The sequence below is a fragment of the Mycobacterium sp. 852014-50255_SCH5639931 genome (assembly GCF_001665605.1).
Taxonomy (GTDB): domain Bacteria; phylum Actinomycetota; class Actinomycetes; order Mycobacteriales; family Mycobacteriaceae; genus Mycobacterium; species Mycobacterium paraffinicum.
The window spans coordinates 56,508-113,097 of sequence record NZ_LZSV01000032.1 but is presented as its reverse complement, the minus strand read 5'-3'; the positions used below and the strand labels follow the sequence as shown (position 1 = coordinate 113,097).

Here is a 56,590-nt window from a genome sequence, read left to right as displayed (position 1 = left end):
GCACCGTAGTTGCCGCGCGCATACGGCGCCTGGTGGCGGCCGTAATTGCCACCGGCATAGCCGCCCTGCTGCGGCGTCATGTGACCGCCGTAATTACCACCGGCATAGCCGCCCTGCTGCGGCGTCATGTGACCGCCGTAATTACCACCGGCATAGCCGCCGTGCTGCGGACCGGACGCTGCCGGGACCGAGCTGATCGAAGTGCCGGGCACGGCCCGGCCGGGGGCGTTCGGGGTCACGCGGCGAGGCGCAGCGGGCGAAACGTGAGCGGGCATGGCCGGTGCCGGGCGAGCGGGCGCGACAGGAGCCATATGCGCGGGCGCCACGTGGCCGCCCGCCATCTGCGTGGCATTGGCGGATTCGGCGGCAGCATACGAATCGGCGCTGAGTCCCAGGGCGCTGACGAACTGCTCGTGGATCATGCTGGCCTCGGCGCTGATCGCCTGATACTGCTGGCCGTAACCGGCGAAGGTGGCCGCAGTCAGCGCCGAAACCTTGTCGGCCGCCGCCGGGACCACTCCCGTAATCGAAAACGCGGCCGACGAGTTGGCCGCCGTTACGGCAGAGCCGATGGCCTGCAGCTGACCGGCTGCGGCTAGCAGCAGGTCCGGCTGCGTGGTCAGGAACGACATGTGTCTTCTCCTAAATCTGGGGTGTCGCGTCGTGCTTCGGGAGACTATGTCATAAATTATGAATCTATGTCTAGTCAGAAGTATAAATTTCTTTTTTTCGTTCCCTGACTCGCAGATCTGGATGCTTTGCCCGTCTTTCGGCACCGGGTTACTCTGTACGGATGCCACGCACGAATGCCGCAGGCTGGGGACTCAAGCGCCTGCTCGAGGCAACGCTGAACCGCGACATCACGGTCGAGCAGTTGCGCGACGCCTGCGGCGTCACCAAAGGACGCTGGTACGGGGGCGTCGGGCGCGCGAACGCGGACGACTTCCCCGACGCCGAGGAGGCCAGGCGCGCCGCGCACGCGTTCGGGCTCAGCGCCACCTGGCTACAGGTAGAACTGGGCCTGATCACTCCCGAAGATGTGCATGCGGCGTTGGGTGACGGGCAGTCGCTGGACCCGTTCCGCGCCACGACCCGGCAGCGAGTGTTGATGCCGAATCCCGCGGCGGAGGGCTCGAGCGACTGAGTCGCGGCCGGGTGACGCCTGGTTGTCGGTGCCCGCACATATAATCGAACACATGTTCGAGTTATCGACCGGGCCCGCCGCCCTGGTGGAGCTGATCGAGTCGTCACACCGGCAGGAATCCATGCTGGTGGCCCGCCGGCTGGCCGCGGTAGCGGCGTTGCTGCGGCACCGGGTGGCCACCGCCGAGCGGCCCGAGCGGCCCCACGAATACGCGGCGATCGACGGCTTCGAGCAGACCGCTGCCGAGGTCGCCGCCGCGATGAACCTCTCGCCGGTGGCGGCGAGCTATCTGGTGTCGTACGCGGAGGCGCTGGACACCAGGCTGCCCAGGGTTGCGGCCCTGCTCGCGGTGGGCCGGACGGACTGGCGGACCGTGCGCTTGATCATCAGCCGCAGTGATCTGGTGACCGACGAGGAGCTGATCACGAAGATCGACGGGTCGCTGGCCGAACGCATCGGTAACTGGCACGGCTGGTCGAAGCAGCGCATCATCAACGCCGTCGACGCCGCCGTGCGAGCCACCGACCCCGACGCCGCCCGTGAGCGCCGTCTTGCGGCCGAGAACGACCGCCACATCGCAATCAGCACCAAAGAGGATGGAATGGCCGACATCTACGGGTCGGTCGCCGCCACGGCCGCAACCGCCTTTGATCGGCGGCTCTCGCAGGTCGCCAAGCGGGTTTGCCCCTCCGACCCGCGGACACTGGATCAGCGCCGGGCGGACGCGCTGGCCGCGCTGGCCGAGGGCCGCGAGCTGGCCTGCACCTGCGGGCAACCGGAGTGCCCCTACCGGGTGGGTGACCATGTCGGGACGGGAGCGCAGGTGGTCATCAACGTGGTGGCCACCGACCGGACCGTCGATGCCGATGGCACTGAGCCCGGCTATCTGGAGGGTTACGGGGTCATCGACGCCGAGCAGGTGCGCCGACTGGCCGCTGCCGCATCCGTACTCGTGGCCGATCCGGTGACCAGCCCGGTCGAAGCGCTGCGCTACCAACCATCCGCCGCGCTGGAGCGGGCCGTCCGGTGCCGCGATCTCACCTGTCGATTCCCCGGGTGCAGCCGGCCGGCCGTCGTCTGCGACCTCGACCACACCATTCCGTTCAACCACCGGAATCCGGCGGCGGGTGGGCAGACCGTCGCGGATAACCTCAAATGCCTTTGCCGACAACATCATCGACTCAAAACCTTCGGCGGGTGGCGCGATATGCAACTGGCCGACGGCACCGTCGTCTGGCAGTCCCCGACCGGGCGGACCTATCGCACCTCGCCCGCCGGTGCCGACCTCTTCCCTCAAACCCGCGGCCCGGCCTGCGCGGCGCCGGCGCCCAGCAGAAGGAGCAGATCGCGGCAACGAAGCGCGCGGATCGCTCGGGCGCGCAACCACAACCGCGTGCAGCGGCCGATCAACGAATCCCGGCGAGCGTTGGAGGAGGCCCGCCAGCAGGAGATCTCGGCGCGCAAGTTCCGAAATCACATGCGCGACATGCTCTTTGCGTTCAAAGGTACACCGAGCACCAGCCCCTTCTGCACTTGGGTGAACGACCCCAAAGAACCCGAAGAACTACCGCCTGACTGGACTCCCGACGAACCGGCCCTGGACCCCTTGCCGGACGATCCACCCTTCTGACGCGCACTGCGCGTGAGCCTCGAGTCAGCCTCCAGCGGGGGGTTGAGCGATGACCGTGGGCTTGAAACCGTATCGCGGCGCGACGAAGTGGGCTGCTGCACTGCGCCCCGCCCCACCGACAGGCATCATCGGCACCCCACCAACCGCGTTCGTGGCAGGTTCAATAGCCGATGCAGCAGTGAGGCCGTTGAGCGCCACGGCGACCGGCGGTGTCGCCGGGGCCGCGCTTGTCCATACCGCCGGCACCGATAGCCCACCGATCGATGCCGCCTTACCCACGGCTCCGCCAATCGAGCCGAGCGAGCCGAGGCCGCCGCCCGAGATGGCGGCGGGCAGTGCCGCTTCGGCGGCTTTTGCGGCGCTGGCGGCCGCCTTTGGCATCGCCTGGGAAGCGAGACCTTCGATATCCTTGAAGGTGGTCACGAACAGCCGCGTCGGCGATATCAATCGAATGAACGCGTCGAAAGGCGTGCTGGCGTCCAAGGTCTGCGACCCGGTCAGACCCTCCAAGAGGTCACCCAGCGGCCCCCCCACGACAATCCCGTCACCCTCGGTGTTCAGCCCGATTCCACCCAGGGAAAGCACGGGATTGGCGGGGGGATTGCTCGTCGACCCGGCCAGCGACGACAGCGTTTGAGGCACCGCGTTGAGCACTTGCGTGCTGTCATTTCCGCTGGTACCGGCCGCTTGCGCCACCGCCGCGGCCTGTCCGGCGACCCCGGCCGGGTTGGTAGTGGGTGCCGCCGGCTCAAAGGGTGGCAACGTCGACGCCGCGGCCGACGTACCGGCGTATCCGTACATCGCGGCGGCATCTTGTGCCCACATCTCGCCGTACTGCGCCTCGGTGGCCGCAATTACCGCGGTGTTCTGACCGAGGAAGTTCGTCACCAGCAACTCCATCAACAGCGCCCGGTTCGCCGCGATCACCGGTGGGGGCACCGTTTCGGCGAACGCCGCCTCGTAGGCACCCGCTGCCGCCACGGCTTGAGCGGCGGCGTCTTCCGCCCGTCCGGCCGTGCCGCGTAGCCACGCCACTTGCGGCGCCGCCGCAGCCAGCATGGACGACGCGGCCGGCCCCTGCCATGGTCCGTCGGTAAGGGCCGCAATCGCTGAGCCGTAGGAGACTGCCGCCGAATACAGCTCGGCGGCCAACCCGTCCCACGCCGACGCGGCGGCGAGCATCGGCCCCGAGCCGGGTCCCGAATAGATCAGCGTGGAGTTGATCTCCGGCGGTAACTGCGCGAAATCCAGCATTGCGCCCTCGCCTAACCGACCGCGGCGGCGTTGACCGTCTCCGTGGCGGCGTACGAACCGGCGCTGACGCCAAGCGTCGTCGCCAACTGATCACGAACCGCGGCCGCCTGCGCACTGATCGCCTGAAAAAGCTGCGCGTGCCAGGAGAACTGTGCCGCGGTCAATATCGATACCACGTCAGCAGCGGCGGGAACCACCTCGGTCGTCGGGACCGCCACAGCCAAATTTCCTTCCCGCACCGCCTCGTTGATGCTGTGCAGCTCGCCGGCGGCCGCATCCAGTATCTCCGGTTGCGCCATCAGGAAAGACACATTCTCCTCCTCAAAATCGGTTCAAATCAACAGCTTTCAGCGCCAAATACGGACACTGAGTCAGACGCCTGGACACGTTAGGGCAGTCGTGTCCAGAGATGACAGCTTCTGACGCGCCAATTCATTACCGGGTCGATAACTGTTCACTTAGCTGGGCGGAAATGCTGCAACATTTGAATCAGGCATGAAAGATGTTGCAAGCAAATATGATTAGAGACATATATGTACTTATATGTGGTTGCTAGGGTAGCCGCGCGGCTTTGCCAATGAGTGCTTGGGATAGTAAATACGCAGGCACACAACATCATTCGTATCTACGTGATGCCGGATCGGGAGACGTCGGCCAACCCGTAGCATCGGCTGCCCCCCAGCGGCTAGGGTGCCAGCATGCCGGTCGCTATGAAAACCCCGAGGTTTGCCCGCAGATTGATCGCCCTGGCCGTCGCCGGCTTGGCGGCCGCCATGGTGTCGGCCTGCGATTCCCCGCCTTCCGCGCCCGCGCCCGGGGTCAATCCCCGTCAGGTCACGGTCTTCGGGTCGGGGCAAGTCCAGGGCGTCCCCGACACCCTGACCGCCGAGGTCGGCATCGAGTTCACGGCACCCGACGTGACCGCCGCGATGAACCAGACCAACGACCGTCAGCAAGCGGTCATCAACGCGCTGGTCGGCGCGGGCGTCGACCACAAGGACATCAGCACCACCGAGGTCACGCTGCAGCCGCAGTTCAGCAACCCCGGGCCCAACGGCACCGAGACCATCACGGGGTACCGCGCGACCAACGCCATCACAGTCAAGATCCACCCGCCCGACGCCGCGTCGCGGATGCTGGCCCTGATCGTCGGCACCGGCGGCGACGCCACCCGGATCAAGTCGGTCAGCTACTCCATCGCCGACGACTCGCAGCTGGTCAAGGATGCTCGCGCGCGGGCGTTCAACGACGCGAAGAATCGCGCCGAGCAGTACGCCCAGCTGTCCGGGCTCCGGCTGGGCAGGGTGCTGTCCATTTCGGAAGCGACGGAACCCACGCCCGGGGGACCACCCGCGCCACCGAAGGCCATGCCCAGCATGGTCCCGCTGGAACCCGGGCAGCAGACGGTGAGCTTCTCGGTGACCGCGGTGTGGGAGTTGGACTAGCCCGATGGCGGCGACCCGCCGCACCCGGCTTCGCCGCGCTTGCGATCGCCGCCTAGCGACTACTGCTGGTACACCCTGGGGTCCAGGGTGCCGATGTACGACAGGTCGCGGTAGCGCTCGTCGTAGTCCAGGCCGTAGCCCACGACGAAGTCGTTCGGGATGTCGAAGCCCACGTAGGCGATGTCGACGTTGGCGCCCTTGGCATCGGGCTTGCGCAGCAGCGTGCAGACGCGCAGGGAACGCGGATGGCGGCTGGTGAGGTTGCGCAGCAGCCACGACAGGGTCAGACCCGAGTCGACGACGTCCTCGACGATCAGCACGTCGCGGCCCTGGATATCGCGGTCCAAGTCCTTGAGGATTCGCACCACACCCGACGACGACGTCGAGGTCCCGTAGGAGCTGACGGCCATGAACTCGAACTGGGTCGGCACCGGAATCGCCCGGGCCAGATCGGTGACGAAGATCACGGCGCCTTTGAGCACGGTGATCAGCAGCAGATCCTGGCCGGTCTCGGTCATGGCTTCGCGGTATTGCCCGCCGATCTCCTCGCCGAGTTCGGCGATCCGCGCCTGGATCTGCTCGGCAGTAAGCAGCACTGACTTGATGTCCCCCGGGTACAGCTCCACGGGCTGGGCGGGGGTGATCGCCGAGGAGATCTGGGCCACGCCCACAGAGTGCCACGCCAACGGCCGAATAACCAACGGCGACCCCGGTATTGCGCCTATCGAACCGGTTCGCGCCACAGGGTGAGTACGCCGTCGCGCCGCCCCGCGATCAGCCGCTCGTCGCGCAGTGCGGACCCGACCGCCACCCCGCCCTGCCCGCGCCAGGCGGTGACAAGGGCGTCAACGGCGCGGATCTGCTTGTCGGTCAGGCCCGTTGCGCCGCCCGCCAAGAGCCAGCCGCGGATCACCCGGCGCCGAACCGGGACGGGCAGCGCGGCGAGGGCCTGCGTCTGCAATCCCGCGCCCGCCTTCGCCTCGGGCAGCGCCTGGGCCGCGAGCGAGTCGATGAGCTCGGTGTCCTCCCGCAACGCCGTCGCCGTGCGGGCCAGCGCCTCGGCCACCCCGCCACCCAGCACATCCTCGAGCAGCGGCAACACCTCCAGGCGCAGCCGGGTCCGGGTGAAGCGGTGGTCGGTGTTGTGCGGGTCCTGCCACGCGGTCAGCCCCAGCTCGCGGCACGCGGCGTGGGTCACGGCGCGCCGCACACCCAGCAGTGGCCGGCCCCAGGGCGCGTCGTACGGGCGCATCCCGGCGATCGACCGCACGCCCGACCCGCGGCCCAGGCCCAGCAGCACCGTCTCCGCCTGATCGTCGAGCGTGTGGCCCAACAGCACCGGTCCGCCGTGGTACGCGCTCAACGCCGCATATCGGGCGGCACGGGCGGCGGCCTCGGGACCGCCTTCGTTTCCGACGTGTACGCGAACGACTTGTGCCGCAACGCATCCCAAGGTGACGGCTTGCGCCCGGGCGGTTTCGGCGATCGCGGCGGAGTCGGGTTGCAGCCCGTGATCGACGATCACGGCGGTGGTGGGCAGCAGCTGGGCCGCCACCGCCGTGAGCGCGAGGGAATCCGGGCCGCCGGACAGCGCCACGCACCATTGTTCGGCCGTGGCGACATGGGTCTGGATGAACGCCTCGACGGCAGCGCGCAGCTGCCCTACAGCACCCTGTCGATCCATCGCTGGGGTTCCTCGATTTCGGCGGGTAGGGGCAGCGTCTCGGGACCCGTCCAGATGGCGTTGAACCGCTCCATGCCGACCTTCCCCACCACGTGGTCGACGAACGCCTTGCCCCGCGTGTACTGGTTGAGCTTCTCGTCGAGCCCCAGCAGCGCGCGCAGCAGGCGCTGCAGCGGCGGTTGCTTGCGGTTGCGGCGCTCGTCGAATCGACGGCGGATGGTGGTCACCGACGGCACCACCATCGGCCCGACGGCGTCCATCACGTGGTCGGCGTGGCCCTCCAGCAGCGTGCCGAGCACGAGCAGCTGATCGAGGGCCTGACGCTGCGGCTCGGACTGCACCGCACGCACCAGACCCACGATTCCCGACGAGCTGCCATTTGCCGCCCCGTTGCCGCGGGTGCGGACGTACTCCGCCAGCCGGCTCGCCACCTGAGCGATGTCGTCACCGGCGTCCCGCGTCAGCAGCGCCAAAGCGCGGGACATGTGCTCGGACAGCCACGGGTTGGCGGTGAACTGCACCCGGTGGGTCACCTCGTGCAGGCAGACCCACAACCGGAAGTCGGAGGGATCGACCCGTAGCTGCCGCTCGACGGCGATGACGTTGGGATACACCAGCAGCAGGCAGCCCTCTTTCGCGGCGGCGAACGGGTCGTACTGACCGAGGATTCCGGACGAAACGAACGCCAGCACGGCGCCCGTCTGCGCGCCGGTGACGCGGCCCGTCAGAAAGCCACGCGGCTTCTCGGCCCCGTTCATCATCACCCGCATCGACTCGGCCGCCGCGCCGATCCATTCGGGGCGGTCGACGATGCGGGCGGCGGGCACGACACCGTTGGTGACCAGGCCCGTGACCTCACGCACCGGCGGTTCGGCCTTGGCGGCCGAACTGGTGAGCTCGTCGATCACCTGACGCCGGGTGTATTCACTGGATGGCGGACCGGGCCGGGCCAGCCGCTGACCGACGGTGGCGGCGAAGCGCCAGTCGACGGCGGTACCGAGGGTCAGCTCAGAGGGCGCGCTCATGAGCAACCACACGACCAGAGCCGGCTCGCCAGGGCGTCCATCGCGTTGCGGCCGTTCGGGCCGGCGGCGTTGGAGATGAAGGCGAAGGTGAGCACCCGCCCGCTGCGGTCGGTGAGCACCCCGGCCAGGGCGTTGATGGCGGTCAGCGAGCCGGTCTTGGCGCGTAACCAGCCCGCCGGCCCCTGATTGGAGGCCGCATCGGTGAAGCGGTCGGCCAGCGTCCCGCTACCGGCGGCGATCGGGAGCAGATCCAGCAGCGCCCGCAGGGTCGGCTGGTCGGGTCCGGCGGCGGCCTGCAGCACACCGTCGAGCGTCTTGGCGGTGAGCCGGTCGTCGACGGAAAGTCCGCTGGAATCCATCAGGGTTACGCCCCCGGTGTCGACGTGGGCGGTGCTCAACCGGTTCGTCACCGCGTCGGCCGCCCCGGCGAAGCTGCGCGGGCGGTTGATCGCGGCCGCCACCTCGCGGGCGATGCACTCGGCCATCACGTTGTCGGAGTGGTCCATCATCTCGGACAGCCGCTGCACCAGCGGCGCCGACTGCACGACGGCAAGCTGCCGCGCCCCCGACGGCGCCGTCGCGATCGTCACGGCGCCGGGATCGAGGCCCAGCGCCTTGGCCAGCTCTCGCCCGGCGTCGAGCGCCGGGGTTCGCGACCGCCGGGAGTTGACGGTGCTCGGCTGGATGCGCCCGGCGTCGATCATCACCGACTCGATCGGCGCGATGTCGCCGTTGTCGACGTCGGCGCCATCCCAGCCCTGCGCCATCGTCGGCCCGGTGAACGCCGAGGTGTCCACCTGCACCGCCGTCGGCGTCACTCCGCTGCGGCGGATCTGCTCGACGAGGTCGCTGAGCCGGGCGGATCCGCGGTACCAGGTGTCCACGCCGGGCGGCGCCGCCGACAGCACCGGGTCCCCGGCACCGACCAGCACGACGGGACCCTGGGCGTTCTGGCTGCCGGCCACCACCCGCGTGCTAATCCGCGCCTGGTGGTCCAGAGTCAGCAGGGCCGCGGCCGCGGTCAGCACCTTGTTGGTCGACGCCGGCACCAGCGGCATGTCGTCGGCCACTTGCCAGAGCTCTTTCCCGGTCAGGGCGTCGGTGACCCGGGCGCCCAACCTGCCCAGGTTCGGATCGGCCGCCACGGGCGCCAGCGCGGCGGCCACCCCGGCCGGGCTCGGTGTCTCGGCGGTGTCACTAACCGGGATCATCCCCGGCTTGACCGTCGGCGCGTGCGGGGGCGGTATCGGCGCGTGCGAGCTGTTGCCGCCGTGCCCCGCCGAGGTGAAAAACGTTGCCGCCGCCACTACGGCGGCGACAAACGCCAGCACGGCCAACCCGACGAACACGTGGGTGGACTTTTGCCAGCGAGTGGGACCCATCGCTCTCCTGACTGTCTCCGACCCATTCTGCCGAATCCGCCGCAAATGCCTCGACTAGGGTGATCCCCGACGCAAACGGACCACCGCGGTACGCCCAGATCTAAGGAGCACACAGTGCAATTCGACGTGACGATCGAGATCCCGAAGGGCCAGCGCAACAAGTACGAGGTCGACCACGAGACCGGCCGGGTGCGTCTGGACCGCTACCTCTACACCTCGCTGGCCTACCCCACCGACTACGGCTTCATCGAGGACACGCTGGGTGAGGACGGGGACCCACTGGACGCCATGGTGCTGCTGCCGCAGTCGGTGTTCCCCGGCGTGATCGTCGAGGCGCGCCCCGTGGGCATGTTCCGGATGGTCGACGAGGCCGGGGGCGACGACAAGGTGCTGTGCGTGCCGGCCGGCGACCATCGCTGGGACCACATCCAGGACATCGGCGACGTGCCCGAATTCGAGCTGGACGTGATCAAGCACTTCTTCGAGCAGTACAAGGCGCTGGAGCCGGGCAAGTTCGTCAAGACCGCCGACTGGGTCGGCCGCGCGGACGCCGAAGCCGAGGTCCAGCGTTCGGTCGAGCGGTTCAAGTCGAGCGGGCACTGACGACTGCTTACCTGCGGTAACGCTCGTGGCGTAACCGCACGCCGATTTCCGGTGGCATCCTAGCGATGTGACCCCGGTGTTGCATTTCGCCACCAATTTCTGGTGGCTGGTTTTTCCGCTGGGCGGTGCGATCGGCGGCGGCCTTCGGGCCATAGCCGCCGCGAACGAGCGCCGGGCCGAGCGCCGGCTGGAACGATATCGGCTGAAGCAGCAGGCCAAGATCGCGGTGGCCGAGGCGTCGGGCCGGGCGCGGACCAACGAGGAAAGTGATCGGCGAGAGATCGCCAAACTCGTTGCGGCGCATGACCGTACCGACATCCGGTGGTTCGACTATGAAGTCGATATCGCCCGATTGCTGGATTTCCCGATGATGACCGATATGCGGGCCCCGCTGACCATCGCGTTCCATCGGGCGAAGCGGCACGCGGATTTGCTGCGGCCCGAACCGCCCGAGAGCCTGGTCGGCAACCGGGACGCGTTGGTGGAATACCGCGACGCCGTCCACGAGTACATCAGTGCGTTCGAGATCGCCGAGGCCGAGGCGATTCGCCGGCGTCGCAGCGACTTCTCGGCGGACGAGCAGCAACGGATGGCGCGGGCCCAGAGCTTGCTGCACCTGGCGCAGGACGAGGCGGCCACCCGCGACGAACGACAGAATGCCTACGCGCGGGCGAGCAAGGAACTTGACGGCCTGATCGTGCTGCCCGCCCCCGCGAGGGCCGGCATCGAACGACGCATCGCGGGCCAGATCGAGGCCTAAGCCGGCGACGCGGCCTTGGCGTTGCGGCGATTGCGCAGCACACTCCAGCTCAGCGCCGCGCCGATGAACACCACCCCCACCGACGCGGTGATCGCCTCGGGAACCTCGTATCGCGGGTTGACGGAGAGCAGCATGATCACTGCCAGCACCCCGATCGCCCAGTGTGCGCCGTGCTCCAGGTACACGTACCGGTCCAGCGCATCCTGCTTCACCAGGAAGATGGTGATGGACCGGACGAACATCGACCCCACCAGCCCGAGACCCAGTGCGATGACGATCGGGTCCGACGTGATCGCGAAGGCGCCGGTGACCCCGTCAAACGAGAAGGCGGCATCGAGGACCTCGAGATACAAGAACAACGTGAAGCCGGCCTTGCCGACCGCCGTGCCGGCCGACACCGCCTCGAGGTCCTGCGGGCGAAACGCCCGGCTGAGACCGTTGACGACCAGATAGGTCACCAGGCCCAGCAGTCCCGCGGTAAGCACCGTCTGGCCTTCGTCGGTGGAGTGCGTCAAACGCGTCCCGACGAGCACCAGCGCCACGACGGCCACCGCCACCGATACCTGGCCAAGCCGCCCGATGCGGGCGAACGGAGCCTCAATCCACTTGAGCCATTTGATGTCTCGGTCGTAGACGATGAAGTCCAAAAACAGCATCAACAAGAACGTCCCGCCGAACGCCGCGATCTGTGGGTGCGCGGCGACGATCAGCTTTTCGTAGCTCGGCGAGCCGTCGGGGAATTCCAGCGCGCCGTGCGGCGGGGGGTTCAGCGCCAACTCCATCGCCCGGACCGGATCGAGGCCCGCGGTCGCCCAAACGATCAGCAACGGGAAGATCAGCCGCATCCCGAACACGGCGATGAGAATCCCGACGGTCAGGAACATCTGCCGCCAGAACCGGCTCATCTGCTTCAGGATCGCGGCGTTGATGATGGCGTTGTCGAACGACAGCGACACCTCGAGGGTGGCCAGCACCAGCAGTAAAAAGAGGTCCTTCAGGCCGCCGTGGGCATACCCGACCGCGAGGGCCGCCACGCTGACCAACAGCGAGATCCCGAAGATGCGCAAGGCGGCCAAGGTGTCCTTTCCGACAGCCGCCCACGATAGCGAACCCCGGTCGCCGCCGCCGACCAGCATCCACGGCCACTTACTATTTTCGAATTGTGGCCATGCCCGAAGTCGGCGGTACCCAAGCCTCCACTGGCGCCGGTCCGATCACGCGCGGCAGCGTGGCCCGGGTCGGCGCCGCGACGGCGCTGACCGCCCTGTGCGGTTACGCCGTGATTTACCTGGCCGCCCGAAACCTGGCGCCGGGCGGCTTTTCGGTATTCGGGGTGTTCTGGGGGGCATTCGGCCTGGTCACCGGCGCCGCGAACGGTTTGCTTCAAGAGACCACCCGGGAGGTCCGCTCGAGCCGCCACCTCCCGGCGGCCTTACCGGGCGGGGACGAACCGCGGACCCATCCGCTGCGGGCCGCCGCGCTGGTCGGCCTGGGCGCGGCCGTGGTGATCGCCGGTAGCTCGCCGCTGTGGAGCGGGCGGGTGTTCGTCGAGCAGCGCTGGCTGTCGGTGGCGCTGCTCAGCGTCGGGCTGGCCGGGTTCTGCGTGCACGCCACCCTGCTGGGCATGCTGGCCGGCACCGATCGGTGGACCGGGTACGGGGCGCTGATGGTGACCGACGCGGTCATCCGGGTGACCGTCGCCGCGGCCACAGTCGTGCTCGGCTGGCGCCTGGTCGGCTTCCTGTGGGCCACCGTCGCGGGCGCGGTCGCCTGGCTGATCATGCTGGTGGCTTCGCCGTCGGCGCGGGCGGCCGCCCGAATGCTGACGCCCGGTGGCGCCCAGACCTTCCTGCGCGGGACCGCCCATTCGATCACCGCCGCGGGCGCGAGCGCGATCCTGGTCATGGGTTTTCCGGTGTTGCTCAAGCTGACCAGTAACGAGCTCGGGGCTGAAGGCGGGGTGATCATCCTCGCCGTGACGTTGACGCGAGCGCCACTGCTGGTGCCGCTGACGGCCATGCAGGGCAATCTGATCGCGCATTTCGTCGACGCACGCAGCAATCGGGTTCGTGCCCTGCTCGCGCCGGCGGGGATCATCGGCGGCATCGGTGCGGTCGGCGTGGTGGCCGCCGGGGTCGTGGGCCCGTGGCTGCTGCGGGTCGGCTTCGGGCCGCAGTACCAGGCCAGCGGCGCGCTGCTGGCTTGGCTGACCGCGGCCGCGGTGGCGATCGCCATGCTGACGCTCACCGGCGCCGGCGCGGTAGCGGCGGCGCTGCACCGGGCGTACTCGCTGGGCTGGGTCGGCGCGACGGTGGCGTCGGGGTTGCTGCTACTGCTGCCGCTGCCGCTGCAGACGCGGACCGTCGTCGGCCTGTTGTGCGGTCCGTTGGTGGGAATCGGTGTTCATCTGGTGGCGCTCTCGCGCGCCGAGCGCTTGACCGGCTGATCCTGGCTAACCTTGTGGGCATCGACTCCAAATACTCGGGCGCCTGGATCGTCATCCCCGCCTTCAACGAAGCCACCGTCATCGGCGAGGTGGTCGCCGATGTGCGCGCGATCTTCGACAGTGTCGTCTGCGTGGACGACGGCAGCACCGACGGCACCGGCGAGGTCGCCAGGCAGGCCGGTGCTCATCTGGTGCGGCACCCGATCAACCTGGGCCAGGGCGCGGCCATCCAGACCGGCGTCGAATACGCGCGCAAACAGCCTGGTGCGCAGGTGTTCGCCACGTTCGACGGCGACGGGCAGCACCGGGTCAAGGACCTGGCCGCGATGGTGGACCGGCTCTGCGCGGACGACGTCGACGTGGTCATCGGGACGCGGTTCGGCGCGCCCGGTGGAACCCGGCCGCCGTTCGTGAAGCGGCTGGTGCTGCAGACCGCCGCGCGCCTGAGCCGTCGTGGTCGCCGACTTGGCTTGACCGACACCAACAATGGGCTGCGGGTCTTCAACAAGAAGGTCGCCGACGGGCTGGACATCACCATGAGCGGCATGAGCCACGCCAACGAGTTCATCATGCTGATCGCCGAAAACCATTGGCGCGTGGTCGAACAACCGGTCGAGGTGCTCTACACCGATTACTCCAAGTCGAAGGGGCAGCCGCTTCTCAACGGCGTCAACATCATCTTCGACGGGTTCCTGCGAGGAAGGATTCCGAGATGAAACGGACTGAAAGATGAACTGGATCCAGGTGCTGCTGATCGGATCGATCATCGCGCTGCTGGTCTATCTGCTGCGGTCGCGCCGGAATGCGCGGTCCCGGGCCTGGGTCAAGGTCGGCTACATCGTCTTCGTGCTGGCCGGTGTCTACGCCGTGCTGCGGCCCGACGACACCACGGTCGTGGCGCAGTGGTTCGGGGTGCGCCGCGGCACCGACCTGATGCTCTACGCGCTCGTCATGGCCTTCTGCTTCACCACGCTCAGCACGTACATGCGGTTCAAGGACCTGGAACTGCGCTATGCCCGGCTCGCCCGCGCCCTGGCGCTCGAGGGCGCCCAGGCGCCCGAACACAGCTAGACCGTCTGGCCGCTGCGGAAGTACTCGACCGTGCGGCGCACGCCGTCGTCGAGCCGGACCTGCGGACGCCACCCCAAAACCCGTTCGGCCAAACCGATGTCGAGGCACGACCGCCTCAGGTCGCCCAGGCGGTCCGGATGAAACTCCGGGTCGTCGGGCCCCCCGACCGCCGCGGCCACGGCCGAATGCAATTGTCGGTCGGAGGTTTCCAGTCCGGTACCGATGTTGAACCGCTGCCCGCCGCCCGCCTCCCCGGCGGCCTTGACGAACGCGTCCACCACGTCGTCGACGAACACGTAGTCGCGGGTCTTGCTGCCGTCGCCGAACACCTTGGTGGGCTTACCCGAGAGCAGCGCCTGGGCGAAGATCGCCACGACACCGGCTTCGCCGTGCGGGTCCTGCCGCGGTCCGTAGACGTTGGCCGGGGCGATGTGCGAGCAGTCCATGCCGTAGAGGTGCCGGAACGTGTTCAGGTAGATCTCGCCGGCCACCTTTCCGGCCGCATACGGCGAGGTCGGGTCGGTCGGCACGGTCTCGGGGGTCGGGTACACCGGCGGGGTGCCGTAGATGGATCCGCCCGACGAGGTGTGCACGATCTTGCGCACGCCCGTCCGCCGCGCCGCCTCGGCGAGGCGCACCGTGCCGATCACGTTGACCGAGGCGTCGAATTGCGGGTCGGCCACCGAGTGCCGCACGTCGATCTGGGCCGCCAGGTGGAACACCACCTCGGGCCGGTGCTCGTCGAGGATGGCCTGCAGATCGGCGGTGACGATGTCCGCCTCCACGAAGACGTGCGCGGGGTTGTCGGCAAGGTGCTCGAGGTTGGTCGCGCGGCCGGTGGCGAAGTTGTCCAGCCCCACCACGGTGTGGCCGTCGGCCAGCAGACGGTCGACTAGCGTCGACCCGATGAATCCGGCTGCCCCGGTAACCAGTGCGCGCACCGGCCCACCATACATACTGGCTCTGGCCGTCGCGCTAATCGTCGCTGCGCTGGGCGTTCGCGCGGTGCTGGCGTTCGGGGGCTACTTCTACTGGGACGACCTGATCCTCATCGGGAAGGCCGGCACCCACAACCTGCTGTCGCCGGCGTACCTGTTCGACGACCACGACGGCCACGTCATGCCGGGTGCTTTCCTGCTCGGCGGCGCCATCGTCCGGCTGGCTCCGCTGAACTGGACCGGGCCGGCGGTCAGCCTGCTGGTGCTGCAGCTGCTGGCCTCGCTGGCGCTGCTGCGCGCCCTGTACGTCATCCTCGGCCGGCGGCCGGTGCTGCTGGTCCCGCTGACCTTCGCGCTGTTCACCCCGCTGGCGGTGCCGGGGTTCGCGTGGTGGGCGGCGGCGCTGAACTCACTGCCGATGCTGGCGGCGCTGGCATGGGTGTGCACCGACGCCATCCTGCTGGTGCGGACGGGCAACCAGCGCTACGCGATAACCGGGACGCTGGCCTACTTCGGTGGGCTGCTGTTCTTCGAGAAGGCGGCGGTCATCCCGTTCGTCGCATTCGCGGTGGTAGCGCTGCTGCGCCACGTCGACGGGGATCGGGCGGCGCTGCTCACGGTGTGGCGCGCCGGGCTCCGGCTATGGGTCGCGACGCTGGCGCTCACCGCGGGCTGGATCGCGCTCTACCTGGCCGTGGTCAACCAGGGGCGGTGGAGCTCGGACCTGGCGATGACGGCGGACCTGCTGGCGCGATCGATCACGCACGGCATCGTCCCCGGGCTGGCCGGCGGCCCATGGCACTGGGACCGGTGGGCGCCGGCGTCGCCGTGGGCCACGCCGCCGCCACTCGTGATGGCGCTCGGCTGGCTGGTGCTGGGCGGCACCGTGGCGGTCTCACTCGTGCGCAAGCAGCGCATTGGACCGGTGTGGCTGACCGCGGCCGGCTACGCCGTCGCCTGCCAGGTGCCGATCTATCTGATGCGCTCGTCGAAGCTGACCGCGCTGGAACTCGCCCAAACCCTGCGCTATTTCCCGGATCTCGTCTTCGTGTTGGCGCTGCTGGCCGCCGTCGCGTTCTGCGCGCCGAACCGGCCCGCCGCGCCGCGCTGGCTGGACGCCTCGCCCAGACGCACGGCGGTGACGCTGGGTGTGACGGCGTTGTTCGTGGCCAGCAGCCTGTATTCGACAGCGACCTTTTTGACCAGCTGGCGGGACAACCCGGCCCAGCGCTATCTACAGAACGCCCGGGCCGATCTGGCCGCGGCGCACGCGGCCTCCACGGCGCCGCTGCTGGACCAGGAGGTCGATCCGCTGGTGCTGCAACGGGTGGCGGCGCCGGAGAACCTGGCCAGCCACCTGTTCGCCCTGCTGCACGACCGGCCCGAATTCGCCTCCGCCACAACCCAGTTGCGAATGCTGGACAGCTCGGGCCGACTGGTCAAGGCGCGGGTGACCTGGGTGCGGACCATCGTGCCCGGCCCCATGCCGCAGTGCGGCTACTTCGCGCAGCCGGACAAGCCGGCGCGCCTGGTCCTGGACGGCCCGCTGCTGCCCGCCGACTGGAGCGTCGAGCTCAATTACCTGGCCAACAGCGAGGGAACGATGACGCTGGCGCTGACGCAGGGACCCGACGTCAAGGTCCCCGTGCATCCGGGGCTCAACCGGGTCTTCGCCCGGCTGCCCGGCGCCGGGGACGCGATCACCGTGCGCGCCAACACCACCGCGCTGGCGTTATGCCTCGCGTCGGGTCCGGTCGGGTTCCTGGCGCCGGCCTAGGGCGCGTTCCGGTTCAGCTCGGCCTGGGTCTGTGCGCGCCCGGTAACCGCTTTGACGGATGCGACGGCGCCGTCGGCGACTTTGGCGATCCCGGAGACGTGCAGCGAGGCCGGTTCTCCGACGAGCTGTCCTGCGCCCAGTCCGCCTAGGTAGGGGCCCTGGATCGTGACGTGGAACGGAACATCGCCGCCTGCGGAGAACAGATCGTTGACCACGACCTGGCGAGGATCGAGCACCGGTTGGTAGGCGGCACCCGTGCGTTCGTCATCGATCTCGTGACGGGGGGCGTCGGCGAGGTCTCCCTTTTCCAGCCACGCGCGCACGGTCGCTTCGGCCTCGGGGTCGGCCGGCACCGCCTCGGTCGACGTCCACGGATCGATGTGCGGCGGGATCAGCGGGTGCGGTTGGCCGCTGGCGATCTGCGCCCGCATCGCGAAATAGTCCTGTTCGACGTAGTTCTCCGTTAGCCGGCGGCCGTTCCACTTGTAGAGGCCGACGCCGCGCCAACACGTGAGTGCCCGCGACTGGCCCGCCGGCATGGCGGCGTGCTCGCTGAAGTGCATACACAGGCGATCGCCGTTGAGCACGAACTCGTGCACGACGAGGCCCAGACCCGGTGCGGCGCCGAAGATTTGGTGAACAGCGTCGGCATAGGTGGTCGAACGGACGAGAGCCATGCCGTTGATGTGTACGACGTAGTCGGGCTCCATGATCTCGGGGCAGACCGATTGATCGTGCGAGTTCGTGTAATCGATGCAGTACCTGCGCATCAGCGCGACGAAGGGATGCATGTCAATCCTGAGTGAACGGGCCGAGAAGCGGTGGCACACACAGGGATTCGGGGACGTGCTCGACGCCGATGGCCCGGTCGATGGCCTCGTGCAGGTAGTAGATTCGTCGCTCGTGGTAGCCGAGCCGCAGCGACTCGATGGCCCCCGCGTCGAGCGAGCGCTGCGCGCCGGGCAGGACGTCGAGGTCTTCGAACAGCACCTGGGACAGCACCGTGATGACGGCGTCGTGGGTCTCCCGGTTGGCGTCGGCGTCAAGCGACGAACACCAGTGCACGCAATACGTCGATGTGGACGGGCCCGTCGGCCAGTTGGTGATCAGAAAGACGAACCCCGTCCCGTTGAACACGATGCTCAGGTTCGGGAAGACGTGGTAGGAGAACGTGCCCCGGAACGGCAGATCACCGAGGCCGGGAAATAGGCACGGGAACGGTGACAGTGACTCGCCGTCGATGCCGTCGCGATAGGAGACGAGCATCCGGGAATGGCCGTTGCGCAACAGCTGTATGCCGGTCGCCGCCTGTTGCAGTGCCCGGGCGGCGGACGTGCGGTGCACGTAATTGACGTGGTAGGTCTCGAGATTGGCGTCGACCGGCAGCTTCCAGTTGACCGGGACGTCGCGCACCGTGCGATTCACCAGGTGCAGGCGCCCGTCGAGGTCGGCGAAGTCGCTCAGGTCCTCACCGACGGGGCCGAGAAACTCGGGTAACGCCTGCGCGCCGGAGTCGAGGTTGACGAATACCAGCGGACCCCACGACTCGCAGCGGACCTCCGCCAGGCCATGGCACTCGCGGTCCAGGGCGGCGAAGTTGGACGGCTCGGGGTAGCCGACAAGTTTCCCGTCGAGCGAGTACGTCCAGGCGTGAAACGGACACGTGAGCCGGCGGCCGACGTTCCCCTGCGGCTCTTCGAGCAGCGCGGCCCCGCGATGCCGGCAGGTGTTGTAGAAGGCGCGAACGAGGTTGTCCTTGCCGCGGATCAGCATGACCGGCTTGTCGAGTTGTTCGAGCAGGAGGTAGTCCCCGGGGTCGCGCAGCTGATCGGCGTGCGCGACGAACAACCACGAGCGCGAAAAGACCGCGGCGGCTTCAAGTTTGGCGAACTCGGCTTCGAAATAGCGTCCGGCGGGCACGGGCGGGAGCACCGGGAAGTCCGGCGGGTATGCCCGCCGCTCCGCCTCGGCTTTCGCGTGCCGCTTGATCCCGTCCATCAGCTGGGAGCTCATCGCCACTACTCGAGTATATGAATGATCCCTCATTTATCAAGACATGCTGTCTTGTTCCGGCAAGAATGGCCGCATGCCGAACAAGCAGAAGGCGCCGCCGCGTCGCCCGCGGGGCCGCCCGCCCAACTCGGACGGACAGCTCACCGCCCGGCGACTCCTCGATGCCGCGGCGGCGGTCTGCGTCGAGAGGGGGTTCGAAGGCAGCACGCTGCCGCGGATCGCGGAGCGGGCGGGCGTGTCGCCGACAGCCGTCTACAACCACTTTCACAGCCGCGAGGAGTTGCTGTACGCGGCCGCGGTGCGCGCCCTCGACCAGATCACCGCCGCCGCGCTGCGGGCCGGTCGCGGCGCAGGGACCCTGCAGGCCATCGCGATGGCTTACCTGCGGCCGGAGATGACACAGAACCGGCGGCTGATCGCCGAGCTGCACCTCGCCAGCCGGCGCGACGAGCGGTTGGCGTCCTTGATCGCGCAGTGGCACCGGGACTACGCCGACCGGTTCGTCGGAACGCTCACGGCGACCGATCCGAACCCGAACGCCACGACGAAAGTCGTGTTCCTGCTACTGCTCGGGCTTTGTCACTTCGATGACGTGTCGGCGATCAGGGTGCCGCGCGATGCGGTGCGCGAGCGCGTCGAGCGCATGATCGAGGCGCTGCTACCGGAACGAGCCACCTAGGAGAATCGAACTCCTGACCTGCTCATTACGAGTGAGCCGCTCTACCGACTGAGCTAAGGTGGCGTGCCCTGACGGGCGGCACGAGTCTACGGCAGGCGGCCGCGCCCACCCAAGTTCGTATTGCCCGGCTTCTCCTAACACGGCTACGCCGTCTGGATCGTCGCCGGGCGGTTCAGTCGCGCAGTTCCTGCCCGAAGGTGGCCACCATGGCGTCGACGGCGAACTTGGGCTTGACGTTGATCGCCAACGCCTCACGGCACTCCAGCACCGCCTCGATGCAGCGCAGCAACCGCTGCGGCGGGGCGTGGGCGGCCAGCGCCGCCACCCGATCGGCCATATCCGGATGATTCGGCCGCACCGAACCCGCGCCCGCCGAAACCATGAGCGCGTCCCGGAAATAGTTCGCCAAGTCGATCAGCGCCCGATCCAGCGCGTCGCGTGAGGCCCGAGTGTGACGCGACTTCTGCCGCCGTTCGAGGTCTTTCATCGCGCCGGTGGCACCCCGCATCGCCCCGGCGGTGCCCTTACCCGTGCCGCCGGCGCCCAGCGCCGTCCGCAACTCCTCGGTCTCGGCCTCGGCGCGGTCCGCCGTGAGCACCAAGGCCTCGGCTTCGGCCGCGGCCACCAGCTCCTCCGCGGCGGCGTAGGCCCGCGCCGGCGTCGCGGCGTCGCGCACCAGCGCCAGCGCCCGCTCGCGGCGTTCCCGGGCCTCGGAATCGGTGGCCAGCCGCCGCGCCCGGCCGACGTGGCCTCCGCTGACCGACGCCGCCCAGTTCGCGGTGTCCGGAGTCAGGCCGTCGCTGTCGATCAGGACGCGCGCGATCGCCTCGGTCGGCGGGGTGACCAGCGCGACGTGCCGGCAGCGGGAACGCAACGTGATGGCGATGTCCTCGGGATCCACCGACGGCGCGCACAGCAGGAACACGGTCGACGGCGGCGGCTCCTCGACGACCTTGAGCAGCGCGTTGGCGGCGCCCTCGGTGAGCCGGTCGGCGTCCTCGATCACCACGATCTGCCGGTGCCCGGTGGCCGGCCGCCGCGACGCGATCTGCACGATAGCGCGCATCTCGTCCACCCCGATGGACAGCCCTTCGGGGATCACCCGGCGCACGTCGGAGTGGGTGCCGGCCATGGTCGTCGTGCACGCCCGGCATTGCCCGCACCCCGGTTCCCCATCGGAGGTGCACTGCAGCGCGGCGGCGAAGCACAGCGCCGCGACCGAGCGCCCCGACCCGGGGGGGCCCGTGATCAGCCATGCATGTGTCATAGTCCCGGCGCCCGCATCGCTGTGAACCAGATCACCGCGGGCCGCCCTGGCGGCGGCGAGCAGTTCGGCCGTCACCACGTCCTGGCCTACCAGCCGCGTAAACACCCCGGACATCACCGGTAACAGTAGCCACCACCGCCGACATATACCGATCGGCCACCGTATTGGGACAATCCCGTTACCTTTCGGCTCTTTTCGGCCCGAATGGGGGCGCGTCGAGATCGTTGTAAGTTTCCGACAAGTCCCTGCTGACCGATACGGTGGGATCGTGGCAACAGCGGGAGCACTGCCCGGGCGGATCAGCGCATTCGTCCGGTGGGTGGTGCGTACCCCGTGGCCGTTGTTCTCGTTGAGCATGCTGCAGGCCGACATCATCGGCGCCCTCTTCGTGCTGGGCTTCCTGCGCTACGCGCTGCCCCCCGAGGATCGCATCCAATTGCAGGATCTGCCGGTCCTGAACCTGGCGGTCTTCGCGACCGCGCTGGTGGTGTTGTTCCTGGCCGGCTGGATGGTCAACCTGAAGCTGCTGATGCCGGTCTTCCGCTGGCAGCGCCGCGACAACCTGCTCGCCGAGGCCGACCCGGCGGCCACCGAGCTGGCGCGGAGCCGCGCCCTGCGGATGCCCTTCTATCGCACGCTGATCAGCATGGCGGCCTGGTGCATCGGCGGCGTGGTGTTCATCATCGCCAGCTGGTCGGTGGCCCGGTTCGCCGCGCCCGTCGTCGCCGTCGCCACCGGGCTCGGCGCCGCGGCGACCGCGATCATCGGCTACCTGCAGTCCGAGCGGGTGCTGCGGCCGGTGGCCGTGGCGGCCCTGCGCAGCGGCGTGCCCGAGAACGTGCAGGCGCCGGGCGTCATCCTGCGGCAGATCCTGACGTGGATGCTGTCCACCGCCGTCCCGGTGCTGGCCATTGTGCTGGCGGTGATGGCGGACAAGGCGTCCCTGCTGCACGCCACGCCGGAGAAGCTGTTCACCCCCATCCTGTTGCTGGCGCTGGCGGCATTGGGCATCGGCTTCGTCAGCACCCTGCTGGTGGCCATGTCGATCGCCGACCCGCTGCGCCAGCTGCGCTGGGCGCTGTCCGAGGTGCAGCGCGGAAACTACAACGCGCACATGCAGATCTACGATGCCAGCGAGTTGGGCCTGCTGCAGGCCGGCTTCAACGACATGGTGCGTGACCTGTCCGAGCGGCAGCGGCTGCGCGACCTGTTCGGTCGCTACGTCGGTGAAGACGTCGCCCGTCGCGCCCTGGAACGCGGCACCGAGCTGGGCGGTCAGGAGCGCCACGTCGCGGTGCTGTTCGTCGACCTGGTCGGCTCCACCAAGCTGGCCGCGACCCGCCCGCCCGCCGAGGTGGTCCACCTGCTCAACGAGTTCTTCCGCGTCGTGGTCGAAACCGTTGGCCGGCACGGCGGTTTCGTCAACAAGTTCCAGGGCGACGCCGCCCTGGCCATCTTCGGTGCGCCGATCGAACACCCCGACGCGTCGGGCGGCGCGCTCGCCGCGGCGCGCGAGCTGCACGACGAGCTGCTCCCGGTGATCGGCTCGGCGGAGTTCGGGATCGGCGTCTCGGCGGGCAGGGCGATCGCCGGGCACATCGGCGCGCAGGCCCGCTTCGAGTACACGGTGATCGGCGACCCGGTCAACGAGGCCGCCCGGTTGACCGAGCTGGCCAAACTCGAGTCCGGCCACGTGCTGGCGTCGGCGATCGCCGTCAGCGGCGCGCTGGACGCCGAGGCCTTGTGCTGGGATGTGGGCGAGGTGGTCGAGCTGCGGGGCCGTACCGCCCCCACTCAGCTGGCCCGGCCGGTGACGCTGGCCGGAGTCACCGACTCCCAACCCGTACGGCCCGTCCGCGAGGATGTGCATAGCGAGGCGATCGGCCCCGGCTTCTAGACCGGGACCGCACCTAGTTGCGCTTGGCGGCCTTCTTGGCCGGGGCCTTCTTGCGGGCGACCTTCTTCGCGGGACGCTTCACCGGGCCCCGCGCCCGCCGGTCGGCCAGCAGTTCGGCAGCGCGCTCGTCGGTGATCGACAGAACGTCGTCGCCCTTGCGCAGGCTCGCGTTGGTCTCGCCATCGGTGACATACGGCCCGAATCGGCCGTCCTTGATCACCATCGGCTTGCCGGTCGCCGGGTCGGCGCCCAGCTCCCGCAACGGCGGCGCGGCCGCGGCCTGCCTGCCGCGCCGTTTGGGCTCGGCGTAGATCTTCAGCGCCTCGTCGAGCGTGATCTCGAAGATCTGGTCCTCGGTGGCCAGTGAACGAGAGTCGGTGCCGCGCTTGAGGTATGGGCCGTAGCGGCCGTTCTGCGCGGTGATCTCCTCACCGGTCTGCGGGTCCACGCCGACCACCCGGGGCAGCGACAGCAGCTTCAGCGCGTCCTCGAGGGTGACGGTCTGCAGGTCCATGCTGCGCAGCAGCGAGCCGGTGCGCGGCTTGGGTCCCGTCGGCTTTTTGCCCTTCTTGGCGGGGGCGCCACCCTCGTCCTCTTCGGGCGGCGCGGGCAGGATCTCGGTCACGTAGGGGCCGTACCGGCCGTCCTTGGCGACGATCTCGTGACCCGTCTCCGGGTCGATGCCCAACGCGCGTCCCTCCTGCGGCGTGGCGAACAGCTGCTCGGCCACCTCCAGCGTCAGCTCGTCCGGCGTCAGCGAGTCGTTGAGGTTGGCGCGCTGCGGCCCGAGCTCACCCTCATCGTTGGTGACCATGCGTTCCAGGTAGGGCCCGTTCTTGCCCACCCGGACGTATACGGGGCGACCCTGATCGTCGTCAAATAGCTTGATGGAGTTCACTTCTCGGGCATCGATGCCTTCGAGGTTGACGCCGACGAGCTTTTTGAGGCCGCCGGAGCGCGCCACCGAGTCGGCCACCCCGTGGTCGCCGCCGAAGTAGAAGCGGTTGAGCCAGTCGGTGCGCCGCTCCTGCCCCGAGGCGATCGCGTCGAGCTCGTCCTCCATCGCGGCGGTGAAGCCGTAATCGACCAGCCGGCCGAAATGCCGCTCCAGCAAACCGATTACGGCGAACGCGACCCACGAGGGCACCAGCGCGCTGCCCTTCTTGTGCACGTAGCCCCGGTCCTGAATGGTCTTGATGATCGACGAGTACGTCGACGGGCGGCCGATGCCCAGCTCCTCGAGCGCCTTCACCAGCGACGCCTCGGTGTAGCGCGCCGGCGGGTTGGTGGCGTGGCCGTCGGGCGTCAGCTCGATGGCGTCCAGCCGCTGGCCCTGCGTCAACTGCGGCAGCCGGCTCTCGGCATCATCGGCCTCGCCGCCGGCCAATTCGTCGACGGTCTCCACGTAGGCCTTCAAGAACCCGGCGAACGTGATGGTGCGCCCACTCGCGGAGAACACCACATCGCGACCGCCGGATTGACCGTTGATCCGCAGGCTCAGCGTCGTCCCGCGCGCGTCGGCCATCTGCGAGGCCACGGTGCGCTGCCAGATCAGCTCGTAGAGCCGGAATTCGTCGCCGTCGAGCTCGCGGCGCACCGCGTCCGGGGTGGCGAAGGTCTCACCGGCAGGCCGGATAGCCTCGTGCGCCTCCTGGGCGTTCTTCACCTTGCGGGTGTACTGGCGCGGCGACGGTGAGACGTACTCCTCGCCGTAGAGCTGACGCGCCTGCGTGCGCGCGGCGCTGATAGCCGACTGCGACAGCGTCGTCGAGTCGGTACGCATATAGGTGATGTAGCCGTTCTCGTAGAGCCGCTGGGCGATGCTCATGGTGCGCTCCGAGGAGAACCGCAACTTGCGGCCGGCCTCCTGCTGCAGCGTCGACGTCATGAACGGTGCGTAGGGCCGGCGGGTGTAGGGCTTCTCCTCCACCGAGGCGACCGAAAGCTGGGTGCCGTGCAGCCCGGTGGCCAGCTCGGTCGCCCGGGCCTCGTCCAACACGGTCACTTCGTCGGCCTTGCGCAGCTGGCCCAACGAGTCGAAGTCGCGGCCGGTGGCAACGCGCAGGCCGTCGACGCTGGTCAGCCGGGCGGTGAAGGTCGGCGGTGCGGCCTGCGGGTCGGACACGCTGGCGTCCAGACGGGCCAGGATGTCCCAGTAGGAGGCGCTGCGGAACGCCATCCGGTCGCGTTCCCGCTGCACGATGATGCGCGTGGCCACCGACTGGACCCGCCCCGCCGACAGCTTGGGTGCCACCTTCTTCCACAGCACCGGGCTGACCTCGTAGCCGTACAGCCGGTCCAGGATGCGACGGGTTTCCTGCGCGTCGACCAGGTCGATGTCCAGGTCACGGGGGTTTTCGGCGGCCTCCAGAATGGCCGGCTCGGTGATCTCGTGGAACACCATCCGCTTGACCGGGATGTTCGGCTTCAGGGTTTCCAGCAGGTGCCAGGCGATGGCTTCGCCCTCGCGGTCACCATCCGTGGCCAGGTAAAGCTCGTCGACGCCCTTCAGCAGGCCCTTCAGCTCGCTGACGGTGCTCTTCTTCTCGGGGCTGATGATGTAGAGCGGCTCGAAGTCGTGATCCACGTTGACACCAAGGCGGGCCCACGGCTCCGACTTGTATTTCGCCGGCACGTCGGCCGCGGCGCGGGGCAGGTCGCGGATGTGGCCGCGCGAGGATTCGACGATGTAGTTGGAGCCCAGGTAACCGGCCAATTTGCGCGCTTTGGTCGGCGACTCGACGATGACGAGTCGCCTACGGCTCCCAGCCCGGCCGCTCTCGCGGTCCTTGAGATTCGGGTCGGCCAACTACGCTTACGCTCCATCCTTGATCCCGGCCCCCCTGCGAGGCCGCCCCGCAGAAGAATGACAGGCCGGCGTCAAAAATTCCGCGGAAATTCAGATACGCCAGCGTTCCTTCGCCCTCGGGCACCTGACAATTTCGCACCCTGAGGCGCGACTGCGCAAACCGGCCGCCGGAAACGCAAATCTTTTTCCGCGGTTATACCCGCGGCCATACCGATGCCACGTCGACGCCGTCGGGGGCGTCGCCCACGTTCTCTACCAGGCGCGATAGCCGGCGACGGCCGCTGATCCGCAGCGCCGGCCGGCCACCGCGGGTGCCGATCAATGTGGGAGCGATTCCGACCCGCATCAAAGCCGACGCCAGCGGGGAATGGGTATCGGGCGCGTGCGGATCCAGGCCCAACAGGTAATGGTCGCCCTCGGGATGACCGGCCGCCAGCGTCCAGGCCCGCAATTCCCGCGGCCCGGGCAGCCACCGCGGCGGCACCGTTTTGACCGCGCCGCGCGTCCATTCGGCGGCCAAATTCACCAACGCCGCGGTGACCGCCGTCCGCACCAACGGGGTGTCCTCGTCGGTGCGGCCGATTTCGGGCTCCAGCCCCGCCTCGCGGATCATCGCGGCCAGCGCGGCGGCACGCCAGGCCTGATCCACCACCACAGACAGGCGCGCGCCCTGCGTGCCCGGACCGCCGACCATGACGATCTGACCGGAAGCCGCCAGCACCCCGGAGAGGTCGGCGACCGCGGGCGGCACCGACTCCGCTGTGAAGAAGGAAAGCTGGCTCACGCCACCGACAGTAGGCCAGGTCGGCCATTCGCGTCTTGAGGCAACCGGCGCGGCGACGGTTCGGCACTGGCCGGAATACGAAAACCCCCCGACGGGCCCGCTGGGCGGGACTGCACGGGGGGTTCGTGGAAGACCTGCTCCGCTTAAGCGGGGCGGACTCCGGTGGCCTGGGGGCCCTTAGGGCTGTGGCCGATTTCGAACTCGACCTTCTGGTTTTCTTCGAGGGTGCGGAAGCCCGAACCCTGGATCTCCGTGTAGTGGACAAAAACATCCGCGGAACCGTCTTCGGGGGCAATGAACCCGAAGCCCTTCTCCGCGTTGAACCACTTCACAGTTCCCTGTGGCATCTCTCGATCTTTCCTTTTCTTCTGGGTGCGGGGCACCGCCTGCCGATGCCCCGGGCCTGGTACGACCGCCATACCTCGCTCAGTCGCCGGAACTTCACCCGACCGATTAACCTCGCAGGAACCGCGGCCGCAACGTCGATCCTGCGAAAGTTTGACACGAACACAGAAGCTGCGACCGCGAATAGTCAACCATGTTCATCGCTTCGGCGACAGACTTGCGTCTTGGACGGAGTCTCAGCCGGTCCCAGGAGAGTGCGAATGGCGAGTTTCGGCAGCGACCTGCTCGCCGCCGCGCTCGCCGGTACCGACGCCGACGAGCACCCGCTGCGGCACGTCGCCGAACTCCCGCCACGAAGCGGCCGTCCGCATAGTTGGCCGGGGTGGGCCGAGCCGGACGTGGTGCGCGCGTTCACCGACCGCGGGGTGAGTTCGCCCTGGTCACACCAGTCGGCGGCCGCGGAGCTGGCGCACGCCGGCCGTCATGTGGTGGTGAGCACCGGGACCGCGTCGGGCAAGTCATTGGCGTATCAGCTTCCCGTCCTCAACGCGCTGGCCACCGATCCGCGGGCTCGGGTGCTGTACCTGTCCCCGACGAAGGCGCTGGGCCACGACCAATTGCGGGCCGCGCACGCGCTGACGGCCGCCGTTCCACGGCTGCATGACGTGGCTCCCACCGCCTACGACGGCGACAGCCCCCCGGAAGTCCGCCGGTTCGCGCGGGAGCGATCCCGGTGGCTGTTCTCCAATCCCGACATGATCCATTTGTCCATTCTGCGCAACCATGCCAGATGGGCCGTGCTGTTGCGGGGCCTTCGGTTCGTGATCGTCGACGAATGCCATTACTACCGTGGGGTTTTCGGCTCCAACGTGGCGATGGTGCTGCGGCGGTTGCTGCGGCTGTGTGCGCGGTATTCGTCCGCTCCCACTGTCATCTTCGCCAGCGCGACGACGGACGCACCGGGCGCGACGGCGGCCGAGCTCATCGGGCTTCCGGTCGATGAGGTCACCGAGGACGGTTCGCCCCAGGGCGCGAGGACGGTCGCGTTGTGGGAACCGGCGCTGCGCGCCGACCTGCTCGGCGAGAACGGCGCGCCGGTGCGCCGCTCGGCCGGCGCGGAGGCGGCGCGGGTGATGGCCGACCTGATCGCCGAGGGGGCGCAGACGCTGACGTTCGTGCGGTCACGCCGCGCCGCGGAGTTGACCGCCTTGGGCACCCAGGCGCGGTTGGACGAGATCGCTCCCGGGCTCTCCGGCAAGGTGGCGTCGTATCGGGCCGGCTATCTCGCCGAGGACCGCACCGCGCTGGAGCGGGCCCTCGCGGAGGGCCGGTTGCGCGGCCTGGCCACCACGAATGCCCTGGAGTTGGGTGTCGACATCGCCGGACTGGACGCGGTGGTCCTCGCCGGGTTCCCGGGCACGGTCGCCTCGTTCTGGCAGCAGGCCGGCCGGTCGGGCCGGCGCGGGCAGGGCGCGCTGGTGGTGCTGATCGCCCGCGACGATCCGCTGGACACGTATCTGGTGCACAACCCCACCGCGCTGCTGGGCAAGCCGGTCGAGCGGGTGGTGATCGACCCCGCCAACCCCTACATTCTGGGGCCCCAACTGCTCTGCGCCGCAACCGAAATGCCGCTGGACGAGGCCGAGGTGCGCGACTTCGGGGCAACCGAGGTGGCCGAGGGTCTGATCGACGACGGATTGTTGCGGCGGCGCAACGGCAAGTACTTTCCCGCGGCAGGACTAGAACCGCATGGGGCGGTGGACATTCGGGGATCCTCGGGCGGCCAGATCGTCATCGTCGAGGCCGACACCGGGCGGCTGCTGGGCAGCACCGGTGTCGGTCAGGCCCCGGCTTCGGTCCACCCGGGCGCCGTCTACCTCCATCAAGGGGAAAGTTATGTCGTCGACTCGTTGAACCTCGAGGATGCGATCGCCTTCGTGCACGCCGAGGACCCCGGCTACGCGACGTTTGCGCGGGAAATCACCGACATCACGGTCACCGGTACCGGCGAACGCGCACAGTTCGGGCCCGTCACCCTGGGTCTGGTGCCCGTCACCGTCACCCACCAAGTGGTGGGGTATCTGCGTCGCCGGCTTTCCGGAGAGGTGATCGACTTCATCGAGTTGGACATGCCGGAACACACGCTGGCGACCACCGCGGTGATGTACACCATCACCGAAGAAGCCCTGCTGCGCAAGGGGATTGACGCGCCGCGGATCCCCGGATCACTGCACGCCGCCGAGCACGCGGCGATCGGCCTGCTGCCGCTGGTGGCCAGCTGCGATCGGGGCGATATCGGCGGCTTGTCCACCGCGGTGGGACCGGACCCGGCCGGTCTGCCCAGTGTCTTCGTGTACGACGGCTATCCGGGCGGCGCCGGGTTCGCCGAGCGCGGTTTTCGCCAGGCGCGTACCTGGCTGGGTGCGACCGCCGCCGCCATCGAGGCATGCGAGTGCCCCCGGGGGTGTCCGTCCTGCGTGCAGTCCCCGAAATGCGGCAACGGCAACGACCCGCTCGACAAGGAGGGTGCGGTGCGGGTGTTGCACCTGGTCCTCGCGGAGCTGCCGCACGCTGAGCAATCCGGCGGATGACGACCGACCCCTCGACGGTCGACCCCACGGATGCCGTCTGACGGGCTAACGGACGCTCATCGGTGAGCGGCGGCAGCCCCGACCTCGCGGGCGCAGCAGCAAACTACCAAGGCCACAACGACATTGGCAAATTCACCGGCTCGCCGGTGGGGTTGCGCCTGAGGCCCGCGGACGGCGCCGACATGGCCGGTAGGCCCGAGGTCCCAACAATGCGGGACCGTCGCCGTAAAATCGGCCGCATGGGCCACGACTGGTTGCTCGTGGAGACGCTGGGGGGTGAACCCACCGTGGTGGCGCAGGGACGCCAACTTAAGAATCTCGTCCCGATCACCACGTTCATGCGCCGCAGTCCTTATCTCTCCGCGGTTCGGACGGCGATCGCCGAGTCGGTACAGACCGGTCAGAGCTTGACCAGCATCACTCCCAAGCGCGACCGCGTCATTCGCACCGAACCGGTGGTGATGTCCGACGGCCATATCCACGGGGTGCATGTGTGGACCGGCCCCGCGGACGTCGAACCACCCGAGCGGCCGACCCCCGGGCCGCTGAAGTGGGACCTGACCATGGGCGTCGCCACCGACACCCGGGAGTCGTTGGCCAACAGCGGAAAGAATCCCGAAGTCGAGGTCACCTTCGGCAGGGCCTTCGCCGAAGACCTTCCCTCTCGCGAGCTCAACCCCAACGAAACCAAGGTGCTGGCCATGGCCGTGAAGGCCGAGCCCAACCAAACACTCTGCAGCACCTGGGATCTCACCGATTGGCAGGGCAACCCCATGCGGATCGGTTTCGTCGCGCGCACCGGCCTGGAGGCGGGCCCCGACGGCCGGGACCATCTGGTCGCGCGGGCGATCAACTGGCGCGCCGAACTCAAGGGCCCAGAGGTGTCGACAGACGATCTGGCGCAACGGATCCTGAGCGGGCTCGCTCAGGCCGGCGTCCACCGCGCGCTGATCGACCTCAAGAACTGGGCCCTGCTGAAATGGCTGGACGAGCCCTGCACCTTCTACGACTGGCGCGGCAGTGAGACCGGCGAGCCGAAGGTTCACCCCGACGATCAGCACCTGGTGTCCTCGATGACCGAGGAATTCGGCCACGGTGCGACCAGTCGGGTGCTGCGAATGCCCGGCCATGACAACGATTGGGTGCCGGTGCACGTCACGGTCAACAGGGTGGAACTCGAACCGGATACCTACGCCGGGCTGGTCTCGCTGCGGTTGCCCTCTGAGGAGGAACTCGCCGCCGCCGAATTGCCGGGCGGCCCCGACCCGACGGCCTAACCCACGACGGGCAGCAAGCGGTCGGCGGCGACCGACAGCCGCTGGCCGCCGAGTTGCGGCCACGCCTGCACCGCGCAGAACGGCGCGCACTGATCCTGCGACGACCGCGTGCCGACGTGCACGCAGCACTGCACCAGCCGCTCTTCGATCATCGTCGACATGTCCATGAACGGTTTGACCGTGACCCGCACGACACGCTCACCCAGCATCCGCCTCAGTTGGCGTCGCCGCCCCGGCAGGGCGGCCGACGCCACGGTGAGCAACGTCGCCATGCCCAGGTCGCAGTTCTCGCAGATCATGCGCCACACGTCCGACATCGCAGGATGCGACAACGAAGACTGCTCCGACAGCAACCCCATCAAGGATTCCCGCACGGCCAGCCGCAATTCCCTGGGAATGTCGGAGTCGGCGATCCGGTTGGCGATCAACCCCAGCTTGTCCTTGAGGTTGTCGTGGCCCATCAGTGCGACCAGCGAGCGCCAGTTCCCGTTGTCCTCACGAAGCATGTACCCGACCGAGCAGCAATGGGGGTGCGAGCATGGCAGCGCGGTCAGATCCCGCCAGGTGATCAGGCCGCTTGTCTGCGGTCCCAACCGCTTCAGCACACCCGTGTGGGTGAGGCGCCTGGCCGGGTCAATGAGACCCGAACGCCCGGAACCGAATTGCGGCTGGATGCAAACCCCGCCGACGTAGGGCGTGTCCAGCGCCAGCTTGACGATGTCGCCGATCTCTGTGTCGTTGACACCGAGTGACGCCGTCATCACGAGCGTGGTGAAAACCTCGCGTTCCGAAAGTCGCCGCAGCGCCGACTCCTTGAGGCGCGACAGGTCGCCGCCACGGTGATAGCGGTGCGCGCCCGGCGAGAGCCCGTCGTACTGCAGGTACACCTCGGCGCGTTCGCGGTGCTCGGTGAGCAGGTCGAGCAGCTCGTCATCGTGAGCGATCCGGATACCGTTGGTGTTCAGTAGGATTCGTGTTATCGGTCGCGAGCTGAGCTCGGCGAGCAACTGGGGCAGCTGCGGGTGCAGGCTGGGCTCGCCACCGCTGAGCATCACCACATCCAGGCGGCCGTTCTCCCGTGCGAGCCGCTGGTCGACGTTGGCCAGCACGTCACCGACCGCTACGACAGTGCGGAGGTCCGGGGAGGAATCGGCGAAACACGTTGGGCAGCGCAGGTTGCAGGTCGCGGCGATGTCTTCCAGCAGGATGCAGGTGTGCTGAGTCTGCATCTGCGGCAGGCCGCGTAGATAGGCCGACGGGATCGGGTCGAAGTTGCCCGGCTCATCGGGGACGTGCGTCTTGGTGGGCGCGGTCCACTCCTCGAGGTAGGCAAGGATTTCGGGGTCTTCGTCGTACAGCGTTCGAACGTGCCCGTGTCTCGGGCAGCCCCGTTCGAGCCAGACCTGCCCGTCGCCGCGCACGGCCAGCCACCCGCTGAGCCGTGCCACGTCGCCCAGCGGACGATCGGGTTCCTCGGCGTGACACTGCGGGCAAAACGCGTTGACGTAGCGGTGGATTCGGTCGCCCCGCAGTCCCATGCCGCTCATCGGGTGAGGTGATACAGCATCGGGTTCAATCCGGTACAGATGCCGACGGTGAAGATGGAGGTGAGTGCCCAGCCGATCATCAATCCCATGCCGATTCCCCTCGCCCAGGCACTCTTCTTCACGAACAACAGCGCTCCCCCGCCGGCGAAGGCGATCAGCCCGAGCATGACGGCTCCGGCCGCGAAGGCGATCTTCGGGGCGACGGCATTGGCGAGCCCGAACAGCACCAGCGGACCGACGACGGTGTTGATTCCGGCATACAGCGCCATCCCGGCGATGGCCGCGCCGAAGATTTCCCCGCCGCTCGGCTTGCTCGGCGGCGGTTGCCAGCCGGGGTAGGGCCGGTTCATGTCATAGGGATAACCCGGTGGGGGCCAGTCCAGGGGGCGCCAGCCGTCCGGCGGAGGCGGACCCGGCGGTGGGTTCGTCATGCGGGAACCGCCTCCCGTCGCAACAGGGTGTCGTAGTGGCCTCGCCGATACCCCAGGCGCAGCCGGACGGCGATGAGCAGGAGGGAGGGCAGGAGAAACCACTGCGGCCGGGTCAGGCCCAGCCACACGGTCTCGTTGGCCCGGACAAACTCGACCAGGAACCGGAACACCGCATACCCCGCCACGTAGAGGACGAACAGCTCACCCGGATGACTTATCCGGTTGCGCAACCACAGCAGGACCGCGAACGCGGCCAGCTGGAAGGCGATTTCGTAGAGGAACGACGGGTGCATTGCCACGCCCGCGAGGCAACCGGGACATTTTGGTGTGCCGGCCGGGGCGTGGATGCCCCACGGCAGGCTGGTCGGGCGTCCCGGCGCTTCGGTGAGGTGGCAGCCGATCCGGCCGATCGCCATGCCCAGCGCGACCGCCGGGGCGAACAAGTCACCCGTCTTGCCGGTGTAGCCGCCGATCCGCTTGGCGATCAGGACCCCGAGGTAGGCGCCGCAGAGTCCGCCCAGAATGCTGCGCGACCCGAATTCCCACGCCTGCAGCAACGACGGGTTGAGGCGGACGTCGAGGTGCTCGGCCCAACCGGAGAGGCGCATGCCCACCGCGCCGCCGACCAGGGCGCCGGTCACCGCCACCAACGATTGTTCGTTGACCGCTCCACGCCGGCGGGCCTCGACGATGAACACGACGGCGGCGGCCAGGACGCCCAGCGCCACGAAGACACCATGCACCGGCAACACCAACGGGCCGATCCGCCACTGCGGCACCACGTCGACAGACTATTACGCCCGGCGTGCGCGGGCCGGCGTCAGCCGCTAACGGGCCCCGCCCGCGCGGCGGCGATCGCCGCGCCGCCGAGGACCGCCACCCGAACCGTGACGACGACGTCGAGTTCGTCCACCGCACAACTGGCGTCGCCGGTGTGCATCTGGCGGGCCACCGCCGTCGCGCGGGCGCAGGCCGCTTCGGCCCCCGCCGGCAGCCGGGCCGCCGCGGCCAACGCGGCCAGATCGGCCGCCGCCTGTGCGCGATGCCGCGCCACCACCACCGAACCGAGGTACGCCCCGCCCCCCGTGACGCACAACAGCACCGCGACCATCCACGCCGCGACCAGGGTGGCCGAGCCCCGATCATCCCGACGGCTCCGCCATCGAGACCGCTTTGGCCGCAATGTCGAGCGCCGGCAACAACTTCGAGCGCGCGACGACGGTGGCCACCAGGAACTCACCGTCACGGTGCACCTCGACCCGCGCCCCGCCGGGGGCGATGCGGCGAGCCGCGCCGAGCGCCGAGCGTTCGTCACCGCGGGCCGCGAGCCGGGCCGCCTCGCGGGCGGCGTCCACGCAGCGAATCTGCATCGACACCGCGGTGACGCCGGCCAGACACAGCACCAGCACGACGACGAGCGTGGCCACGCCCAGCGCCGCCTCCACGGTGCTGGCGCCCGCACTGCCGGCTAGACCTTGGTGTTGAGCGCGCGACCGATGATGTTGGTCAGCGCCGACACGACGGAGTCGCCGGTCACGACTGTGTACAGGATCGCACCGAAGGCGGCGGCGGCGATCGTGCCGATGGCGTATTCGACCGTGGACATGCCCGACTCGTCGGACACCAGGACCGTCACGCGGGACACGAATCTTCGAAACATGTTGTACAGCAATGCTTTCCTTTCTTCTCACCACAATCCCGACTGCAAGACGTTGCCGGCGAGCCCGGCCACGACGGGAACGATCCCCAGGCACACGAACGCCGGCAGGAAACACAATCCGAGCGGTCCGGCGATCAGCACCCCAGCGCGCTCTGCGGTTGCGGTGGCCGCGTGCGCGGCGTCGTGACGGGCCTGGTCGGCCAGGTCGGCGACGCCCTCGGCCAGCGCCGCACCCGAGGCCGCCGACCGCCGAGCCAGCCGCAGCAACGCTTCGGCCTGGGCATCGGCGGAGTTGGCCCGGTCATCCGGTGTAATCGTCCAGGCGACAACGGGATCGGCCCCCAGCGCCAACAGATCGGCCGCGCGCCGCAGCACGCGGGCCAACGTCGGCGTTGCGGACGCCGCGGCGGCCGCCGCGGCGGTGGCCACCGCCATGCCCGCTCCCAGGCACACGGCCAGCACGTCGAGGCAGGACGCCACCGCCAGCGGGTCGGGCCCCTGCGCCGGTCCGCTCCCCGGGCGCGCTCGATGCTCGCGGACCGGCATCCGCGCCCGCGCCCGCACCAGCGACGGACCGGGACCGATCCACGCGGCCACCGCAAGCAATACCGCCGCCGTCGTCATGACTCGAGCCGATCGGTGATCTGGTCGGCCCACAGTAGGCCGCCGCACGCCAGGGTTGAACCGACGACCAAGAGCCATCCGCCCGCGTGCCCGCCCAGCAGGAAGGCCAGCGGTCGCGCCCCGATCAGTTGGCCCAGCAGCACGCCGAGCACCGGCAGGCCCGCCAGGATCACCGCGGTCGCGCGCGCACCGGCCATGCTCGATGTCACCCGCGCCGAGAACCGTTGCCGCTCGGCGATATCGTGCTGCGCGGCACGCATCAGGGTGGCTATCGCCAGGCCGTGGTCGCTGGCCAGTTGCCAACACAGCGCGAGGCGATCCCAGTGCGCGGGCAGCGCAGACGACTTCGCCGCCGCGCGCAGGCCGGCCGCGACGTCGGCCCCCAACCTGGCGCGGGCGGCCACCGCCAGCAACGAATCCGAGACGGCGCCGGCGGTTTCACCGGCGGCCACGCCGAACGCGCGCACCGGATGCGACCCGACCCGCAATTCGCCGACGAGCACGTCGAGTGCGCCTTCCAGCGCCTGCCCCTCGCGCTGGGCGGACCGGATGCGGTGGCGGCGGTGATAGCGCAGGCCCGAGGTCGCCCCAACGACCGCGACCGCCAGCAGCGTCGTCAACGGCAGCAGCACGGCGGCGGCGCCCAAGACCGTCGCGGCAAGCCAGCCGGCCCCTCCCGGCCCGGTGCGCGGGTGGAACCGGCGGCCCGACGCCGCCGGCGCGAGACGGCGCCGCGGCGACGGCGGAAGGACGATGAGCGCGAGCGCCAACAGCAGCGCGCCCGCTATCGGGCCGTTCATGCCGGCATCCGGCTTTGCAGCAGGCGATGCAGGAGGTCGGCATCGTCGGTCATGCCCCCGTCGGCATGCCACACCGTGACCGCCCGCACCCGTCCCGCAATCTGTCTCAGCACGGCGACTTCACCGAGCCGACGCCGCCCGGTGCGATCCCTGGTGACATGCAACAGCACCTGCACGGCCGCGGCGAGTTGACTGTGCAGCGCGGCGCGATCGAGACCGCCCAGCGCGCCCAGCGCCTCCAGCCGGGCCGGAACTTCGGCCGGATTGTTCGCGTGGACCGTGCCCGCTCCCCCGTCGTGGCCCGTGTTCAGCGCCGCCAGCAGATCAACCACCTCGGCGCCCCGCACCTCGCCGACCACTATGCGGTCGGGTCGCATCCGCAGGGCTTGGCGCACGAGTTGGCGCACCGGAACCTCGCCGACGCCCTCGACGTTGGCGCACCGCGCGACCAGCTTCACCAGGTGCGGATGCCGGGGCGCCAGCTCGGCGGCATCCTCGACGCACACGATCCGTTCGGTGGGCGCGACGGCACCGAGCATCGCCGCGAGCAAGGTCGTCTTGCCGGCTCCCGTGCCGCCGCACACCAGAAAGGCCAGCCGGGCGGCGATGATGTCCGCGACCAGGGCGGCCGCCTCGGGGGTCAAGGAGCCCGCCGCAGTCAGGGCGGCCAGGTCCTGGCTGGCCGGCCGCAACACCCGCAGCGACAAGCACGTGCCCGCGGCCGCCACGGGCGGCAGCACCGCGTGTAAGCGCACCGCGAACCCGGCGCCGATGCCGGTGAGCTGGCCGTCCACCCACGGCTGCGCGTCGTCCAGCCGCCTGCCGGCGGCCAGCGCCAGCCGCTGTGCCAGGCGCCGCACCGCGGCCTCGTCGGCGAACCGAACTTGCTCGCGGCGCAAGCCATTCCCGTCGTCGACCCACACCGCATCGGGCGCGGTGACCAAGACATCGGTGGTGCCGTCCGCGCACAACAACGGTTCGAGGATGCCGGCGCCGGTCAGCTCGGTCTGCAACACCCGCAGATTGGCCAGCACCTCGGTGTCGCCCAGCATCCCGCCGGACTCGGCCCGGATCGCGGCGGCCACGGTGTTCGGCCCCAAGGGAGCGCCCAGCGGCGCGGCTTCGGCGGCCAGCCGCTCACGCACCCGGTCAATCAGCGAACCGTTCACGCGGCCCTGCCGTTTCGTGCCGGCCCCGACGAGGCCCGCGGTAACACGGCGAGCACCTCGCGGGCCGCGGCGGCGAGCGCGGATCGCCGTCCGACCCGTAGGCCGCCGCGCTCCAGCTGCTCGGCGAAGCGCGGCTCCGCCCTCATGGACGCCAGCAACGGCAGCCCGGTGATGTCGGCGATCTCGCCCGCACGCAACCCTCCCGGCGACGGACCACGCACCACCAATCCCACGTTGGGGTTGACGGTGCCCAGCACCGGAGCCAGTGCGCCCGTCGCTGCGCACGAGCACACATCGCATCGGCTGACCACGACGACGAGGTCGGCGGCATCAAGCGCCGCTTGCACCGCATCGGTGAGGCGACGCGGAAGGTCGCAGACCACCGTGACCGGGCCGCGGCGACCGGCATCGACGATGGCTTGCACGGGCCCCGCCGCCAGCTCGTATCCGCGCCGGGTGCCGGACAGGACGCTGACTCCCCGGTGCCGCGGCAGCGCCGCACGCACCGACGACCAGTTGAGCCGGCCGCCCTGCAGCGCCAGATCCGGCCAGCGCAGGCCCGGCACGCTCTCGGCGCCCAGCAGTAGATCGATGCCGCCGCCCCACGGGTCGAGGTCCACCAACAGCGCGTCGGTGGTGGCCTGCGCCAGGGCGACCGCCAGCGACGAAGCGCCGGCCCCGCCACACCCTCCGATGACGGCGACGACTTCGCCGCGCGACCCGTCGTCGCGCGACGACTCGGCGGCCTCGGCGAGCGCGCCCACCAATTCGCGCTCCTGCTCGGGCAGCCGCAACACAAGCCCGGCGCCCACCGCAACGGCCGCCGCCCATGTCGCGGTCGCCGGGTCGGTCGCTGTGAGCACTATCACATGCGGGCGGCGCGGGAGCGCCGCCCGCGCGCACCTGTCGGCCGCCGCCTCGTCCAGCACCACGGCCGCGGCCGCCGACCACGTCTTGCGACTCAGGGCGCCGGCGGCGTGGACCACCCGGACGCCGACGGCCGCGGCAACGCGATCTAAATCCCGGCGCAGTCCCGGGTCCGCCAACACCGCCAAGAGGCCCGCGGAAGCCGTCACTTCGGCCGGAGAGGTGCTAGTCACGCGCCCACTCTGGCGGGCTCGCGATGTTGGACACCAGTCCCAAATGCGGATCTGGGGATAGAGACGCGAGTGTGCACAAAGACGTCGACCGGCGCTCGGTCGGCACAAAGGAGAGGGAATGTCCGCAACCAATTGGACGGTCGCGCCGCGCGCTCCGTATACGCGGAACCGAGCCTGAAAAGACCCGAGAAAGACCCCAGAAAAGGGACGACCCCCGCCAGGGGGGGAGGAGGCGAGGGTCGTCGTGCATCAGCCCCGGGGGGTCGGGCTGATACACCCTCGGCTCAGGCCGAGTAATGCTTACTATACACATGACAAGCCGCGGTAATGCAATAGCTGTTTCTATGAAAGAACACGTTGAGCCGCAAAAACACTGGCGTTACCAGCGGTCCCACTTTGCTGAGCGGCCTTTTCGGGCCCAGAATCCCGGCGCCGCCGCGCGACCGACCTATGCTGGGTCGGTGACCGTCTTCGACCCGGCCGCGGAGCAGCACACGGCGGCAACGCCCGCTTCCCGGGCCCGCACCGCGGCCTTCTTCGACCTGGACAAGACGATCATCGCCAAGTCCAGCACGCTGGCGTTCAGCAAACCGTTCTTCAACCAGGGACTGCTGAACCGCCGCGCCGTGCTCAAGTCGAGCTACGCCCAGTTCATCTATCTGCTCTCCGGTGCCGATCATGACCAGATGGACCGGATGCGCCTCCACATGACCAACATGGTCACCGGGTGGGACGTCGATCAGGTCAAGTCGATCGTCAACGAAACGCTGCACGACATCGTGACGCCGCTGGTGTTCGCCGAAGCCGCGGACCTGATCGCCGCCCACAAACTCTGCGGCCGCGACGTGGTGGTGGTCTCCGCCTCCGGCGAGGAAATCGTGGCTCCGATCGCCCGGGCCCTGGGCGCCACGCACGCGATGGCGACCCGCATGGTCGTCGAGGACGGCCGGTACACCGGCGAGATAGCGTTCTACTGCTACGGCGAGGGCAAGGTGCAAGCGATCCGCGAGCTGGCCGCCCGCGAGGGCTACCCGCTGGAGCATTGCTACGCGTACTCCGACTCGATCACCGACCTGCCGATGCTCGAATCCGTCGGCCACCCCAGCGTGGTGAATCCCGACCGCGGATTGCGCCGGGAAGCCGTCGAACGCGGTTGGCCCGTGCTGTCATTTTCGCGACCGGTGTCGCTGCGCGACCGCATCCCGGCGCCGTCGGGTGCGGCGATCGCGACGACCGCGGCGGTGGGCGTCAGTGCGCTGGCAGCTGGCGCGGTCACCTATTCGCTGTTGCGCCGCTTCGCGTTCTAACCCCCACCAAGGCAACCCTCAGCAAACACATTTCGGGTCTGGCTTCGCAATTTTTGCAAAATTGGGCCTTGCTGCGTTAAGGGTCTAGTAGTACAAAGGAACCACGGAAGCCCGGTGAGGCCTAGGTCGATCCGGAAGAGAAGGTTCGATCTCCCGACCCGGGCGCCCAGCACGGTGCTCGGCACCCACGCGGAGTCATAGCCGCGATAATGGCAGAAGTGTTGCGGGCCTGCGTAATTGCGAAATGTGGACGGTGTCGACGGCCCTTTGGGTGGGGTTGCCACCGGCAGCATCGCAAGATCGCCGAGGCCAACCCACGCAGCCCCGAAATGCACGCATGGTAACCGAGTTCCGTGTTAGCGGGCGGCGGACCGAATACTTCGGGACGTCGCCCGCTTCGTATTGTCCGGTGGCGTTTCTGCGGCCGCCGGCTACCGATTCAGCTATCGATTCGACAGCGACTCGGCGATCGTCAAAGCCTCCTGCGCGCCGGCCCGCATCGCCCGGCAACAGAGCACCAGCCAGGCTCCCACCCCGGCCGGCGTGCCGTCGGCGAAGCCTTGTGCGGCGTCACGATAGTCGGCCGGCTGGCGCATCCAACTCACCTCGGGCACACCCAACCCGTGTGGATCCAACCCGCTGGCAATGGTCACCAACCGCGACACCGCGCGGGCGACCACGCCGTCGGCGCTGCCGAACGGCTTGAGCGTCAGCAGTTCGCCGTGCGCGACCGCGGCGACCACCGGCGCAGGCGCCTGGGTGCCGCCGCTCACCAAATCCGCCAGCAACTCCAGTCGCGGCCCGACGCCGGCATCGGCGCGGGGCCTGCCCAGCCGGTCCTCGTCCACCTGGTCGGCCGCCGCCAGCATGTGCAAGCGGGCCAGCGCCTGCAGCGGCGCCCGCCGCCAAATCCCGACCAGGGGGCCCTCGCCGCCTTCCAGCGCCTGGGCCACCCGCAGCGCCCCGCCGAACACCGGATCACTGACGGCCCCGGCGTCCGCGAGGTCTTCCAGCCGGACCGGACCACCGTCCAGCACCGACGAGGCGCGGGCCGCCCGCAAGGCCGCTTCGGCTGCGGTCACCGGCCATCCGCGCAGGTTGGCTCGGTGCCGGTGGGCGCGGCCCAGCGCGTCGCGGGCCCGGTCGCTGGCCTCGGCGACGCCCGGCAACTCCATCAACGGAGCGAGTGGATCAGCCGTCACAGGTTGCCAACCTATCCCGGCTTCAATGATCGGATGTCGGTGCGTGCGGGATGGCCTCCAGCAGCCGGCGGGTGTATTCGTGCCGGGGCCGGGTGAACAGCTCGTCGGTGGCGGACTGCTCTACCACCCGACCGGCGCGCATCACCAAGACGTCGTCGGCGATCTGCCGGATCACCGCCAGGTCGTGGCTGATGAACAAGTACGTGAGGCCCAGTTCGGTCTGCAGCTCGGCCAGCAAATCCAAGATCTGCGCCTGCACCAGCACGTCGAGCGCGGAGACCGCCTCGTCGCAGACCAGCACCTCGGGCCGCAGCGCCAGCGCCCGGGCTATCGCGACCCGCTGCCGTTGGCCACCCGACAGCTCCCGGGGAAGTCGCCCCAGAACCGATGACGGCAGCGCCACCTGGTCGACGAGTTCATGCACCACTCGCTCGCGTTGCCCGCGGTCGCCGACGCGGTGGACGCGCAGCGGTTCCTCGATGGCACGAAACACCGTGTACATGGGATCCAGGCTGCTGTAAGGATTTTGGAAGACCGGCTGCACCCGCCGCCGGAAGGCCAATTGCTGATCCCGGCTCAGTGAGTCGTCGATGCGGGTGCCGTCGAAAACGACCGTGCCCGAGCTCGCCGGCAGGAGGCCGAGCACGATCTGCGCCAGGGTGGACTTGCCCGAACCCGACTCACCGGCGATCGCCAGCGTGCTCGCCCGCCGCAGCCGAAACGAAACCCCGTCGACGGCAAGGAATTCCGCTCGCCGCCACGGCGCGCCGCGCGACTCGCGGTAGACCTTGGTCAGCTCCGAGGCGACCAGGATGTCGTCGGACGCCCCGCGATCCGCCGGACGCGGCCGGGCCGGGCCCTGCACCGTCAGCGACGGCGCGGCCGCCACCAGGCGCCGCGTGTACTCGTGCTGCGGCTCCCGCAAGATCGACTGCGTCGCACCGGATTCCACCACGACGCCCTCGCGCATCACGACGACGGACTCGGCGCGTTCGGCGGCCAGCGCCAGGTCGTGGGTGATCAGCAGCAGCGCGGTGCCGAGTTCCGCGGTGAGCCCCTGCAGGTGGTCGAGCACCTGGCGCTGGACGGTGACGTCGAGCGCGGACGTCGGCTCGTCGGCGATCAGCAGCCGCGGCCGTCCCGCCAGCCCGATCGCGATCAGGGCCCGTTGACACATGCCGCCGGACAGCTGATGCGGATAGCGACCCGCTTGTCTCGCCGGGTCCGGCATGCCCGCCTGCCCGAGCAGCTCCACCGCGCGCCGCCGCGCCCGTCGGTCGGAGGTGTTGGCCCGCAACGCTTCCGAAACCTGGAAGCCGACCTTCCAAACCGGGTTGAGGTTGGTCATCGGGTCTTGGGGTATGTAGCCGATCTCGCGGCCCCTGATGCAGCGCAGTGTCCGGCGGTCGGCCCGGGCGATGTCGGATCCGTCGAAGACGATGCGCCCGGCGGTGATTCGGCCGCCGGGGGGAAGCAGCCCGAGGATCGCCGCCGCCGTGGTGGATTTCCCCGATCCCGACTCGCCCACCACCGCGACCGTGCGGCCGGGCAAGACGGCGAAGTCGACGCCGCGCACGGCGGCGTGATCGCCGAAGCTGACTTTGAGGCCCTCGACTGACAGCAGCGGCGTGTCGTTCATGGCCGCCACGCTCGCGACGCCGGATCGAGGGCGTCGCGCAACGCGTCGCCCATCATCATGAAGGCCAGCACCGTGGTCGCCAGTGCGCCGGCGGGATAGAACAGGATGGGCGAGCCCGCCCGCAACCGCGTCTGGTCGAGGTTGATGTCGCCGCCCCAGGACACCACCGACGTCGGCAGTCCGACGCCCAGGTAGGACAGCGTGGCCTCGGTGACGATGAAAACGCCCAGGGCGATGGTGGCCATCGCGATGACCGGACCAAGGGCGTTGGGCATTGCGTGGCGCAGCAGAATTTGAAAGCGGCTCAGCCCCAGTGCTTTCGAGGCGAGCACGTAATCGCTGGTGCGCACCGCGAGCACCGATCCTCGCGCGATGCGGGCTATCTGCGGCCAGCCGAACAAGGCGAGGATGGCGATCACGGTCCACACCGTGCGGTGGTGCATGACCTGCATGAGCACGATGGCGGCCAGCAGCAGCGGCAGGCCGAAGAACACGTCGCTGATGCGGGAGACCACCGCGTCGATCCAGCCGCCGTAGAACCCGGCCAGTGCGCCGAGCGCACCGCCGACGACGAAGACGACCAGGGCGGCCCCCAAGCCCACGGTGACCGATGCCCGCGCGCCGTAGACGGTGCGGGCGTAGACGTCGTGGCCCTGCAGGTCGGTGCCGAACCAGTGCGCGCGCGACGGCGGAAGCAGGCTCTGGCTGGGGTCGGCGTAGCTGGGGTCGGCCCCGGTAAACAACGCCGGAAACATCGCGACCGCAACGATGAACAGGATCAGCAGGCCGGCGATGACGAACTTCGGGCGGCCGCGCAGCCCGCGCCACGTGTCGCGCCAAAAACCCGATCGCTCAGCCATACCGGATCCTCGGGTCCAGCGCGGCGTACAGCAGGTCCACCGCCAAATTGGTGATCAGGTAGATCAGCACCAGCACCGTGACTATCGACACCACGGTCGGCGCCTCCTGCCGGGTGACGGCCTGATACAGCACACCGCCCACGCCGTGGATGTTGAAGATGCCCTCCGTCACAATGGCTCCGCCCATCAGCGCGCCCAGGTCGGCGCCCAGGAAAGTGATCACCGGGATCAGCGAATTGCGCAGGATGTGCACCGTCACCACGCGCGGCCGGGACAACCCTTTGGCGGTAGCGGTGCGGACGTAATCGGCGTACGCGTTGGCGGCCACCGCGGATCTGGTCAGCCGCACCACATAGGCGAACGACACCGAGCCCAGCACGATGCCGGGTAGCAGCAGGCGCCCGAACGTCGACCGCTCCCCCACGGTGACCGGTGCGATGCCCAATCTCACCCCGAAAACGAATTGGGCAAGGAACCCCAGCACGAAGATGGGGATCGCGATGATGACGAGCCCGGCGATCAGCACGCCTGAATCGAAGACTCCCCCCGTGCGCAGTCCGGCGATCACGCCGAAGCCGATGCCCAGCACCGCCTCGACGGCCAGGGCGATCAACGCCAGCCGCGCGGTCACCGGAAAGGCGTGTGCGAGAACATCACTCACCGGCAGTCCGGAGTAGGAACGGCCCAAGTCGCCGTGCACGACGCCGCCGAGGTAGCGCAGGTACTGCACCAGAAACGGATCGTCGAGGTGATAGCGGGCCCGCAGTTGCGCTGCGACCTCGGGCGTCAGCGGCCGGTCCCCGGCCATCGCGGCCACCGGGTCACCCGGCAACAGGAACACCATGCCGTAGATCAGCAGCGTGGCGCCGAGGAAGACGGGCACCATGACGGCGATCCGGCGCGCGATGTACCAACCCACTGTCAAGCCTTGACGATGTTCTCGTAGTCGGGCAGACCGTTCCAGGTGAGCTTGACGCTACCGACCTGCGGCGACCATCCGACCACCGCGATGTAGTACCACAGCGGCACGGCAGGCATGTCGTGCAACAGGATTAGTTGGGCCTCGTTGACCAGCACATCCGCTTGCTGCAGGTTGGGTGCGGCCTCGGCGGCGGCCAGCCCGGCGTCGAATTCCCGGCTCGAGTACCCGACGTCATTGGATCCCGCCCCGGTGGCGTACAGCGGAGCCAGGAATTCGATCATCGACGGGTAGTCGCCGATCCAGCCCGCGCGGAACGCGGTATCGATGGTGCGGTTGGTGATCTGGGTGCGGAAGCCCGCGAACGTGGGGTGCGGCGCGCCGACGGCGTCGATGCCCAGCACGTTCTTGATGCTGTTGGCCACCGCGTCCACCCACTCTTGATGGCCGCTGTCGGCGTTGTATGCGATGGAGTACCGCCCGCGCCATGGCGAGATCGCGTTGGCTTGCGCCCAGAGTTGGCGTGCCCGTTCGGGGTTGAAGTCCAATGCGGCATTGCCCGGGATGTTCCGATCGAAGCCAGGCAACGAGCTGGCGGTGAAATCACGGGCGGGGCTGCGGGTGCCGTTGAAGATCTGCTGACAGATCTGCGGCCGGTTGATGGCCGCCGACAACGCCAAGCGGCGCAGTCGACCTTCTTCGCCCCCGAAGTGCGGCAAGCGCAACGGCGTGTCGAGAGATTGGCTGACCGCGACGGGCCCGCTGGCGGCGTTGCCCCCCAGGTCACGCTGGTAGATGGTCAGCGCGCTGGACGGAATCGTGTCCAGCACATCGAGATTGCCGGACAGCAGGTCGGCATAGGCGGTGTCCAGGTTGGCGTAGAACTCGAACCTCAAACCTTTGTTGTGGGGCTTGCGATTGCCGTGGTAGTCGGGGTTGGGTTTCAAGTCGATCTTAACGTTGTGTTCCCAGGCCGGCCCGTCGGGACCGTCCGCCAACTCATACGGGCCGTTGCCGACCGGGTTGCGGCCGAACGCGGCCATGTCCCGAAAAGCCATGTCCGGTAACGGATAGAAAGCATTGTGTCCCAGCCGCAACGTGAAGTCGACGGTCGGCGCCTTGAGCCGCACGTCGAACTCGAGATCGTTGACCACTTGCAGCCCGGACATGGTGGACCGGGCCGGCTTTCCGCCTCCCGTCAGGCCGGCGACCTCGTCGTACCCGACGATCGGGCTGAAAAAGCTTTGTTGCAGTTGGGCATTGGTGCTCAGCGCCCCGTAGTTCCACGCGTCGACGAACGAATGCGCCGTCACCGCAGAGCCGTCGGTGAACTTCCAGCCAGGCTTGAGAATGATTCGGTAGTTGATGTTGTCGGTTGTCTCGACCGACTGCGCCACTTCCGGCGACGGTTTGCCGGCGGCGTCATAAGACACCAAACCAGCGAACAGCCGATCCAGGATGCGCCCTCCGAGGCTGTCGTTCGTGGCGGTCGGAATCAGCGGGTTCGGCGGTTCACCACCGTTCACCACCACCGACTCAGGGGTCAACGCGCCGCCGCCGCAACCCGTCAGCGACGCGGCCGCCAGCAGCCCGGCGACGACCACACTGGTCGCAAAGGCCCGCATCCGACGCATGACACCCGACCCTAGGGCCTGCGACCCCCGGTCGGTGAAGTGCCCGCGCCGGGCTCGTCAACCTAGAATCCCCTCGTGACTGTCGCGTATCTGGCTTCGGAGAGACCGGGTGTGCTGGCGGGGCAAATGATGTTCGCGTTCGGCCTTCCGGCAGCCGGATTGGTGTGTCTGATCATTGGCCTGCGGGAGCGCTCGCGCAGGCGTCGACAGTTCCCGCCGCCGTACCACCCCGGCTATCCGTATCCACCGCCACCGCCACCGGCCATGGGGTATCCGGGCCCGTATCCCGCTCCGCCGCCCTATCCGGGTTACCCGCCCGCCGTGCCGCCCCGGCCGACCGCGGGCAAGTCGGCCACCACGCTGATCACCATCGGTATCGTCCTGCTGGGGCTGGGCGGGCTGAACCTCTTCTTCCACGCTGCGCGCGCCGTGTCAAGCCAAGCTGAGCGGTCCCGTAACACGTCGATGCAGGTGGGCGAGTGCGTGAATGAATCGACTTTCAAGGCAGAGCATTTCGCGTCCCGGCCGGACAATGACTGCGCCAACCCCGCGGCTGTCTATGAGCTCGCCTTCAAAGGCGGCCCCTCGGCGACGTGTCCCGACGGCAAACGCGATCACTCCGTGTACGACCGTTTCACGGACGATGATTCGATCCTGTGCTTCGCCTTCAACCTCAAAGAAGGGCAGTGCTACCGGGTACCGAGCTTGGATGCCGCTGACACTGACATGACGATGCGTCTCGACGACTGTCAGCCGCATTCCGGAGCCCCGCAGGTGAAAGTCGTGCAACGCATCGACGGGAGCACCGACAAGACGCAATGCCCGCAAGGTTCCAAGGGCATCGGCTACCCCGTCCCGGCGCGCGTCTACTGCCTGGCGAGGGCCGACTCGTGACTCAGACGGGCGTGACGGGGTGCACCTGCAACGCGCAGGCGTCGATGGCGGCCGGCACGGTCAGCACCACGGTCGTGTCCGGCGGGTTGACCAGCAGCTCGGTATAGGTGGGGCAGGGCTCGCCGTTGGCGTCGATAGCGATGCCCTCAACGATGGCCTGTGCCTGGGTGGAGAGGGACAGGATGACGGTGGGCGGCACCTCGGCGCCGTCCGGCAGGCCTCCCATGTAGCCGCGCAGCGTGGGCTGGGCGTGTATGAGCGGCCCGCCCGCGCCCGAGTCGACCCCGGGGTACCCGGTCAGCGTGCAGGGCTCCGCGCCCCCGGCGAGGCTGAACACCAGGGTCGCCGCGCGGTGGCCGACCGCGGCCTGCGTCGGCGAGGCGGCGACGGCGATCTGGTCCGACCAGCATGGGGTCGGCGCGTCGGCGGTGTCGGTCGGCATGGCCCACGCCGGTGAACCCAGCATGGCGGTGGCCGCGTAACCCGTTGCGGCCGCGGCGAAGCTGGGAGGTAGTCGGCGGTTGCGCCGCCCGTGACCGGGCACACGGGTGATTATCCGCTACGAGGGCCGGCTTTGACCTTTGATTTGCAGCTTCGCTTTTCACCTTGTGGGGCTAGGCTCTCTGACGATTGACGAGCCTCGACACCAGGAGGAAGCCAGTGACCGCCACAGACGCCGTAGGCCCGTCGTCGTATCCCCCGCCGCCGGCGTTCGCCGAACAGGCCAATGCAGGTGAGGAGCTGTACCGCGAGGCCGACGAGGACGGGCTGGCCTTCTGGGCCAAGCAGGCCAATCGGCTCTCCTGGTCGACGCCGTTCACCGAGGTGCTCGACTGGTCGCAGCGACCCTTCGCCAAGTGGTTCGCCGACGGCAAGCTCAACGTCGCCTACAACTGCGTGGACCGCCACGTTCAGGCCGGCCACGGCGACCGCGTCGCCATCCACTGGGAAGGCGAGCCCGGCGACAGCCGCAGCCTGACCTACGCCGACCTGCAGGCGCAGGTGTGCAAGGCGGCCAACGCGCTGACCGACCTGGGCCTGGTCGCCGGTGATCGGGTCGCGATCTACATGCCGCTGATTCCCGAGGCGGTGATCGCGATGCTGGCCTGCGCCCGGCTCGGCGTCATGCACAGCGTCGTGTTCGCCGGTTTCACCGCGAAGGCGCTGCGGGCCCGGATCGCCGACGCGCAGGCCAAATTGCTGATCACCAGCGACGGGCAGTTCCGCCGCGGCAAGCCGGCACCGCTGAAGGACGCGGCCGACGAGGCGGTCGCGTCGGGTGCGGACGGTGACAGTCCCGTCGAGCGCGTTCTGGTGGTGCAGCGCACCGGGATTGACGTGTCGTGGAACGACGATCGCGACCTGTGGTGGCACGACGTCGTCGACGCCGCGTCAGCCGAACACGCCCCGGAGCCCTTCGACGCCGAGCAGCCGCTGTTCCTGCTGTACACCTCCGGCACCACCGGAAGTCCCAAAGGCATCGTGCACACCAGCGGCGGATACCTGACCCAGAGCTCCTACACGCACTACTACGTCTTCGATCTCAAGCCCGAGACGGACGTGTTCTGGTGCACCGCCGACATCGGCTGGGTCACCGGGCACACCTACGGGGTCTACGGACCGCTGTCCAATGGCGCCACCGAGGTTCTCTACGAGGGCACACCCGACTCGCCCACCCAGCACCGGCATTTCGAGATCATCGAAAAGTACGGCGTGACAATCTATTACACCGCGCCCACGCTCATCCGCACCTTCATGAAGTGGGGTCGGGAGATCCCTGACGCGCACGACCTGTCCAGCCTGCGGCTGCTGGGCACGGTGGGCGAGCCGATCAACCCCGAGGCGTGGCGCTGGTACCGCAAGGTGATTGGCGCCGAGAAGCTCCCCATCGTCGACACCTGGTGGCAGACCGAAACGGGCGCCGCGATGATCTCCCCGCTGCCCGGCGTCGCCGCGACCAAACCGGGCTCGGCGATGCGGGCGCTGCCGGGCATCTCGGCGAAGATCGTCGACGACCACGGCGACGAACTGGTGCCGGGCGTCCACAAGGGCGAGCACGTCACCGGCTACCTGGTGTTGGACCAGCCGTGGCCGTCCATGCTGCGCGGCATCTGGGGTGATCCCGAGCGATACGCCGAGACCTACTGGTCCAGGTTCGCCGAGCAGGGCTGGTATTTCGCTGGTGACAGCGCCTACTACGACCGCGACGGCGCCATCTGGGTGGTGGGCCGCATCGACGACGTGATGAACGTGTCGGGGCATCGGCTCTCGAGTGCCGAATTGGAGTCTGCGCTGGTCGGCCACCACGGGGTGGCCGAGGCCGCGGTGGTCGCAAAGACCGACGAGACCACGGGCCAAGCCATCTGCGCGTTCGTCGTCTTGTGCGCCGAGTACGAGGTGCACGACGGGGTCGTCAACGAGCTGCGCGCCGAGGTGGCCCGGGAGATCTCGCCTATCGCCAAGCCGCGTGAGATCCACGTGGTGCCAGAGTTGCCCAAGACTCGCAGCGGGAAGATCATGCGCAGGCTACTGCGCGACATCGCCGAGAACCGCGAACTGGGTGACACGTCGACGCTGCTCGACCCCGGCGTCTTCGACGCGATCCAAGCCTCGAAGTAGCGGCCTCAGGCCGGTAGGGGCGTGAACCCGGCACCGGGCCGGTGCTTGGCGTTGATGTCGGTCAGGACCGCGTTGAACGACTGGACCACCGCAGGCGTGTGCAGCGGAATGTACTTGATGACGCAGGTCGGCAGGTTGTCGCTGAACGCCCCGTGGATCATGCCGACCAGCAGGTTGTTCACCGTCACCGGCGCCCCGGAGTCCCCCGGCTGGCCACAAACCTGCATGACGATGGTCCCCGGGTCCTGGCCCGGCCCCCAAGTGACGCCGCACGAGTTTCCGGTGGTCCGGCCCTGCTTGCAGGCGATCTCACCGAAGGCCGGATCCGGGCCGAGGCCATTGATCGCGAAGCCGTTGTAGTTGGCCGTCGGCGTCACCTTGGCGGGATCAAACTTGATGACGGCGTAGTCGAGGTTGTCGTTGCCGGCCACCATGGTGCCCAGGACGCCCGCGTTCTCGGCACCCTCGGCGGCGACCTGCGCGCCCGGACCGCCACAGTGCGCGGAGGTGAAACCGATCAGCTCACCGGCGGCATCGCCCCCGATGGTCGTCAGGGTGCACATCGTGTCCCCGTTGATGACGATGCCGGCGCCGCCGCCCATCGGGATCCGGACATCGGCGGCCGCGGCGCGAGCGGGGCAGCCCACCAGGACCAGGAGCACCGCCGCCATTGCCGCCACGAAGCACCGGTGCGCCGTCTGCACAGCACCACTCCCATCGACAGGCCGGACCCGGACCGGCTTGACCAGTCTAGTCGGCCGGGCATCCCGTTCGCCGTGCCCAGCGCCGCCACCGGTTCGCATCGACCGCTCCCGTTGTGCCCGTTGCGCATCTGAGCGGAATGAAACCCACGGCCTGGCGGCTCACTGACACTCTAGAAGTTTGGAAATCGTCCGCATGGGCATCTGATTGAACGCCCTCGCGTCGCCGCCGGTCGACCTCCGACAGGCGCCGGGCCGCCCGCCGCCTTCGGCTGGCCTCGTCTGGCATGGCGCCGCATGGCAACATGAACCGCGACGACAGCGCCGGGCAGTGACGAAAGAGGGGACCGTCTGTGAGCAAACCCGATGGCAAGAACGGTGTGCCCAGCACCCTGACCACGATCCCCCTGACCGACCCGCACGCCCGGCCCGCCGAGCCCTCGATCGGCGACCTGATCAAGGACGCCACCACCCAGGTCTCCACGCTGGTGCGCGCCGAGGTCGAACTGGCGCGGGCGGAGATCACCCGGGACGTCAAAAAGGGCTTGACCGGTAGCGTCTTCTTCATCGCCGCGCTGGTGGTGTTGTTCTACTCCACCTTCTTTTTCTTCTTCTTCGTCGCCGAACTGCTCGACACCTGGCTGTGGCGCTGGGTGGCGTTCCTGATCGTGTTCGCGGTCCAGGTGGTGGTCGGGGCGCTGCTGGCCCTGCTCGGCTTCCTCAAGGTGCGCCGGATCCGGGGACCGCGGGAGACAATCGAATCGGTCAAGGAGACGCGCACGGCGCTCACCCCGGGCCACGACAAGGCACAGGGCGCCCCCAAGCAGCTCGCCGAGCGTGGCAGACACGAAATGCCCGAAACCGATCCATCGGGTTGGTAAATGGCCCCGCCGGATCCGTCGGTAACCCGCATCGACGGGCCGTGGCGCCATTTGGACGTTCACGCCAACGGCATCCGGTTCCACGTCGTCGAGGCACTACCCACCGGCGCGGACACGACCGCACCGCCCACAGCCCGGCCGCTGGTGATGCTGTTGCACGGTTTCGGTTCGTTCTGGTGGTCGTGGCGTCATCAATTGCGGGGACTGACCGGGGCGCGGGTGGTAGCGGTCGACCTGCGCGGCTATGGCGGCAGCGATAAGCCGCCCCGCGGCTACGACGGCTGGACGCTGGCCGGCGACACGGCCGGCCTCATTCGCGCGCTGGGGCACTCGTCGGCGACGCTGGTCGGTCACGCCGACGGCGGGCTGACCTGCTGGGCCACCGCGCTGCTGCACGCCCGATTGGTGTCGGCTATCGCGCTGATCAGCTCGCCGCACCCGGCGGCGATGCGCCGGTCCACGCTGACCCGGCGCGACCAGGGATACGCACTGTTGCCGACGTTGCTGCGCTACCAGGTGCCGATCTGGCCGGAGCGCCTGCTTACCCGTGACAACGGGGCCGAGATCGAACGCCTGGTCCGTAGCCGTAGCTCCGCCAAATGGCTTGCTTCCGAAGACTTTTCCGAATCAATCGGTTACCTGCGGACGGCCATCCAGATTCCGTCGGCCGCGCACTGCGCGCTGGAATACCAGCGCTGGGCGGTGCGCAGCCAATTGCGCGACGAGGGCCGACGATTCATGAAGTCGATGTGCCAGCGGCTCAGCGTGCCGCTGCTACACCTGCGCGGCGACGCCGATCCCTACGTGCTGGCCGACCCGGTCGACCGGACGCAGCGTTATGCCACACAGGGCCGGTACGTATCCATCACCGGCGCAGGGCATTTCAGCCATGAAGAGATGCCCGAGGAAGTCAACCGGCACTTGATGAAGTTCCTCGACTCCGTGGTCAGCTGACGCAGGCCCCCGTGGTCACCTGCTGGGAGTCACCAATCTTGGCGAGCTGACTGGCCACCTCGTCGGCCGTCAACACGAAACCGGTGTCGGGGTCGTCGACGGCCGCGCCGAACACCACGCCGAGCACGTGACCGTCCAGATCGATCAACGGTCCGCCCGAATTGCCTTGCTCCACATTGGCTCTGATGGTGTAGACGTCACGGGTGACCGGCGCGGGGTCGCGGTAGATGTCGGGGCCGCTGAGTTTGATGACCTCGCGGATGCGGGCCGGGGTCGCGGTGAAGTTGCCGCCACCCGGATACCCCAGCACCACAACGCTGGTGCCCGTTTTCGCCTCCGCCTGGGCGAACGCCAAGGGCTGTGGCGGCAGGTTGGGGACGGCCAGGATGGCGACGTCGACCGACGGGTCGTAGGACACCACGGTGGCATCAAGCGGACTGCCGCTGGCGTAGATCTGCACGCTGTTGGAACCGGCCACCACGTGCGCGTTGGTCATCACCCGGTCGGGGGCGATCACAAATCCGCTGCCCTCCAACACTTTCTGGCAGCTCGGCGCCAGGCTGCGCACCTTGACGACGCTCGGCGCGGTGGCCTGCACGACCGGATTGTTGGCCAGGGCGGGGTCGGGCGAGGCGACCGGAATCACCGGAGTTCGGCTGAATGGCTCCAGCACCGCGGGCAGGCCGGAGGTGTTCAGCAGCGCCGACAACCGCTTGGGCACCGTCTTCAGCCACGGCGGGGCGACCTCGTTGACCTGGGCCAGCACCCGCGAGCCGCGGACCGCGGCGGCCAGCTCGGGCTGGTCCTTGGACTGGGTCAGCGGCGTCGCCAACAACCACGCCGCGGTCAACACCACCACGAGCTGGACGCCTACCCCGATGAACGAGTCGACCGTGCGGATGGCGCGGCTGCGGATCGCGCCGCGAACCGCCCGCCCGAGCACTACTCCCGCGACCTCGCCGACGACGACCAGCGCCAGGATCAGGAAGAGGGCGGCGAACAATTTGGCCCGGGGCGCGGCGATGTGGCTGACGAGGTGGGGCGCCAGCAGCACGCCCGCGATCGCGCCCAGCAACACACCCACGAACGAGAACAGCGACCCCACCGCGCCGGAACGCCAGCCCGATACGGCCGCGATGAAGGCGACCGACAGCACGGCCACGTCAAGCCACTGTGACGGGGTCATCGAGTTCATGTTCATCGGGGGGGACCGCCCTGCTCGCCGACCAGCGCCATCGCCGCGTCCAGCTCGCGGACGTCGGTGGTGTCCCAGGGCTGGGCCCAGCCGGCGACGTCGAGCATCGCACAGATCACCTGGCCAGTGAATCCCCAGACCAGCATCTCGTTCAGCAGAAACGCCGGTCCGGCCCACCGGCGGCCGAGGTCACCCCGGTAGACCATCAGCCGGTTGGCCGGGTTGATGAAGGCGCGCAACGGAACTCGCGCCACGATCGCGGTTTCGGCCTCGTTGACGACCGCCACCGGACCGGGATCCTGCGAGTAGGCCAGCACCGGGACGACGTGAAACCGCGACGGCGCAATGAACGTGCGCTCCATCGTGACCAAGGGACGCAACCGCGACACGTCGATTCCGGTTTCCTCCTGGGCTTCGCGCAAGGCGGTGGCCACCGGGCCGTCATCGGTGGGATCGGAGGCGCCGCCGGGAAACGCCGCCTGGCCGGCGTGGTGGCGCAAGGTCGAGGCCCGCACGGTGACCAGGAGGTCGGCGCCGTCGGGGATGCGGCCGTCGGCCGGCGCGGACTCCGGGCCCGAGAACAGCACCAAGACCGCGGCTTCGCGACCGCTGCCGCGCATCGCCGACAAAGACGACGCGGCCTTGCCGGTGATCATCGCCAGCACGTCGGCCGGCAGCCGGCGCCGGTACGCGTCCGGCATCCGCTCGACGTTGTCGACCAGGGGGCGCAGCCACGGCGGGGAGGCGTCGGGGCTAAGCGCCACCGTCCCGCGCTCGCGGGTGGGGTTCCCACCTCCCGCGGGTAGGGGCGTACCCCCAACACTCACGGGGCGCTCCAGTCGGTCCAATTTTCGGCTTATCCCTTGTCATTTCCGACCGCGGCGGCGATCTCGTCGGCGCTGTCGAAGGCCCGCGGCAGCATCTGGGCAACGCTACCGTCCGGCCGCAGAACCACAGTCGCGGGCATCACGTTTACCACGCCCAGGGCAGCCGCGACCTGTCGGCGACCGTCCTGCAGGGTCGGCAGCCGAACGCCGAGTTCGGCCAGCCGCAGCAACGCGGCCGTCTCGTTCTCGTCCTGATGCACCGTCACCACCATCACGTCAGACCCGGCTCGCCGTTGATACTCGGCCATCGCGGGCAGTTCGGCCGCACACGGCGCGCACCAATACGCCCATAGGTTGAGGACCACCCGCCGCCCGGCCAGCGCGCGGGCGACGTCGACAGCCGAACCGTCGGCGGCGCACTCGGCCGTGACACCGCGCAGCGCAGGGGGGCCCGGGCCGTCACCGGCGGCGGGACAGGGCGCCAGGTCGGCCCGTTGCCGCGGACCCGCCAGCGCGGCGGCCGTGTCGGTGTCGCGATGTTCGCGGTCGGGCGGGCTCACGGCCGTGCCGGGCTTCGGGGCCGGCGCGGACTCGTCGCGCAGCTGGAGGACCAGGGCCGCCGCCAGCGCCGCCACCACCGCGAGGATCGCGATGGTCCAGCGCGTGGTCCGCGTCAAGGTTGTAGGCGCCTACAGGCCGGCCAGGGCCAGCAAGTGCTCGGTTTCCGGGCCCCGCACCAGGGGCGCGGCCAGTAGCGGTTCGGTGGGGCCGAGGCCGAAGGAGGGGCAATCCTTAGCCACCACGCACACACCGCAGGCCGGCTTGCGCGCGTGGCAAACCCGGCGGCCGTGGAAGATCACGCGGTGGCTCAACATGGTCCACTCGCTGCGTTCGATCAGTTCGCCGGCCGCGCGCTCGATCTTCACCGGGTCCTTGTCGCTGGTCCAGCGCCACCTGTGCAGCAGCCGCGCGAAGTGGGTGTCGACCGTGATGCCGGGGACGCCAAAGGCGTTGCCCAGGATGACGTTCGCGGTCTTGCGGCCCACCCCGGGCAGCGTGACCAGTTCCTCCATGGTGGAAGGCACCTCGCCGTCGAACCGTTCGACCAGCGCCTGCCCGAGGCCGATGAGGGAGGTCGCCTTGTTGCGGAAGAACCCCGTCGGACGGATCAGGGTTTCCAGTTCGTCGCGGTCCGCCTGCGCGTAGTCCAGCGCCGAGGGGTACCGCTTGAACAACGCCGGCGTCGTCAGGTTCACCCGTTTGTCCGTGCTCTGCGCGGAAAGGATCGTGGCGACGGTCAGTTCCAGCGGCGTGGTGAAGTCCAGCTCGCAGTGTGCGTCCGGAAACGCCTGCGCCAGCGCCCGATTCATCCGGCGGGCCCGCCGCACCAAGCCGGCCCGCGTCTCCTCAGACCAGCGCCGTGCGCCGTTACCACCCGGTGGGACCGACGTGGACTTCGAGCGCCCGGACGACTTTGCCGCTGTCACCTACGACAGAGTACTGATTTCGTGATCTCGCCGAGACCTCGTGTTGATTGAAGTCCATGTTTACTCTCCTTGTGTCGTGGTTGCTGGTGGCCTGCGTTCCGGCGTTGCTGATGCTGGCGGCGCTCGGCTTGGGGCGGCTCGAACGGAGGCTCGCCCGCGAGGACGTCACCGTTGTCGCGGTCACCGAGCTTTTCGAGTACGCCGAACTTGTCGACGTGCGCACCCTGGCCCGGGAGGGCATGCCGGAGGCGCTGGAGTTTCTGCACCGGCGCGAGGCCCGGGAACTTTCCGACGCCGCGCTGGCCGGGCTGACGTCCGGACCGCGGCATGCGGCGCCGTCGTTTGCCGCCAGCTTCATTGACCATGCCGAGCTGACATTGCCGACGCGAATACAAGCGCATTCGCCCATCAATCCGCAGTTTAAGGCCACTCGACACGTCAATCGTGTGTAGCGTTGCACGTTGGACAAAATGTCCTACCGCTAGACTCATCACGCGAGCAAGGGATTAACCTGCCCGTACACAAATCATTGGAAAGCTGAAGAGGCAACGTGGACGAGATCCTGGCAAGGGCAGGAATCTTCCAAGGGGTTGAGCCCGGCGCGGTCGCCGCGCTGACCAAGCAACTGCAACCCGTCGACTTTCCCCGTGGGCACACGGTCTTCGCCGAAGGCGAGCCGGGTGATCGGCTGTACATCATCGTCTCGGGGAAGGTAAAGATCGGTCGTCGCTCACCCGATGGCCGGGAGAACCTGCTGACGATCATGGGCCCGTCGGACATGTTCGGCGAGCTGTCTATTTTCGACCCCGGCCCACGGACTTCGAGCGCCACCACCATCACCGAGGTGCGCGCCGTATCGATGGACCGCGACGCGCTGCGGGCGTGGATCGCCGACCGTCCCGAGATCGCCGAGCAGCTGCTGCGGGTGCTGGCCCGCCGGCTGCGCCGCACCAACAACAATCTGGCCGACCTCATCTTCACCGACGTGCCCGGCCGGGTGGCCAAGCAGCTGCTGCAGCTCGCCCAGCGGTTCGGCACCCAGGAGGGTGGCGCGATGCGGGTCACCCACGACCTGACGCAGGAGGAGATCGCCCAGCTGGTGGGGGCGTCCCGCGAGACGGTGAACAAGGCGCTGGCCGATTTCGCCCACCGCGGGTGGATCCGCCTGGAAGGCAAGAGTGTGCTCATTTCGGACTCCGAAAGGCTCGCCCGCCGAGCGAGGTAAGCGCGCGCGGAGCGCGGGCGCAACCGAGCGAGAAAACAAACCCCGAGCGAGGTAAGCGCGCGCGGAGCGCGGGCGCAACCGAGCGAGAAAACAA

At 68.8% G+C, this 56,590-nt stretch carries 55 protein-coding genes, 1 tRNA gene and 1 pseudogene; 20 read left to right on the top strand and 37 right to left on the bottom strand.

Translation table 11 applies throughout. From position 1 onward, the window contains the following. Positions 1 to 347 precede the first annotated feature (347 nt). Positions 348 to 632, bottom strand: a pseudogene (locus A5758_RS26320) (PE family protein); the annotation flags it as partial. 161 nt (positions 633 to 793) lie between these two features. Between A5758_RS26320 and A5758_RS19050 the strand changes: the two are divergent. Together A5758_RS19050 and A5758_RS19045 are read left to right on the top strand one after the other, a co-directional pair. Beyond that, positions 794 to 1,144: a hypothetical protein gene (locus A5758_RS19050; RefSeq protein WP_067213276.1), complete on the top strand. Its 351-nt coding sequence runs from the start codon at positions 794 to 796 to the stop codon at positions 1,142 to 1,144. A gap of 52 nt (positions 1,145 to 1,196) precedes the next feature. Continuing rightward, the gene (locus A5758_RS19045) at positions 1,197 to 2,774 is read left to right on the top strand and encodes an HNH endonuclease signature motif containing protein (protein WP_067743072.1); all 1,578 of its coding nucleotides are present in this window, start codon (positions 1,197 to 1,199) and stop codon (positions 2,772 to 2,774) included. 24 nt (positions 2,775 to 2,798) lie between these two features. On the opposite strand, the gene A5758_RS19040 is transcribed toward A5758_RS19045, so the two are convergent. Beyond that, on the bottom strand, positions 2,799 to 4,028 hold the full coding sequence (locus A5758_RS19040) for a PPE family protein (RefSeq protein WP_067743069.1): 1,230 nt from the start codon (positions 4,026 to 4,028) through the stop codon (positions 2,799 to 2,801). An 11-nt stretch (positions 4,029 to 4,039) separates the two neighbouring features. Next, positions 4,040 to 4,339 carry a PE family protein gene (locus A5758_RS19035; RefSeq protein ID WP_067213268.1) on the bottom strand — a complete coding sequence of 100 codons (300 nt, stop codon included), beginning with the start codon at positions 4,337 to 4,339 and terminating at the stop codon, positions 4,040 to 4,042. A gap of 387 nt (positions 4,340 to 4,726) precedes the next feature. Between A5758_RS19035 and A5758_RS19030 the strand changes: the two genes are divergently transcribed. Further along, positions 4,727 to 5,473, top strand: coding sequence for an SIMPL domain-containing protein (locus tag A5758_RS19030; protein ID WP_067213265.1), 747 nt, complete (start codon positions 4,727 to 4,729; stop codon positions 5,471 to 5,473). A 59-nt stretch (positions 5,474 to 5,532) separates the two neighbouring features. On the opposite strand, the gene hpt is transcribed toward A5758_RS19030, so the two are convergent. Genes hpt through dacB form a run of 4 tightly spaced genes read right to left on the bottom strand, consistent with a single transcriptional unit; the run spans position 5,533 to position 9,564 of the window. Then, a complete protein-coding gene (gene hpt / locus A5758_RS19025; RefSeq protein WP_067213262.1) occupies positions 5,533 to 6,144 on the bottom strand; it encodes a hypoxanthine phosphoribosyltransferase in 612 nt (203 codons plus the stop codon). 50 nt (positions 6,145 to 6,194) lie between these two features. Further along, positions 6,195 to 7,157 (bottom strand): tRNA lysidine(34) synthetase TilS, encoded by a 963-nt coding sequence (gene tilS / locus A5758_RS19020; RefSeq protein ID WP_067743066.1) that lies wholly within the window; start codon positions 7,155 to 7,157, stop codon positions 6,195 to 6,197. Beyond that, on the bottom strand, positions 7,136 to 8,182 hold the full coding sequence (locus A5758_RS19015) for a zinc-dependent metalloprotease (RefSeq protein ID WP_067743063.1): 1,047 nt from the start codon (positions 8,180 to 8,182) through the stop codon (positions 7,136 to 7,138). The genes tilS and A5758_RS19015 overlap by 22 nt, the downstream gene beginning before the upstream one ends. Continuing rightward, positions 8,179 to 9,564: a D-alanyl-D-alanine carboxypeptidase/D-alanyl-D-alanine-endopeptidase gene (gene dacB / locus A5758_RS19010; RefSeq protein ID WP_067213254.1), complete on the bottom strand. Its 1,386-nt coding sequence runs from the start codon at positions 9,562 to 9,564 to the stop codon at positions 8,179 to 8,181. The genes A5758_RS19015 and dacB overlap by 4 nt, the downstream gene beginning before the upstream one ends. 114 nt (positions 9,565 to 9,678) lie before the next feature. Here dacB and A5758_RS19005 point away from each other — a divergent pair, with 114 nt between their 5' ends. Both A5758_RS19005 and A5758_RS19000 read left to right on the top strand, forming a co-directional pair. Continuing rightward, positions 9,679 to 10,167 carry an inorganic diphosphatase gene (locus tag A5758_RS19005; protein WP_067213251.1) on the top strand — a complete coding sequence of 163 codons (489 nt, stop codon included), beginning with the start codon at positions 9,679 to 9,681 and terminating at the stop codon, positions 10,165 to 10,167. Positions 10,168 to 10,234: 67 nt separating this feature from the next. Further along, positions 10,235 to 10,927, top strand: a complete 693-nt coding sequence (locus tag A5758_RS19000; protein ID WP_067213248.1) for a hypothetical protein — start codon at positions 10,235 to 10,237, stop codon at positions 10,925 to 10,927. On the opposite strand, the gene A5758_RS18995 is transcribed toward A5758_RS19000, so the two are convergent. Beyond that, positions 10,924 to 12,003, bottom strand: a complete 1,080-nt coding sequence (locus A5758_RS18995; RefSeq protein WP_067743110.1) for a DUF475 domain-containing protein — start codon at positions 12,001 to 12,003, stop codon at positions 10,924 to 10,926. The genes A5758_RS19000 and A5758_RS18995 overlap by 4 nt on opposite strands. A 92-nt stretch (positions 12,004 to 12,095) precedes the next feature. Between A5758_RS18995 and A5758_RS18990 the strand changes: the two genes are divergently transcribed. Genes A5758_RS18990 through A5758_RS18980 form a run of 3 tightly spaced genes read left to right on the top strand, consistent with a single transcriptional unit; the run spans position 12,096 to position 14,444 of the window. Continuing rightward, positions 12,096 to 13,373, top strand: a complete 1,278-nt coding sequence (locus A5758_RS18990) for a hypothetical protein (RefSeq protein WP_067743107.1) — start codon at positions 12,096 to 12,098, stop codon at positions 13,371 to 13,373. Positions 13,374 to 13,387: 14 nt separating this feature from the next. Next, on the top strand, positions 13,388 to 14,089 hold the full coding sequence (locus A5758_RS18985) for a glycosyltransferase family 2 protein (RefSeq protein WP_067743060.1): 702 nt from the start codon (positions 13,388 to 13,390) through the stop codon (positions 14,087 to 14,089). A gap of 13 nt (positions 14,090 to 14,102) precedes the next feature. Continuing rightward, positions 14,103 to 14,444 carry a DUF2304 domain-containing protein gene (locus tag A5758_RS18980; protein WP_066955604.1) on the top strand — a complete coding sequence of 114 codons (342 nt, stop codon included), beginning with the start codon at positions 14,103 to 14,105 and terminating at the stop codon, positions 14,442 to 14,444. On the opposite strand, the gene A5758_RS18975 is transcribed toward A5758_RS18980, so the two are convergent. Further along, a complete protein-coding gene (locus A5758_RS18975) occupies positions 14,441 to 15,385 on the bottom strand; it encodes an NAD-dependent epimerase/dehydratase family protein (protein ID WP_197503978.1) in 945 nt (314 codons plus the stop codon). The genes A5758_RS18980 and A5758_RS18975 overlap by 4 nt on opposite strands. Between A5758_RS18975 and A5758_RS18970 the strand changes: the two genes are divergently transcribed. Further along, positions 15,351 to 17,159, top strand: coding sequence for a hypothetical protein (locus tag A5758_RS18970; protein ID WP_197503977.1), 1,809 nt, complete (start codon positions 15,351 to 15,353; stop codon positions 17,157 to 17,159). The two genes, A5758_RS18975 and A5758_RS18970, sit on opposite strands and share 35 nt — an antisense overlap. Here A5758_RS18970 and A5758_RS18965 read toward each other — a convergent pair. Both A5758_RS18965 and A5758_RS18960 read right to left on the bottom strand, forming a co-directional pair. Beyond that, positions 17,156 to 17,950 carry a hypothetical protein gene (locus A5758_RS18965; protein ID WP_067743054.1) on the bottom strand — a complete coding sequence of 265 codons (795 nt, stop codon included), beginning with the start codon at positions 17,948 to 17,950 and terminating at the stop codon, positions 17,156 to 17,158. The genes A5758_RS18970 and A5758_RS18965 overlap by 4 nt on opposite strands. A gap of 1 nt (position 17,951) precedes the next feature. After that, positions 17,952 to 19,172, bottom strand: coding sequence for an aromatic ring-hydroxylating dioxygenase subunit alpha (locus tag A5758_RS18960; protein ID WP_067743052.1), 1,221 nt, complete (start codon positions 19,170 to 19,172; stop codon positions 17,952 to 17,954). A gap of 73 nt (positions 19,173 to 19,245) precedes the next feature. On the opposite strand from A5758_RS18960, the gene A5758_RS18955 reads away from it, so the two are divergent. Continuing rightward, positions 19,246 to 19,851, top strand: coding sequence for a TetR/AcrR family transcriptional regulator (locus tag A5758_RS18955; protein WP_067743049.1), 606 nt, complete (start codon positions 19,246 to 19,248; stop codon positions 19,849 to 19,851). Here the strand turns inward: A5758_RS18955 and A5758_RS18950 are convergent. Both A5758_RS18950 and A5758_RS18945 read right to left on the bottom strand, forming a co-directional pair. Continuing rightward, a tRNA-Thr gene (locus tag A5758_RS18950) sits at positions 19,842 to 19,914 on the bottom strand. The two genes, A5758_RS18955 and A5758_RS18950, sit on opposite strands and share 10 nt — an antisense overlap. Before the next feature lie 109 nt (positions 19,915 to 20,023). After that, on the bottom strand, positions 20,024 to 21,232 hold the full coding sequence (locus A5758_RS18945; protein ID WP_067743046.1) for a DNA polymerase III subunit delta': 1,209 nt from the start codon (positions 21,230 to 21,232) through the stop codon (positions 20,024 to 20,026). A gap of 106 nt (positions 21,233 to 21,338) precedes the next feature. Here A5758_RS18945 and A5758_RS18940 point away from each other — a divergent pair, with 106 nt between their 5' ends. Continuing rightward, positions 21,339 to 23,015, top strand: a complete 1,677-nt coding sequence (locus A5758_RS18940; RefSeq protein WP_231987357.1) for an adenylate/guanylate cyclase domain-containing protein — start codon at positions 21,339 to 21,341, stop codon at positions 23,013 to 23,015. A 13-nt stretch (positions 23,016 to 23,028) separates the two neighbouring features. Here the strand turns inward: A5758_RS18940 and topA are convergent, their stop codons facing one another. The 3 genes from topA to cspA all read right to left on the bottom strand — a co-directional run bounded on the left by topA (position 23,029) and on the right by cspA (position 26,955). Beyond that, a complete protein-coding gene (gene topA / locus A5758_RS18935; RefSeq protein WP_067743044.1) occupies positions 23,029 to 25,824 on the bottom strand; it encodes a type I DNA topoisomerase in 2,796 nt (931 codons plus the stop codon). A gap of 193 nt (positions 25,825 to 26,017) precedes the next feature. After that, positions 26,018 to 26,608: a hypothetical protein gene (locus tag A5758_RS18930; RefSeq protein ID WP_067205070.1), complete on the bottom strand. Its 591-nt coding sequence runs from the start codon at positions 26,606 to 26,608 to the stop codon at positions 26,018 to 26,020. 143 nt (positions 26,609 to 26,751) lie between these two features. Continuing rightward, a complete protein-coding gene (gene cspA, locus A5758_RS18925; protein ID WP_066955621.1) occupies positions 26,752 to 26,955 on the bottom strand; it encodes a cold shock protein CspA in 204 nt (67 codons plus the stop codon). Positions 26,956 to 27,213: 258 nt separating this feature from the next. Here cspA and A5758_RS18920 point away from each other — a divergent pair, with 258 nt between their 5' ends. Both A5758_RS18920 and A5758_RS18915 read left to right on the top strand, forming a co-directional pair. Then, positions 27,214 to 29,544: a DEAD/DEAH box helicase gene (locus A5758_RS18920; RefSeq protein WP_067743041.1), complete on the top strand. Its 2,331-nt coding sequence runs from the start codon at positions 27,214 to 27,216 to the stop codon at positions 29,542 to 29,544. A gap of 239 nt (positions 29,545 to 29,783) precedes the next feature. Beyond that, the gene (locus tag A5758_RS18915) at positions 29,784 to 30,821 is read left to right on the top strand and encodes a PAS domain-containing protein (protein WP_067205076.1); all 1,038 of its coding nucleotides are present in this window, start codon (positions 29,784 to 29,786) and stop codon (positions 30,819 to 30,821) included. Here A5758_RS18915 and A5758_RS18910 read toward each other — a convergent pair. Genes A5758_RS18910 through ssd form a run of 10 tightly spaced genes read right to left on the bottom strand, consistent with a single transcriptional unit; the run spans position 30,818 to position 38,101 of the window. Then, positions 30,818 to 32,359 (bottom strand): radical SAM protein, encoded by a 1,542-nt coding sequence (locus A5758_RS18910; protein WP_067743101.1) that lies wholly within the window; start codon positions 32,357 to 32,359, stop codon positions 30,818 to 30,820. The genes A5758_RS18915 and A5758_RS18910 overlap by 4 nt on opposite strands. A gap of 5 nt (positions 32,360 to 32,364) precedes the next feature. After that, positions 32,365 to 32,799, bottom strand: coding sequence for a hypothetical protein (locus A5758_RS18905; RefSeq protein WP_067743038.1), 435 nt, complete (start codon positions 32,797 to 32,799; stop codon positions 32,365 to 32,367). Next, positions 32,796 to 33,581: a prolipoprotein diacylglyceryl transferase gene (locus A5758_RS18900; protein ID WP_067743035.1), complete on the bottom strand. Its 786-nt coding sequence runs from the start codon at positions 33,579 to 33,581 to the stop codon at positions 32,796 to 32,798. Before A5758_RS18900 ends, A5758_RS18905 begins: the two co-directional genes overlap by 4 nt. Positions 33,582 to 33,619: 38 nt before the next feature. Next, positions 33,620 to 33,910, bottom strand: a complete 291-nt coding sequence (locus A5758_RS18895; RefSeq protein ID WP_369816461.1) for an Rv3654c family TadE-like protein — start codon at positions 33,908 to 33,910, stop codon at positions 33,620 to 33,622. Positions 33,911 to 33,941: 31 nt separating this feature from the next. Beyond that, positions 33,942 to 34,244 carry a TadE family type IV pilus minor pilin gene (locus tag A5758_RS18890; protein ID WP_082939300.1) on the bottom strand — a complete coding sequence of 101 codons (303 nt, stop codon included), beginning with the start codon at positions 34,242 to 34,244 and terminating at the stop codon, positions 33,942 to 33,944. A 23-nt stretch (positions 34,245 to 34,267) separates the two neighbouring features. Beyond that, entirely contained in the window at positions 34,268 to 34,459 is a 192-nt protein-coding gene (locus tag A5758_RS18885; RefSeq protein ID WP_067743095.1) for a DUF4244 domain-containing protein, read from the bottom strand. Positions 34,460 to 34,486: 27 nt separating this feature from the next. After that, a complete protein-coding gene (locus A5758_RS18880; RefSeq protein ID WP_067743031.1) occupies positions 34,487 to 35,083 on the bottom strand; it encodes a type II secretion system F family protein in 597 nt (198 codons plus the stop codon). Then, the gene (locus A5758_RS18875; protein WP_067743029.1) at positions 35,080 to 35,883 is read right to left on the bottom strand and encodes a type II secretion system F family protein; all 804 of its coding nucleotides are present in this window, start codon (positions 35,881 to 35,883) and stop codon (positions 35,080 to 35,082) included. Before A5758_RS18875 ends, A5758_RS18880 begins: the two co-directional genes overlap by 4 nt. Then, positions 35,880 to 37,052 (bottom strand): TadA family conjugal transfer-associated ATPase, encoded by a 1,173-nt coding sequence (locus A5758_RS18870; protein ID WP_067743026.1) that lies wholly within the window; start codon positions 37,050 to 37,052, stop codon positions 35,880 to 35,882. Before A5758_RS18870 ends, A5758_RS18875 begins: the two co-directional genes overlap by 4 nt. Next, a complete protein-coding gene (ssd, locus tag A5758_RS18865; protein ID WP_067743092.1) occupies positions 37,049 to 38,101 on the bottom strand; it encodes a septum site-determining protein Ssd in 1,053 nt (350 codons plus the stop codon). The genes A5758_RS18870 and ssd overlap by 4 nt, the downstream gene beginning before the upstream one ends. 512 nt (positions 38,102 to 38,613) lie before the next feature. Here ssd and A5758_RS18860 point away from each other — a divergent pair. Further along, positions 38,614 to 39,459 (top strand): HAD-IB family hydrolase, encoded by an 846-nt coding sequence (locus A5758_RS18860; protein WP_067743023.1) that lies wholly within the window; start codon positions 38,614 to 38,616, stop codon positions 39,457 to 39,459. 443 nt (positions 39,460 to 39,902) lie between these two features. Here the strand turns inward: A5758_RS18860 and A5758_RS18855 are convergent, their stop codons facing one another. From A5758_RS18855 to A5758_RS18835, 5 genes are read right to left on the bottom strand one after another with little or no spacing between them, the layout of a single operon-like run. Continuing rightward, entirely contained in the window at positions 39,903 to 40,661 is a 759-nt protein-coding gene (locus A5758_RS18855) for an oxidoreductase (RefSeq protein WP_067743020.1), read from the bottom strand. 22 nt (positions 40,662 to 40,683) lie between these two features. After that, positions 40,684 to 42,300 carry an ABC transporter ATP-binding protein gene (locus A5758_RS18850; protein WP_067743089.1) on the bottom strand — a complete coding sequence of 539 codons (1,617 nt, stop codon included), beginning with the start codon at positions 42,298 to 42,300 and terminating at the stop codon, positions 40,684 to 40,686. Beyond that, positions 42,297 to 43,160 (bottom strand): ABC transporter permease, encoded by an 864-nt coding sequence (locus A5758_RS18845; protein WP_067204673.1) that lies wholly within the window; start codon positions 43,158 to 43,160, stop codon positions 42,297 to 42,299. Before A5758_RS18845 ends, A5758_RS18850 begins: the two co-directional genes overlap by 4 nt. After that, positions 43,153 to 44,079, bottom strand: coding sequence for an ABC transporter permease (locus tag A5758_RS18840; RefSeq protein WP_067204676.1), 927 nt, complete (start codon positions 44,077 to 44,079; stop codon positions 43,153 to 43,155). Before A5758_RS18840 ends, A5758_RS18845 begins: the two co-directional genes overlap by 8 nt. A gap of 2 nt (positions 44,080 to 44,081) precedes the next feature. Continuing rightward, positions 44,082 to 45,713, bottom strand: coding sequence for an ABC transporter substrate-binding protein (locus A5758_RS18835; RefSeq protein ID WP_156622703.1), 1,632 nt, complete (start codon positions 45,711 to 45,713; stop codon positions 44,082 to 44,084). 75 nt (positions 45,714 to 45,788) lie between these two features. Between A5758_RS18835 and A5758_RS18830 the strand changes: the two genes are divergently transcribed. After that, positions 45,789 to 46,607, top strand: a complete 819-nt coding sequence (locus A5758_RS18830; RefSeq protein ID WP_067743017.1) for a hypothetical protein — start codon at positions 45,789 to 45,791, stop codon at positions 46,605 to 46,607. Between the two features lies 1 nt (position 46,608). Here the strand turns inward: A5758_RS18830 and A5758_RS18825 are convergent, their stop codons facing one another. Beyond that, positions 46,609 to 47,151: a DUF4232 domain-containing protein gene (locus A5758_RS18825; protein ID WP_197503976.1), complete on the bottom strand. Its 543-nt coding sequence runs from the start codon at positions 47,149 to 47,151 to the stop codon at positions 46,609 to 46,611. Between the two features lie 116 nt (positions 47,152 to 47,267). On the opposite strand from A5758_RS18825, the gene acs reads away from it, so the two are divergent. Continuing rightward, complete coding sequence (acs, locus tag A5758_RS18820) at positions 47,268 to 49,226, top strand: acetate--CoA ligase (protein WP_067743014.1); 1,959 nt, start codon at positions 47,268 to 47,270, stop codon at positions 49,224 to 49,226. Positions 49,227 to 49,231: 5 nt separating this feature from the next. On the opposite strand, the gene A5758_RS18815 is transcribed toward acs, so the two are convergent. Further along, complete coding sequence (locus tag A5758_RS18815; protein WP_156622702.1) at positions 49,232 to 49,930, bottom strand: serine protease; 699 nt, start codon at positions 49,928 to 49,930, stop codon at positions 49,232 to 49,234. A 350-nt stretch (positions 49,931 to 50,280) separates the two neighbouring features. Between A5758_RS18815 and A5758_RS18810 the strand changes: the two genes are divergently transcribed. Together A5758_RS18810 and A5758_RS18805 are read left to right on the top strand one after the other, a co-directional pair. Beyond that, positions 50,281 to 50,808, top strand: coding sequence for a phage holin family protein (locus A5758_RS18810; RefSeq protein ID WP_067206247.1), 528 nt, complete (start codon positions 50,281 to 50,283; stop codon positions 50,806 to 50,808). Beyond that, a complete protein-coding gene (locus A5758_RS18805; RefSeq protein WP_067743011.1) occupies positions 50,809 to 51,762 on the top strand; it encodes an alpha/beta fold hydrolase in 954 nt (317 codons plus the stop codon). Here A5758_RS18805 and marP read toward each other — a convergent pair. The 4 genes from marP to nth are packed head-to-tail and all read right to left on the bottom strand — an operon-like array spanning position 51,755 to position 55,154. Then, on the bottom strand, positions 51,755 to 52,948 hold the full coding sequence (marP, locus tag A5758_RS18800) for an acid resistance serine protease MarP (RefSeq protein WP_156622701.1): 1,194 nt from the start codon (positions 52,946 to 52,948) through the stop codon (positions 51,755 to 51,757). The two genes, A5758_RS18805 and marP, sit on opposite strands and share 8 nt — an antisense overlap. Positions 52,949 to 52,959: 11 nt before the next feature. Then, positions 52,960 to 53,784 carry a CoA pyrophosphatase gene (locus A5758_RS18795; protein ID WP_067743005.1) on the bottom strand — a complete coding sequence of 275 codons (825 nt, stop codon included), beginning with the start codon at positions 53,782 to 53,784 and terminating at the stop codon, positions 52,960 to 52,962. 29 nt (positions 53,785 to 53,813) lie between these two features. Continuing rightward, positions 53,814 to 54,461, bottom strand: coding sequence for a TlpA disulfide reductase family protein (locus tag A5758_RS18790; protein WP_067743002.1), 648 nt, complete (start codon positions 54,459 to 54,461; stop codon positions 53,814 to 53,816). Positions 54,462 to 54,473: 12 nt separating this feature from the next. Then, positions 54,474 to 55,154: an endonuclease III gene (gene nth, locus A5758_RS18785; RefSeq protein ID WP_067206232.1), complete on the bottom strand. Its 681-nt coding sequence runs from the start codon at positions 55,152 to 55,154 to the stop codon at positions 54,474 to 54,476. A gap of 173 nt (positions 55,155 to 55,327) precedes the next feature. On the opposite strand from nth, the gene A5758_RS18780 reads away from it, so the two are divergent. Further along, on the top strand, positions 55,328 to 55,723 hold the full coding sequence (locus A5758_RS18780) for a hypothetical protein (protein WP_231987356.1): 396 nt from the start codon (positions 55,328 to 55,330) through the stop codon (positions 55,721 to 55,723). A 98-nt stretch (positions 55,724 to 55,821) separates the two neighbouring features. Then, positions 55,822 to 56,496, top strand: a complete 675-nt coding sequence (gene crp / locus A5758_RS18775; protein WP_044508824.1) for a cAMP-activated global transcriptional regulator CRP — start codon at positions 55,822 to 55,824, stop codon at positions 56,494 to 56,496. Positions 56,497 to 56,590 lie beyond the last annotated feature (94 nt).

Coding starts and splice junctions, on each gene's coding strand:
- A5758_RS18970 (WP_197503977.1), top strand. CDS start 15,351: ATGAATCCGGCTGCCCCGGTAACCAGTGCGCGCACCGGCCCACCATAC.
- A5758_RS19045 (WP_067743072.1), top strand. CDS start 1,197: ATGTTCGAGTTATCGACCGGGCCCGCCGCCCTGGTGGAGCTGATCGAG.
- A5758_RS18905 (WP_067743038.1), bottom strand. CDS start 32,799: ATGACGAACCCACCGCCGGGTCCGCCTCCGCCGGACGGCTGGCGCCCC.
- A5758_RS18875 (WP_067743029.1), bottom strand. CDS start 35,883: ATGAACGGCCCGATAGCGGGCGCGCTGCTGTTGGCGCTCGCGCTCATC.
- A5758_RS18845 (WP_067204673.1), bottom strand. CDS start 43,160: ATGGCTGAGCGATCGGGTTTTTGGCGCGACACGTGGCGCGGGCTGCGC.
- marP (WP_156622701.1), bottom strand. CDS start 52,948: ATGACCCCGTCACAGTGGCTTGACGTGGCCGTGCTGTCGGTCGCCTTC.
- cspA (WP_066955621.1), bottom strand. CDS start 26,955: ATGCCACAGGGAACTGTGAAGTGGTTCAACGCGGAGAAGGGCTTCGGG.
- tilS (WP_067743066.1), bottom strand. CDS start 7,157: ATGGATCGACAGGGTGCTGTAGGGCAGCTGCGCGCTGCCGTCGAGGCG.
- A5758_RS19040 (WP_067743069.1), bottom strand. CDS start 4,028: ATGCTGGATTTCGCGCAGTTACCGCCGGAGATCAACTCCACGCTGATC.
- A5758_RS18990 (WP_067743107.1), top strand. CDS start 12,096: ATGCCCGAAGTCGGCGGTACCCAAGCCTCCACTGGCGCCGGTCCGATC.
- A5758_RS18880 (WP_067743031.1), bottom strand. CDS start 35,083: ATGACGACGGCGGCGGTATTGCTTGCGGTGGCCGCGTGGATCGGTCCC.
- A5758_RS18805 (WP_067743011.1), top strand. CDS start 50,809: ATGGCCCCGCCGGATCCGTCGGTAACCCGCATCGACGGGCCGTGGCGC.
- A5758_RS18945 (WP_067743046.1), bottom strand. CDS start 21,232: ATGTCCGGGGTGTTTACGCGGCTGGTAGGCCAGGACGTGGTGACGGCC.
- A5758_RS19030 (WP_067213265.1), top strand. CDS start 4,727: ATGCCGGTCGCTATGAAAACCCCGAGGTTTGCCCGCAGATTGATCGCC.
- A5758_RS19050 (WP_067213276.1), top strand. CDS start 794: ATGCCACGCACGAATGCCGCAGGCTGGGGACTCAAGCGCCTGCTCGAG.
- A5758_RS18885 (WP_067743095.1), bottom strand. CDS start 34,459: ATGTTTCGAAGATTCGTGTCCCGCGTGACGGTCCTGGTGTCCGACGAG.
- A5758_RS19015 (WP_067743063.1), bottom strand. CDS start 8,182: ATGAGCGCGCCCTCTGAGCTGACCCTCGGTACCGCCGTCGACTGGCGC.
- A5758_RS18910 (WP_067743101.1), bottom strand. CDS start 32,359: ATGGGACTGCGGGGCGACCGAATCCACCGCTACGTCAACGCGTTTTGC.
- A5758_RS18920 (WP_067743041.1), top strand. CDS start 27,214: ATGGCGAGTTTCGGCAGCGACCTGCTCGCCGCCGCGCTCGCCGGTACC.
- A5758_RS18980 (WP_066955604.1), top strand. CDS start 14,103: ATGAACTGGATCCAGGTGCTGCTGATCGGATCGATCATCGCGCTGCTG.
- A5758_RS18850 (WP_067743089.1), bottom strand. CDS start 42,300: ATGAACGACACGCCGCTGCTGTCAGTCGAGGGCCTCAAAGTCAGCTTC.
- A5758_RS18835 (WP_156622703.1), bottom strand. CDS start 45,713: ATGCGTCGGATGCGGGCCTTTGCGACCAGTGTGGTCGTCGCCGGGCTG.
- A5758_RS18895 (WP_369816461.1), bottom strand. CDS start 33,910: ATGGTCGCGGTGCTGTTGTGCGTCACGGGGGGCGGGGCGTACCTCGGT.
- A5758_RS18965 (WP_067743054.1), bottom strand. CDS start 17,950: ATGCATCCCTTCGTCGCGCTGATGCGCAGGTACTGCATCGATTACACG.
- dacB (WP_067213254.1), bottom strand. CDS start 9,564: ATGGGTCCCACTCGCTGGCAAAAGTCCACCCACGTGTTCGTCGGGTTG.
- A5758_RS18915 (WP_067205076.1), top strand. CDS start 29,784: ATGGGCCACGACTGGTTGCTCGTGGAGACGCTGGGGGGTGAACCCACC.
- nth (WP_067206232.1), bottom strand. CDS start 55,154: ATGAATCGGGCGCTGGCGCAGGCGTTTCCGGACGCACACTGCGAGCTG.
- A5758_RS18960 (WP_067743052.1), bottom strand. CDS start 19,172: ATGAGCTCCCAGCTGATGGACGGGATCAAGCGGCACGCGAAAGCCGAG.
- A5758_RS18780 (WP_231987356.1), top strand. CDS start 55,328: ATGTTTACTCTCCTTGTGTCGTGGTTGCTGGTGGCCTGCGTTCCGGCG.
- A5758_RS18955 (WP_067743049.1), top strand. CDS start 19,246: ATGCCGAACAAGCAGAAGGCGCCGCCGCGTCGCCCGCGGGGCCGCCCG.